The 56,477-nt window shown below is 59.2% G+C and carries 55 protein-coding genes and 1 pseudogene (2 of these 56 cut by a window edge); 27 read left to right on the forward strand and 29 right to left on the reverse strand.

Annotated elements, in window-relative coordinates; all coding sequences use genetic code 11:
• From alaS to mltB, 8 genes are all read right to left on the reverse strand, one after another.
• A protein-coding gene (gene alaS, locus D5066_RS13000) for an alanine--tRNA ligase (protein WP_080330186.1) crosses the window boundary here: on the reverse strand, window positions 1–1,935 show its 5' portion. It extends 693 nt beyond the left edge of the window; only the first 1,935 of its 2,628 coding nucleotides appear in the window; its start codon is at window positions 1,933–1,935; the stop codon falls past the left edge of the window.
• A 131-nt stretch (window positions 1,936–2,066) separates the two neighbouring features.
• Window positions 2,067–2,567: a recombination regulator RecX gene (recX, locus tag D5066_RS13005; protein ID WP_119916187.1), complete on the reverse strand. Its 501-nt coding sequence runs from the start codon at window positions 2,565–2,567 to the stop codon at window positions 2,067–2,069.
• 68 nt (window positions 2,568–2,635) lie between these two features.
• Window positions 2,636–3,694, reverse strand: a complete 1,059-nt coding sequence (recA, locus tag D5066_RS13010) for a recombinase RecA (protein ID WP_028014189.1) — start codon at window positions 3,692–3,694, stop codon at window positions 2,636–2,638.
• 89 nt (window positions 3,695–3,783) lie between these two features.
• Window positions 3,784–4,281, reverse strand: coding sequence for a nicotinamide-nucleotide amidase (pncC, locus tag D5066_RS13015; protein WP_080330184.1), 498 nt, complete (start codon window positions 4,279–4,281; stop codon window positions 3,784–3,786).
• A gap of 129 nt (window positions 4,282–4,410) precedes the next feature.
• Window positions 4,411–5,289, reverse strand: a complete 879-nt coding sequence (locus D5066_RS13020; protein ID WP_080330183.1) for a metal ABC transporter substrate-binding protein — start codon at window positions 5,287–5,289, stop codon at window positions 4,411–4,413.
• A 14-nt stretch (window positions 5,290–5,303) separates the two neighbouring features.
• Window positions 5,304–6,164 (reverse strand): metal ABC transporter permease, encoded by an 861-nt coding sequence (locus tag D5066_RS13025; RefSeq protein ID WP_119916188.1) that lies wholly within the window; start codon window positions 6,162–6,164, stop codon window positions 5,304–5,306.
• Window positions 6,161–6,814, reverse strand: coding sequence for a metal ABC transporter ATP-binding protein (locus D5066_RS13030; RefSeq protein WP_119916189.1), 654 nt, complete (start codon window positions 6,812–6,814; stop codon window positions 6,161–6,163). Before D5066_RS13030 ends, D5066_RS13025 begins: the two co-directional genes overlap by 4 nt.
• A gap of 257 nt (window positions 6,815–7,071) precedes the next feature.
• Window positions 7,072–8,172, reverse strand: coding sequence for a lytic murein transglycosylase B (gene mltB, locus D5066_RS13035; RefSeq protein WP_176212974.1), 1,101 nt, complete (start codon window positions 8,170–8,172; stop codon window positions 7,072–7,074).
• A 253-nt stretch (window positions 8,173–8,425) separates the two neighbouring features.
• Here mltB and srlA point away from each other — a divergent pair, with 253 nt between their 5' ends.
• The 7 genes from srlA to gutQ all read left to right on the forward strand — a co-directional run bounded on the left by srlA (window position 8,426) and on the right by gutQ (window position 13,360).
• Window positions 8,426–8,989 carry a PTS glucitol/sorbitol transporter subunit IIC gene (gene srlA / locus D5066_RS13040; RefSeq protein ID WP_023333189.1) on the forward strand — a complete coding sequence of 188 codons (564 nt, stop codon included), beginning with the start codon at window positions 8,426–8,428 and terminating at the stop codon, window positions 8,987–8,989.
• Window positions 8,986–9,945 carry a PTS glucitol/sorbitol transporter subunit IIB gene (srlE, locus tag D5066_RS13045; protein ID WP_080330179.1) on the forward strand — a complete coding sequence of 320 codons (960 nt, stop codon included), beginning with the start codon at window positions 8,986–8,988 and terminating at the stop codon, window positions 9,943–9,945. The genes srlA and srlE overlap by 4 nt, the downstream gene beginning before the upstream one ends.
• A gap of 12 nt (window positions 9,946–9,957) precedes the next feature.
• Window positions 9,958–10,320, forward strand: a complete 363-nt coding sequence (gene srlB / locus D5066_RS13050; protein ID WP_008499554.1) for a PTS glucitol/sorbitol transporter subunit IIA — start codon at window positions 9,958–9,960, stop codon at window positions 10,318–10,320.
• Window positions 10,321–10,334: 14 nt separating this feature from the next.
• Window positions 10,335–11,114, forward strand: a complete 780-nt coding sequence (gene srlD, locus D5066_RS13055) for a sorbitol-6-phosphate dehydrogenase (RefSeq protein ID WP_023294411.1) — start codon at window positions 10,335–10,337, stop codon at window positions 11,112–11,114.
• A gap of 91 nt (window positions 11,115–11,205) precedes the next feature.
• Window positions 11,206–11,565 carry a transcriptional regulator GutM gene (gutM, locus tag D5066_RS13060; RefSeq protein ID WP_119916190.1) on the forward strand — a complete coding sequence of 120 codons (360 nt, stop codon included), beginning with the start codon at window positions 11,206–11,208 and terminating at the stop codon, window positions 11,563–11,565.
• A gap of 63 nt (window positions 11,566–11,628) precedes the next feature.
• Complete coding sequence (srlR, locus tag D5066_RS13065; protein WP_080330177.1) at window positions 11,629–12,402, forward strand: glucitol operon DNA-binding transcriptional repressor SrlR; 774 nt, start codon at window positions 11,629–11,631, stop codon at window positions 12,400–12,402.
• Window positions 12,395–13,360 carry an arabinose-5-phosphate isomerase GutQ gene (gene gutQ, locus D5066_RS13070; protein ID WP_080330176.1) on the forward strand — a complete coding sequence of 322 codons (966 nt, stop codon included), beginning with the start codon at window positions 12,395–12,397 and terminating at the stop codon, window positions 13,358–13,360. Before srlR ends, gutQ begins: the two co-directional genes overlap by 8 nt.
• Here the strand turns inward: gutQ and norR are convergent.
• The gene (gene norR, locus D5066_RS13075; RefSeq protein ID WP_119916191.1) at window positions 13,357–14,871 is read right to left on the reverse strand and encodes a nitric oxide reductase transcriptional regulator NorR; all 1,515 of its coding nucleotides are present in this window, start codon (window positions 14,869–14,871) and stop codon (window positions 13,357–13,359) included. The two genes, gutQ and norR, sit on opposite strands and share 4 nt — an antisense overlap.
• A 187-nt stretch (window positions 14,872–15,058) precedes the next feature.
• Between norR and norV the strand changes: the two genes are divergently transcribed.
• The 4 genes from norV to D5066_RS13090 all read left to right on the forward strand — a co-directional run bounded on the left by norV (window position 15,059) and on the right by D5066_RS13090 (window position 19,827).
• Window positions 15,059–16,498 (forward strand): anaerobic nitric oxide reductase flavorubredoxin, encoded by a 1,440-nt coding sequence (gene norV / locus D5066_RS13080; RefSeq protein ID WP_119916192.1) that lies wholly within the window; start codon window positions 15,059–15,061, stop codon window positions 16,496–16,498.
• Entirely contained in the window at window positions 16,495–17,628 is a 1,134-nt protein-coding gene (norW, locus tag D5066_RS13085; RefSeq protein ID WP_119916193.1) for an NADH:flavorubredoxin reductase NorW, read from the forward strand. The genes norV and norW overlap by 4 nt, the downstream gene beginning before the upstream one ends.
• Before the next feature lie 277 nt (window positions 17,629–17,905).
• Window positions 17,906–18,064: a hypothetical protein gene (locus tag D5066_RS22920; protein ID WP_165853346.1), complete on the forward strand. Its 159-nt coding sequence runs from the start codon at window positions 17,906–17,908 to the stop codon at window positions 18,062–18,064.
• Between the two features lie 98 nt (window positions 18,065–18,162).
• Window positions 18,163–19,827, forward strand: coding sequence for an SgrR family transcriptional regulator (locus D5066_RS13090; RefSeq protein ID WP_119916194.1), 1,665 nt, complete (start codon window positions 18,163–18,165; stop codon window positions 19,825–19,827).
• Here the strand turns inward: D5066_RS13090 and D5066_RS13095 are convergent.
• From D5066_RS13095 to D5066_RS13110, 4 genes are all read right to left on the reverse strand, one after another.
• Window positions 19,800–20,822 (reverse strand): HoxN/HupN/NixA family nickel/cobalt transporter, encoded by a 1,023-nt coding sequence (locus D5066_RS13095; RefSeq protein ID WP_119916195.1) that lies wholly within the window; start codon window positions 20,820–20,822, stop codon window positions 19,800–19,802. The two genes, D5066_RS13090 and D5066_RS13095, sit on opposite strands and share 28 nt — an antisense overlap.
• A 1-nt stretch (window position 20,823) precedes the next feature.
• Window positions 20,824–23,040 (reverse strand): carbamoyltransferase HypF, encoded by a 2,217-nt coding sequence (gene hypF / locus D5066_RS13100; RefSeq protein WP_119916196.1) that lies wholly within the window; start codon window positions 23,038–23,040, stop codon window positions 20,824–20,826.
• A 6-nt stretch (window positions 23,041–23,046) separates the two neighbouring features.
• On the reverse strand, window positions 23,047–23,592 hold the full coding sequence (gene hydN / locus D5066_RS13105; RefSeq protein WP_119916197.1) for an electron transport protein HydN: 546 nt from the start codon (window positions 23,590–23,592) through the stop codon (window positions 23,047–23,049).
• 132 nt (window positions 23,593–23,724) lie between these two features.
• Window positions 23,725–24,738 (reverse strand): LacI family DNA-binding transcriptional regulator, encoded by a 1,014-nt coding sequence (locus tag D5066_RS13110; RefSeq protein ID WP_119916198.1) that lies wholly within the window; start codon window positions 24,736–24,738, stop codon window positions 23,725–23,727.
• A 213-nt stretch (window positions 24,739–24,951) separates the two neighbouring features.
• On the opposite strand from D5066_RS13110, the gene ascF reads away from it, so the two are divergent.
• On the forward strand, window positions 24,952–26,403 hold the full coding sequence (ascF, locus tag D5066_RS13115) for a PTS cellobiose/arbutin/salicin transporter subunit IIBC (RefSeq protein ID WP_119916199.1): 1,452 nt from the start codon (window positions 24,952–24,954) through the stop codon (window positions 26,401–26,403).
• An 18-nt stretch (window positions 26,404–26,421) separates the two neighbouring features.
• On the forward strand, window positions 26,422–27,846 hold the full coding sequence (locus tag D5066_RS13120; RefSeq protein WP_119916200.1) for a 6-phospho-beta-glucosidase: 1,425 nt from the start codon (window positions 26,422–26,424) through the stop codon (window positions 27,844–27,846).
• A gap of 81 nt (window positions 27,847–27,927) precedes the next feature.
• On the opposite strand, the gene hycI is transcribed toward D5066_RS13120, so the two are convergent.
• From hycI to hycA, 9 genes are all read right to left on the reverse strand, one after another.
• Window positions 27,928–28,383: a hydrogenase maturation peptidase HycI gene (gene hycI, locus D5066_RS13125; RefSeq protein ID WP_119916201.1), complete on the reverse strand. Its 456-nt coding sequence runs from the start codon at window positions 28,381–28,383 to the stop codon at window positions 27,928–27,930.
• Window positions 28,376–28,786, reverse strand: coding sequence for a formate hydrogenlyase maturation HycH family protein (locus D5066_RS13130; protein WP_119916202.1), 411 nt, complete (start codon window positions 28,784–28,786; stop codon window positions 28,376–28,378). The genes hycI and D5066_RS13130 overlap by 8 nt, the downstream gene beginning before the upstream one ends.
• On the reverse strand, window positions 28,783–29,550 hold the full coding sequence (locus tag D5066_RS13135; RefSeq protein WP_119916203.1) for an NADH-quinone oxidoreductase subunit B family protein: 768 nt from the start codon (window positions 29,548–29,550) through the stop codon (window positions 28,783–28,785). The genes D5066_RS13130 and D5066_RS13135 overlap by 4 nt, the downstream gene beginning before the upstream one ends.
• A complete protein-coding gene (locus D5066_RS13140) occupies window positions 29,550–30,092 on the reverse strand; it encodes a formate hydrogenlyase complex iron-sulfur subunit (protein WP_119916204.1) in 543 nt (180 codons plus the stop codon). Before D5066_RS13140 ends, D5066_RS13135 begins: the two co-directional genes overlap by 1 nt.
• Window positions 30,093–30,101: 9 nt before the next feature.
• The gene (gene hycE / locus D5066_RS13145) at window positions 30,102–31,811 is read right to left on the reverse strand and encodes a formate hydrogenlyase subunit HycE (protein ID WP_119916205.1); all 1,710 of its coding nucleotides are present in this window, start codon (window positions 31,809–31,811) and stop codon (window positions 30,102–30,104) included.
• Between the two features lie 15 nt (window positions 31,812–31,826).
• Window positions 31,827–32,750, reverse strand: a complete 924-nt coding sequence (locus tag D5066_RS13150; RefSeq protein WP_119916206.1) for a respiratory chain complex I subunit 1 family protein — start codon at window positions 32,748–32,750, stop codon at window positions 31,827–31,829.
• Window position 32,751: 1 nt separating this feature from the next.
• Complete coding sequence (gene hycC, locus D5066_RS13155; protein ID WP_119916207.1) at window positions 32,752–34,566, reverse strand: formate hydrogenlyase subunit 3; 1,815 nt, start codon at window positions 34,564–34,566, stop codon at window positions 32,752–32,754.
• Window positions 34,563–35,171 (reverse strand): 4Fe-4S dicluster domain-containing protein, encoded by a 609-nt coding sequence (locus D5066_RS13160; protein WP_080330162.1) that lies wholly within the window; start codon window positions 35,169–35,171, stop codon window positions 34,563–34,565. Before D5066_RS13160 ends, hycC begins: the two co-directional genes overlap by 4 nt.
• 73 nt (window positions 35,172–35,244) lie before the next feature.
• Window positions 35,245–35,709, reverse strand: a complete 465-nt coding sequence (hycA, locus tag D5066_RS13170) for a formate hydrogenlyase regulator HycA (RefSeq protein ID WP_119916208.1) — start codon at window positions 35,707–35,709, stop codon at window positions 35,245–35,247.
• A 211-nt stretch (window positions 35,710–35,920) separates the two neighbouring features.
• On the opposite strand from hycA, the gene hypA reads away from it, so the two are divergent.
• From hypA to D5066_RS13220, 10 genes and pseudogenes are all read left to right on the forward strand, one after another.
• A complete protein-coding gene (hypA, locus tag D5066_RS13175) occupies window positions 35,921–36,271 on the forward strand; it encodes a hydrogenase maturation nickel metallochaperone HypA (protein WP_080330160.1) in 351 nt (116 codons plus the stop codon).
• A gap of 3 nt (window positions 36,272–36,274) precedes the next feature.
• Entirely contained in the window at window positions 36,275–37,138 is an 864-nt protein-coding gene (gene hypB, locus D5066_RS13180) for a hydrogenase nickel incorporation protein HypB (RefSeq protein WP_119916209.1), read from the forward strand.
• Complete coding sequence (locus D5066_RS13185) at window positions 37,129–37,401, forward strand: HypC/HybG/HupF family hydrogenase formation chaperone (RefSeq protein ID WP_119916210.1); 273 nt, start codon at window positions 37,129–37,131, stop codon at window positions 37,399–37,401. The genes hypB and D5066_RS13185 overlap by 10 nt, the downstream gene beginning before the upstream one ends.
• Window positions 37,402–37,404: 3 nt before the next feature.
• The gene (hypD, locus tag D5066_RS13190) at window positions 37,405–38,526 is read left to right on the forward strand and encodes a hydrogenase formation protein HypD (protein WP_119916211.1); all 1,122 of its coding nucleotides are present in this window, start codon (window positions 37,405–37,407) and stop codon (window positions 38,524–38,526) included.
• Window positions 38,523–39,533 (forward strand): hydrogenase expression/formation protein HypE, encoded by a 1,011-nt coding sequence (gene hypE / locus D5066_RS13195; RefSeq protein WP_119916212.1) that lies wholly within the window; start codon window positions 38,523–38,525, stop codon window positions 39,531–39,533. The genes hypD and hypE overlap by 4 nt, the downstream gene beginning before the upstream one ends.
• Window positions 39,534–39,597: 64 nt before the next feature.
• Window positions 39,598–41,670 carry a formate hydrogenlyase transcriptional activator FlhA gene (gene flhA, locus D5066_RS13200; protein ID WP_119916213.1) on the forward strand — a complete coding sequence of 691 codons (2,073 nt, stop codon included), beginning with the start codon at window positions 39,598–39,600 and terminating at the stop codon, window positions 41,668–41,670.
• A gap of 151 nt (window positions 41,671–41,821) precedes the next feature.
• Window positions 41,822–42,820 (forward strand): siderophore ABC transporter substrate-binding protein EitA, encoded by a 999-nt coding sequence (eitA, locus tag D5066_RS13205; protein ID WP_080330155.1) that lies wholly within the window; start codon window positions 41,822–41,824, stop codon window positions 42,818–42,820.
• On the forward strand, window positions 42,820–43,857 hold the full coding sequence (locus D5066_RS13210; protein ID WP_119916214.1) for a FecCD family ABC transporter permease: 1,038 nt from the start codon (window positions 42,820–42,822) through the stop codon (window positions 43,855–43,857). Before eitA ends, D5066_RS13210 begins: the two co-directional genes overlap by 1 nt.
• Window positions 43,857–44,616: pseudogene (gene eitC / locus D5066_RS13215) on the forward strand (siderophore ABC transporter ATP-binding protein EitC). The gene D5066_RS13210 and the pseudogene eitC overlap by 1 nt, the downstream one beginning before the upstream one ends.
• Window positions 44,617–44,631: 15 nt before the next feature.
• Window positions 44,632–45,852: an MDR family MFS transporter gene (locus D5066_RS13220; protein ID WP_119916215.1), complete on the forward strand. Its 1,221-nt coding sequence runs from the start codon at window positions 44,632–44,634 to the stop codon at window positions 45,850–45,852.
• Window positions 45,853–45,857: 5 nt separating this feature from the next.
• Here D5066_RS13220 and D5066_RS13225 read toward each other — a convergent pair whose 3' ends face one another.
• Window positions 45,858–46,202, reverse strand: coding sequence for a nitrous oxide-stimulated promoter family protein (locus D5066_RS13225; protein WP_119916216.1), 345 nt, complete (start codon window positions 46,200–46,202; stop codon window positions 45,858–45,860).
• A 175-nt stretch (window positions 46,203–46,377) separates the two neighbouring features.
• Between D5066_RS13225 and D5066_RS13230 the strand changes: the two genes are divergently transcribed.
• Both D5066_RS13230 and mutS read left to right on the forward strand, forming a co-directional pair.
• The gene (locus tag D5066_RS13230; protein WP_080330150.1) at window positions 46,378–46,608 is read left to right on the forward strand and encodes a SymE family type I addiction module toxin; all 231 of its coding nucleotides are present in this window, start codon (window positions 46,378–46,380) and stop codon (window positions 46,606–46,608) included.
• A gap of 113 nt (window positions 46,609–46,721) precedes the next feature.
• A complete protein-coding gene (mutS, locus tag D5066_RS13235) occupies window positions 46,722–49,283 on the forward strand; it encodes a DNA mismatch repair protein MutS (RefSeq protein ID WP_119916217.1) in 2,562 nt (853 codons plus the stop codon).
• 91 nt (window positions 49,284–49,374) lie between these two features.
• Here mutS and D5066_RS13240 read toward each other — a convergent pair whose 3' ends face one another.
• The gene (locus D5066_RS13240) at window positions 49,375–50,262 is read right to left on the reverse strand and encodes a LysR family transcriptional regulator (protein WP_119916276.1); all 888 of its coding nucleotides are present in this window, start codon (window positions 50,260–50,262) and stop codon (window positions 49,375–49,377) included.
• 108 nt (window positions 50,263–50,370) lie between these two features.
• Between D5066_RS13240 and D5066_RS13245 the strand changes: the two genes are divergently transcribed.
• Both D5066_RS13245 and D5066_RS13250 read left to right on the forward strand, forming a co-directional pair.
• Entirely contained in the window at window positions 50,371–51,573 is a 1,203-nt protein-coding gene (locus D5066_RS13245) for an MFS transporter (protein WP_119916218.1), read from the forward strand.
• Window positions 51,570–51,947 (forward strand): DUF4440 domain-containing protein, encoded by a 378-nt coding sequence (locus D5066_RS13250; RefSeq protein ID WP_080330146.1) that lies wholly within the window; start codon window positions 51,570–51,572, stop codon window positions 51,945–51,947. The genes D5066_RS13245 and D5066_RS13250 overlap by 4 nt, the downstream gene beginning before the upstream one ends.
• A gap of 52 nt (window positions 51,948–51,999) precedes the next feature.
• Here D5066_RS13250 and rpoS read toward each other — a convergent pair whose 3' ends face one another.
• From rpoS to truD, 5 genes are all read right to left on the reverse strand, one after another.
• Window positions 52,000–52,992: an RNA polymerase sigma factor RpoS gene (gene rpoS / locus D5066_RS13255; protein ID WP_008499600.1), complete on the reverse strand. Its 993-nt coding sequence runs from the start codon at window positions 52,990–52,992 to the stop codon at window positions 52,000–52,002.
• A gap of 59 nt (window positions 52,993–53,051) precedes the next feature.
• Window positions 53,052–54,176, reverse strand: coding sequence for a murein hydrolase activator NlpD (gene nlpD, locus D5066_RS13260; RefSeq protein ID WP_119916219.1), 1,125 nt, complete (start codon window positions 54,174–54,176; stop codon window positions 53,052–53,054).
• 116 nt (window positions 54,177–54,292) lie between these two features.
• Window positions 54,293–54,919 carry a protein-L-isoaspartate(D-aspartate) O-methyltransferase gene (locus tag D5066_RS13265; protein WP_028014237.1) on the reverse strand — a complete coding sequence of 209 codons (627 nt, stop codon included), beginning with the start codon at window positions 54,917–54,919 and terminating at the stop codon, window positions 54,293–54,295.
• Complete coding sequence (surE, locus tag D5066_RS13270; RefSeq protein WP_028014238.1) at window positions 54,913–55,674, reverse strand: 5'/3'-nucleotidase SurE; 762 nt, start codon at window positions 55,672–55,674, stop codon at window positions 54,913–54,915. The genes D5066_RS13265 and surE overlap by 7 nt, the downstream gene beginning before the upstream one ends.
• Window positions 55,655–56,477, reverse strand: partial view of a tRNA pseudouridine(13) synthase TruD gene (gene truD / locus D5066_RS13275; protein WP_119916220.1) — the 3' portion only. Its footprint extends 227 nt past the window's final position; only the last 823 of its 1,050 coding nucleotides appear in the window; the start codon falls outside the window, past its right edge — the gene reads right to left on this strand; it ends in the stop codon at window positions 55,655–55,657. The genes surE and truD overlap by 20 nt, the downstream gene beginning before the upstream one ends.

Raw genomic sequence — 56,477 nt, forward strand, 5'->3', positions numbered from 1 at the left:
AAACAGCGCCATCGCACCTTTTTTCTTCGCGTCCTCGAGATCCATGATATGGGTCTCAATTGGCAGGTTACGACGGATCTGCGCGTTCACCAGGTCTTCCACCGCGCGGATTTCAGACGGCTTCATCGCTTCAAAATGCGAGAAGTCGAAACGCAGAACTTTATCGTTTACCAGAGAACCTTTCTGTGCAACGTGGGTACCCAGCACGTCGCGCAGGGCTGCGTGCATCAGGTGGGTTGCAGAGTGGTTCAGACGAATGCGCGCGCGGCGTGCTTCATCAACGTTAGCCTGTACGCCCTCGCCCACTTTCAGAGAACCGGAAACCAGTTTGCCCTGGTGACCGATCGCCTGACCGTATTTCTGGGTATCGCTTACGCTGAAGCTAAAGCCGTTGCCTTTCAGTTCGCCTTTATCGCCAACCTGACCGCCGGATTCCGCATAGAATGGCGTTTTGTCCAGAATGACGACGGCTTCCTGACCCGCGCTGATGCTGTCTACGGCTTTACCGTCAACAAACAGGGCGGTCACTTTACCGGTCAGTTCCAGCGCTTCATAACCTTTGAATTCAGACGCGCTATCAACGCGGATCATCGCATTGTAGTCTGCACCGAAGCCGCTGGATTCACGCGCACGACGACGCTGCTCTTCCATCGCGGCTTCAAAGCCTGCTTCGTCAACTTTGATGTTGCGCTCGCGGCAGACGTCCGCCGTCAGGTCAACCGGGAAGCCGTAGGTGTCGTACAGGCGGAAAGCGGTTTCGCCATCCAGCGTGTCGCCCTTAAGCTTCGCCAGCTCTTCGTCCAGCAGCGCCAGACCGCGCTCCAGCGTACGCGCAAACTGCTCTTCTTCGGTTTTCAGAACCTGTTCAACCTGCGCCTGCTGGCGTTTCAGTTCGTCGCCGGCTGAACCCATCACGCCAATCAGTGGCCCAACGAGTTTATAGAAGAAGGTATCCTTCGCGCCCAGCATGTTGCCATGACGGATAGCACGACGAATGATACGGCGCAGCACGTAGCCACGGTTTTCATTCGACGGGATAACGCCGTCGGCAATCAGGAACGCACAGGAACGAATATGGTCTGCGATAACGCGCAGCGATTTGTTGTTCAGATCGGTCGCGCCGGTCACTTCTGCAACGGCTTTGATCAGGGTGCTGAACAGGTCAATTTCGTAGTTGGAGTTAACGTGCTGCAGTACTGCGGCGATACGCTCCAGACCCATACCGGTATCAACGGACGGTTTCGGCAGTGGCTCCATGGTGCCATCAGCCTGACGGTTGAACTGCATGAAGACGATGTTCCAGATCTCAATATAGCGATCGCCGTCTTCTTCAGGGCTACCTGGAGGGCCGCCCCAGATATGGTCGCCGTGATCGTAGAAGATCTCGGTGCACGGACCGCAAGGACCGGTGTCACCCATCTGCCAGAAGTTGTCAGACGCGTATGGCGCGCCTTTGTTATCACCGATGCGAATAATACGCTCGCGCGGGATACCCACTTCTTTTTCCCAGATTTCAAACGCTTCATCATCGGTTTCGTAGACGGTCACCCACAGACGCTCTTTCGGCAGGTTGAACCAGTTTTCACCGGTCAGCAGTTCCCACGCGTATTGAATGGCATCGTGTTTGAAATAGTCGCCGAAGCTGAAGTTACCCAGCATTTCGAAGAAGGTGTGGTGGCGCGCGGTGTAACCGACGTTTTCCAGGTCGTTGTGTTTACCGCCCGCACGCACGCAACGCTGTGAGGTTGTAGCGCGGGAATAATTACGCTTGTCGAGACCAAGGAACACATCCTTGAACTGGTTCATCCCGGCGTTGGTAAACAGTAAAGTCGGGTCGTTGTTCGGTACCAGGGAGCTGCTGGCAACAACCTGGTGTCCCTTACTATGGAAAAAGTCGAGAAACGCCTGACGGATCTCAGCGGTGCTCTTGCTCATAATTATCCTGAAATCAAGCTAACGAAATGTCGTAGCCAGCCTGTACCGCTAAACCGTTGGACAGACCAGCTACTGGAAAAAGTGGGAATAAGATAAGTTTTCTTGGGTGGGAAGTAAAATCCCGCATGCGTTCAATCGGCAAAATTACGCCAGATATCCTGAATATCTTCCATCAGAAAGCCGCGGTAGAGCAAAAAGCGCTGGATTTTAACTTTTTCTGAAAATTCACGCGGCAGCGGTTCGCCGTATTTACGGATAGCCTGCTCTTTTGCCCGCTCGCACCAGTCAGTGTCGCTTTCGCGCATCGCTTTTTCGATGGATTCCCTGGCTACCCCTTTCTGGTTCAGCTCCTGGCGGATGCGCGCAGGGCCGTAGCCTTTGCAGCCGCGGCTGGCGAGAAAACGCGAGGCGAAGCGGTCATCGTCCAGGTAATGATGCTCATAGCACCAGGCCACCACACGGTCGTAGTCTTCCGCAGTGGCATCAATCTCTTCCGGTCCGTTTTTGCCCATGACGGGCGCTGACAGCTTCCGCCGCAGCTCCTGTTCGCTATGGTCGCGCACGGCGAGAATGCGTACCGCACGGTCCAGCAAGCGCGCGTAGGCGGGTCGGCGTGATGTCGGTTCACTCATAAAAAACCTGCAGAATCAGAAATGCAAAAAGGGCCGCGTCAGCAGCCCTTCATTTTTATACGAGAGACTTAAAAGTCTTCGTTGGTTTCTTCAGCATCCGCGGCATCCACCACGAAATCAGGTTTGGAGTCCTGGTTGTTCAGCAGAAGCTCACGCACCTTCTTCTCAATCTCTTTCGCCGCAGCCGGGTTCTCTTTCAGCCAGGAGATAGCATTCGCTTTACCCTGACCAATCTTGTCACCGTTGTAGCTGTACCAGGCGCCCGCTTTTTCAATCAGCTTCTCTTTCACGCCCAGGTCAACCAGCTCGCCGAGGAAGTTGATACCTTCACCGTAGAGGATCTGGAATTCAGCCTGTTTGAACGGTGCTGCGATTTTGTTCTTCACAACCTTCACGCGGGTTTCGCTACCGACCACGTTCTCGCCTTCTTTTACCGCGCCGATACGGCGGATATCCAGACGGACAGAGGCGTAGAATTTCAGCGCGTTACCACCGGTAGTGGTTTCCGGGTTACCGAACATCACACCAATTTTCATACGGATCTGGTTGATGAAGATCAGCAGCGTGTTGGACTGCTTCAGGTTACCGGCCAGCTTACGCATCGCCTGGCTCATCATACGTGCCGCGAGGCCCATGTGAGAGTCACCGATTTCACCTTCGATTTCCGCTTTTGGCGTCAGCGCCGCAACGGAGTCGACGATGATCACGTCAACCGCACCGGAGCGTGCCAGCGCGTCACAAATTTCCAGCGCCTGCTCGCCGGTGTCCGGCTGGGAACACAGCAGGTTGTCGATATCAACACCCAACTTACGGGCATACACCGGATCCAGCGCGTGCTCGGCATCGATAAACGCACAGGTTTTACCTTCGCGCTGCGCCGCTGCAACAACCTGCAGGGTCAGGGTGGTTTTACCTGAGGATTCCGGCCCGTAGATTTCTACGATACGGCCCATTGGCAAACCGCCAGCGCCCAGTGCGATATCCAGAGAAAGCGAACCGGTGGAGATAGTTTCCACATCCATGGAACGGTCTTCACCCAGGCGCATGATGGAGCCTTTACCGAATTGCTTTTCGATCTGGCCCAGTGCTGCCGCCAACGCTTTCTGTTTGTTTTCGTCGATAGCCATTATTACTCCTGTCATGCCGGGAGAAGCAACTGCGCTTCACCATGGACTTCTGTTCTGTTGAGGCAATTATACTGTATAGTCATACAGTATCAAGTATTTTGTAGAAATTGTTGCCAGAGCGTTTTTAACGCATAAACGGTAGCCTGACGGCGCACGCTTTCGCGGTCGCCGCTGAAGCACTCACGGCGGGTGATCCCCTCACCTTTAGAGGTGGCAAAACCAAACCAGACGGTGCCGACAGGCTTCACATCGCTGCCACCGTCCGGCCCCGCGATGCCGCTGATGGAAATAGCGTAATCTGCCCGCGCCGCTTTCAGCGCGCCAATCGCCATTTCGATCACCACCGGTTCGCTGACCGCGCCATGCTGCTCAAGCGTGGATTCACGCACGCCGATCATCTGTGCTTTAGCTTCGTTACTGTAGGTCACAAAACCGCGTTCAAACCAGGCGGAACTGCCGGCAATATCGGTAATGACTTTCGCCACCCAGCCGCCGGTGCAGGATTCCGCGGTGGTGATTGTCGCGCCACGCTGCTTCAGTGCAAGACCAACGATCTCGCTAAGCTGCATCATTTCATGGTCAGTCATTCTCGCTCCAGGCTTCATAAAAACGTGCAGCACAAGATAGCACTTTCTCGTCAGATATGGGGATGCGCTTCAGGTTTTACGAGGGGGCTTCAGAAAAAAGCCGATGCGGGCGCACCGGCTGTGGACAGGTTATTTCATGCTGTTCGCAAGCGTATCGACATTATGACGAAACGCCTTAACATAGGTGTCTGCCACCCCACCTTTTGCCGACAGGGCTTCCGGGTAAAGTTCGCCCCCAGGCTGTGCGCCCGTCGCCGACGCAATCTGCTTCACCAGGCGCGGGTCGAGCTGGTTTTCCATAAACCACGTTTTCACGCCGTCGGCTTTGATCTGATTGATAATCTCCGCCACCTGCGCCGCGCTGGCTTCGCTCTCTGACGACAGCCCCTGCGGGGCCATAAACGTTACCCCGTAGGCGCGGCTGAAATAGCCGAAGGCGTCATGGCTGGTCAGCACCTTGCGCTTTTCCTGCGGGATCGCGCTAAAGCGCGTTTTGGCCCAGCTATCCAGTTGAGTCAGTTGCGCAATGTACGGTTTTCCTGAAGCCTCCAGCGCCGCTTTGTCTTCCGGATCGGCTTTCACCAGACCGTCCAGAATATTTTGCGCATACAGCGCGCCGTTCGCCGCGCTGTTCCACGCGTGCGGATCGGTCACGGTTTTACCGTCCTCTTCCAGCGTGTGGGTTTTCACCCCGGTCGAAGCCACCACCAGTTGACCTTTAAATCCGGAGGCCTTCACCAGCCGGTCAAGCCAGCCCTCCAGCCCCAGACCGTTTACCACCACCACATCAGCCTTATTCAGCGCCGCGCTGTCCTTCGGTGACGGTTCGAAGGTATGCGGATCGCCGTCCGGCCCCACCAGCGTCGTCACCTTCACGCGGTCACCGCCAACCTGCTGCGTAATATCTCCCAGTATGGAAAAGCTGGTGACCACATTCAGCGTTTTCGCCATCACGCCGTGTGACATCATCCCCAGCGCGAGCGCCATGACTAATCCTGTACGTTTCATCGTTTCCCCTTGCGTTAAAAAAGCGCCCGCAGGCTGCCTGCCAGCCTGCTGCGCGTACCGAATAAAATGGAAATAAAGAACAGCGCGCTGGCGGTCAGCACGATGGACGGCCCCGCCGGTAAACTCGCCGCCCAGGAGAGGCTTAGCCCGAGCCACGCGCAGATAACACCGCTGATACCTGCCATCAACAGCAGGCCGGGCAAGGTGCGCGCCCAGCAGCGCGCCGCCACCGCCGGGAGCATCATCAGCCCGACGGCCATCAGCGTGCCGAGCACCTGAAACCCGGCCACCAGGTTAAGCACCAGCAGCGCCAGAAACAGGCTGTGCAATACGCCGGGTAGCCAGCGGGCATTCACCTGCAGCCAGGCGGTATCAAACGCCTCCGTTACCAGCCCGCGATAGAAGAGCGCCAGAGTCGCCAGCGTGAAGATACACACGCCCGTGACGAACAGCGCGGCGTCGTTGTCCACCGCAAGGATGGAGCCAAACAGCAGGTGCAGCAGATCGACATTCGAGCCGCGCAGCGATACCAGCGTGACGCCCAGCGCCAGCGAGCCAAGATAGAACCCGGCAAAGCTGGCATCTTCTTTGAGCGGCGTGCGGCGGCTGACCAGCCCGGCCACCAGCGCCACGGCGATACCGGCAATAAAGCCGCCGAGGCTCATCGCCAGTAGCGACATCCCGCTGAGCAAATACCCCACGGCGACGCCCGGCAGGATGGCATGCGAGAGCGCGTCCCCCATCAGGCTCATCCGGCGCAGCTGAAGGAATACGCCCAGCGCGGTGGTGCTAACGGAGAGCGCCAGGCAAACCACCAGCGCGCGGCGCATAAAACCGAATTCGATAAACGGCTGGAAGAATGTGTGCCAGATCATGCCACCCTCACCCGCTCGGTTTTCCACTGGGGAACGTCAGCATCCAGCCGCAGCGTCTGCGGGAAATGGCGCGCCACGCGCTCGCTGTCGTGCAGTACCGCGAGCAGGGTTTGCCCCTGCATATACATCTCCAGCATCAAATCCATCAGCACGTTGCAGGTGGCCTCATCAACGCCGGTAAAGGGTTCATCCAGCATCACCAGCGGGGCCTGCTGCACTAACACGCGGGCAAACAGCATGCGCTGAAACTGGCCGCCGGAAAGTTCATCGATGGTGGAGAGCGCCATCGACTCCAGCCCCACGCGCTCAAGTGCGCCACTTATGCGCAGACGCGCTTCGCGGCGGAAACCGGCGAAAAGCGAAATTCCGGGCCAGCAGCCCATGCTCACCACGTCCTGCACGGTCAGCGGAAATTGCGCTTCCAGCGCGTGACGCTGCGCCAGCCAGCCGATTACCGGGCGCTTTCCCTGCCAGCGGAAGCTGCCGCTCACGGGCGGGATAAACCCGGCGAGGGTTTTCAGCAACGTAGATTTACCGCAGCCGTTAGCGCCCACAATGGCGGTCATGCTGCCGCGTTCAATGACGCCAGAAAGCGGGCGCGTAACGGGCTGGCGGTCATAGCCCGCAACCAGTGCGTTCATAACGATCATGGCAACGCCACCGCCCAGCGCACGGCCAGCCCGAGAAACAGAATGAGTACCATCGCCAGCAGCAGCCGAACCGGGGATGAGAGAGAAAACAGGGACATGGACATCTCAACTCGAAATTAATGTTATAACATAACAATAATGAAAGACGATGAAGATGTAAACGGCGGGAATGAAATGGGTGTGTGGCGAAATGTTTCTGCGGGAAACAGGTGCGGGTGGGTGCCCTCTCCCACGGGGAGAGGGGGAAATAAGGTGACTTACTGACTAAACGGTGACGCCGCAGGAACGCGCGCCTGAGACACCGCCAGCCCCAGCTGCCACACCGCCATCGCGTAGTGCGTACTGTGGTTATAGCGGGTAATCGCATAGAAGTTCGGCATGCCGTACCAGTACTGGTAGCCGGTTCCCACGTCCAGGCGCAGCAGGCTCACCTGGTCAACATTGCCCAGCGGCTGGGTTGGCGTTAAGCCCGCCGCCGTCAGCTGTGCGACGCTGTATTTGGTTTTGAAGCCGTTTTCCAGACCAAACGCCTCGCCGTTCGCCTGAACGGCAACCTGACCACCCGGTGTCCAGCCGTGCGCTTTGAAGTAGTTCGCCACGCTGCCGATGGCATCCACCGGATCCCACAGGTTAATGTGGCCGTCCCCGTTAAAGTCGACGGCATACTGCTTATAGGAGGACGGCATAAACTGGCCGTAGCCCATCGCGCCGGCAAATGACCCTTTCAGATCGAGCGGATCGTCCTGCTCGTTGCGCGCCATCAGCAGGAAAGTTTCCAGTTCGGAAGAGAAATACTCCGCGCGGCGCGGATAGTTAAAGGAGAGCGTCGCCAGCGCGTCGAGGATGCGGGTTTTGCCCATCACGCGGCCCCAGCGGGTTTCCACGCCAATAATCCCGACGATGATTTCCGGCGGTACGCCGTAGACCTGCCACGCGCGGTTGAGCGCATCTTCATACTGATTCCAGAACACCACGCCGTTTTGCACGTTGTCCGGAGTAATAAACTGTTTGCGGTAGCGCAGCCACGCGCCGTTCGGCCCGCTCGGCACCTGGGCGGACGGCGCCTGCCTGTCCATCAGGCGCAGCACGTAGTCCAGACGCTTCGCCTGAGACAGAATTTCGTGCAGCTGCTGGCGGTCAAAACCGTGTTTACTCACCATTTTATCGATGAACTGCTCGGCCGCCGGGTTATTCGCGAAGTCGCCTCCCATCTGCATCATATTGTGCTGCGGCTCCAGCAGGAATCCTCCGGAAGGCGCGCCCGCCGTTTGCTGAACGGCTTCGGTCTTAGGTTTGCTGCTACAGGCAGACAGCAGAATAAGCGCAGGCAACAGCGCTGCATAACGACGCTTGAACATGAGACATCCATTTAACGGGTTCGATAAGAACCCAGTATGGTAAAGCATCCGCAACACCTCAAGGAAGCGGTACGCACCTCCCCCCACGCAAATCCGCGCTTTTTTCCCCCGAAAACCATTCACGCCATCAATTAACTTTCAAAATAATCCATTTTTCTTTCATTGTGAGATCTAACTAACACTTTAAAAGCTTTCAAAGTGATTATTATTAGCCCAGTCAGACAAAAACAAAAAAGCCCTACAGGAGAGAAGAATGATAGAAACCATCACCCACGGCGCCGAGTGGTTCATCGGGCTGTTTCAGAAAGGCGGAGAAGTGTTCACCGGCATGGTGACCGGGATCCTGCCCCTGCTGATCAGCCTGCTGGTGATCATGAACGCGCTGATCAACTTTATCGGCCAGCAGCGCATTGAACGCTTCGCCCAGCGCTGCGCCGGTAACCCGCTGTCCCGCTACCTGGTACTGCCGTTCATCGGCACCTTCGTGTTCTGTAACCCGATGACCTTAAGCCTCGGTCGCTTCATGCCGGAAAAGTACAAGCCGAGCTACTACGCCGCCGCCTCCTACAGCTGCCATTCGATGAACGGCCTGTTCCCGCACATCAACCCCGGCGAGCTGTTTGTCTACCTCGGGATCGCCAGCGGCCTTACCACGCTTGGCCTGCCGCTCGGCCCGCTGGCGGTGAGCTACCTGCTGGTTGGTCTGGTGACCAACTTCTTCCGCGGCTGGGTGACGGACCTCACCACCGCCATTTTTGAGAAAAAAATGGGCATCCAGCTTGAACAGAAAGTCCATCTTTCAGGAGCGACAGCATGAACCGGATCCGCATTGAGAAAGGCACGGGCGGCTGGGGCGGCCCGCTGGAGTTCGACGCCACCGAAGGCAAAAAGATCGTCTACATCACCGCGGGCACGCGCCCGGCGATTGTCGACAAGCTGCGCGAGCTGACCGGCTGGGACGCGGTCGACGGCTTTAAAGAAGGCGAGCCGCCGGAAACGGACATCGGCGTGGCGGTGATCGACTGCGGCGGCACGCTGCGCTGCGGCATCTATCCGAAGCGCCGCATTCCGACGGTGAATATTCACTCCACCGGAAAATCCGGCCCGCTGGCGCAGTACATCCTTGAGGATATTTATGTCTCGGGCGTGAAGGAGGACAACATCACGCTGGTGAATGGCACACCCGCGCCGCAAAAAGCCCCACCGCGCGAGTACGACACCAGCAAGAAAATCACCGAGCAGAGCGACGGCCTGCTGGCGAAGGTCGGGATGGGGATGGGATCCGCCGTGGCGGTGCTGTTCCAGTCCGGGCGCGACACCATCGACACGGTGCTGAAAACCATTCTGCCGTTTATGGCATTCGTCTCGGCGCTGATCGGCATCATCATGGCGTCCGGCCTGGGCGACTGGATTGCCCACGGCCTCGCCCCGCTCGCCAGCCACCCGCTCGGGCTGGTGACGCTGGCGCTGATCTGCTCCTTCCCGCTGCTGTCGCCGTTCCTCGGCCCGGGCGCGGTGATTGCCCAGGTCATCGGCGTGCTGATAGGCGTGCAGATTGGTCTGGGGAATATTCCTCCGCACCTCGCCCTGCCTGCCCTGTTTGCCATTAACGCCCAGGCGGCGTGCGATTTCATCCCCGTGGGGCTGTCGCTGGCCGAAGCGCGCCAGGACACCGTGCGCGTGGGCGTACCGTCCGTGCTGGTGAGCCGCTTCCTGACGGGCGCGCCGACGGTGCTGATTGCCTGGTTTGTCTCCGGCTTTATTTATCAATAAGAGGTTCCTGTGATGACCGTTATTTACCAGACCACCATTACCCGCATCGGCCAAAGCGCGGCGGATGCGCTGAGTGACCAGATGCTGATCACCTTCCGGGAAGGCGCTCCGGCGGATATCGAAGAGTTTTGTTTTATCCACTGCCACGGCGAGCTGAACGGCGAGCTGAAGGCCGGAAGCCAGCTGGAGCTGGGCGAGGCGCGCTATGCCGTGACCGCCGTCGGCGACGTGGCCGAGCAAAACCTGCGGGAGCTGGGGCACATCACCCTGCGCTTCGACGGCCAGCCGCAGGCCGAGTATCCCGGCACGGTGCACGTGGCGGGCCCGGTTCCGCAGGCTGTCACCCCAGGCTGCACGTTAAAATTTGTTGCGTAATTAAGGAGAAACACATGAGTCAGGTTGCCGTTGTCATTGGTGGGGGACAAACCTTAGGCGAGTTCCTCTGCCGTGGGCTTGCCGCAGAGGGTTACCGCGTGGCGGTAGTAGACATTCAGAGTGAGAAAGCCGCCCGCGTGGCGGACACCATTAACACCGAGTTTGGTGAAGGGATGGCGTACGGGTTTGGTGCCGACGCCACCAGCGAGCAGAGCGTGATGGCGCTGGCCCGCGGCGTGGACGAGATTTTTGGGCGTACCGACCTGCTGGTCTACAGCGCGGGGATTGCGAAAGCGGCCTTTATCAGCGATTTCGAGCTGGGGGATTTTGACCGTTCGCTGCAGGTGAATCTGGTGGGCTATTTCCTCTGCGCCCGCGAGTTTTCCCGCCTGATGATCCGCGACGGCATTCAGGGGCGCATCATTCAGATCAATTCGAAATCCGGGAAAGTGGGCAGTAAACATAACTCCGGCTATAGCGCGGCGAAGTTTGGCGGCGTGGGCCTGACGCAGTCCCTGGCGCTGGATCTGGCCGAGTACGGGATTACCGTGCATTCGCTGATGCTGGGGAACCTGCTGAAGTCGCCGATGTTCCAGTCCCTGCTGCCGCAGTACGCCACCAAGCTCGGCATCAAGGCTGAAGAAGTGGAGCAGTACTACATCGATAAAGTGCCGCTCAAGCGCGGATGTGATTATCAGGACGTGCTGAACATGCTGCTGTTTTACGCCAGTCCGAAAGCGTCTTACTGCACCGGGCAGTCGATTAACGTCACCGGTGGGCAGGTGATGTTCTGAGTTCATTCCCCGGTGGCGCTGCGCTTACCGGGGCTACAATCCCCGTAGGCCGGGTAAGGCGCAGCCGCCACCCGGCAGTTAAGGAGCCGATATGGTCACCGTACTCATCACCGTCGCCGCCCTCGCCTGGCTGTGCCAGATGGCGTTTGGCGGCTGGCAGATCCACCAGTTTAACCGCGCGTTTGATGCCCTGTGCCAGAAGGGCCGCGTTGGGGTCGGACGTTCCGGCGGACGCTTCAAGCCGCGCGTGGTCGTCGCCGTTGCGCTGGATGAGCACGACCGGGTCTGCGATTCCCTGATCATGCGCGGCATGACGGTGTTTGCCCGACCGGCCAAAATCCAGGCGATCAACGGCATCCCGCTGCAGGAATTGCAGCCCGATGTGATCTTTCCCCATGATTCACTCTGTCAGAATGCACTATCATTAGCGCTTAATCTGAAACATGGATAATTTCGTTGTGAAAGTTATAGACTTGCGAAATTATCATTTCGCAACCTAAGGAACGAAGCGCCTATGAAACCACGTCAGCGGCAGGCGGCTATTCTCGAGCATCTGCAAAAACAGGGAAAATGCTCGGTAGAGGATCTGGCCCACTACTTTGACACCACCGGCACGACAATACGCAAGGATCTGGTATTGCTCGAAAACTCTGGCGCCGTCATTCGTACCTACGGCGGCGTGGTGCTCAACAAAGATGAAGCGGACCCGCCTATCGATCACAAAACGCTGATTAATACGCACCAGAAAGCGCTGATTGCCGAAGCCGCCGTCAAATTTATCCAGGACGGCGATTCCATCATCCTCGACGCAGGCAGCACCGTGCTGCAGATGATCCCGCTGCTCAGCCGCTTTAATAACATCACGGTGATGACCAACAGCCTGCACATTGTCAACGCCCTGTCGGAGTTCGACAGCGAGCAGACCATCCTGATGCCCGGCGGCACCTTCCGCAAAAAATCGGCGTCGTTTCACGGCCAGCTGGCGGAGAACGCCTTCGACCACTTCAGCTTCGATAAACTGTTTATGGGCACCGACGGCATCGACCTGAATGCAGGCGTCACGACGTTTAACGAGGTATTCAGCGTCAGTAAAGCAATGTGCAACGCCGCGCGGGAAGTGATTTTAATGGCCGACTCGTCGAAATTTGGCCGTAAAAGCCCCAACATTGTCTGTAGCCTTGAAAGCGTTGATAAGCTGATTACCGACGCGGGTATCGATCCGGCGTTCAAAAAAGCGCTGGAAGAGAAAGGCATCGACGTGATCGTAACCGGAGAGAGAAATGAGTGATTTTCTGTTAGAAACGGGCCGCCAGACGCTGATGCTGGAGCTGCAGGAAGCCAGCCGCCTGCCGGAACGTCTGGGCGAGGATTTTGTCCGCGCCGCCAACACTATTATCCACTGCGAAGGCAAAGTGATCGTGGCGGGCATCGGTAAATCCGGCCATATCGGCAAAAAGATTGCCGCGACGCTGGCCAGCACCGGCACCCCGGCGTTCTTCGTGCATCCTGCTGAGGCACTCCACGGCGATCTCGGGATGATTGAAAGCCGCGACGTGATGCTGTTTATCTCCTACTCCGGTTCAGCCAAAGAGCTGGATCTCATCATCCCTCGCCTGCAGGAAAAATCGGTCGCCCTGCTGGCGATGACCGGCAAATCCCGCTCGCCGCTGGCGCTGGCCGCCAAAGCCACGCTGGACATTTCCGTTGAGCGCGAAGCCTGTCCGATGCACCTCGCCCCCACCTCCAGCACCGTTAACACCCTGATGATGGGCGACGCGCTGGCAATGGCGGTGATGCAGGCGCGCGGCTTTAACGAAGAAGATTTCGCCCGCTCGCATCCGGCGGGGGCGCTCGGGGCACGCCTGCTCAACAAGGTTCACCACCTGATGCGCACCGACGATGCCATTCCGCAAGTTAAACTCGACACCAGCGTGATGGACGCGATGCTGGAACTGAGCCGCACCGGTCTGGGTCTGGTGGCGGTGTGCGATGACGGCGGAAACGTTAAAGGCGTGTTCACCGATGGCGACCTGCGCCGCTGGCTGGTGGGCGGTGGCAGGCTGGAAACAAACGTGTCTGACGCCATGACCAAAGGCGGGCTGACGCTCAACGCCGACAGCCGCGCCATTGAAGCCAAAGAGGTGCTGATGAAGCGCAAAATCACCGCCGCACCGGTGGTGGACGAGCACGGCAGGCTGTGCGGCGCCATCAACCTGCAGGACTTCTACCAGGCCGGGATTATCTAACCCTTCAGCCCAAGACGCTTCGCCAGCCGGTGCAGGTTGGCGACGTCCATCTCCAGCGCCCGCGCGCATGCCGCCCAGCTGCGGTTGTTCTGCTCCAGCGCGCGGGTAATCATCTGACGCTGAAATGCTTCCGTCGCCTCGCGCAGGTTCTCGTTGACGGTCTCTGGCGCAGCAGCCTTCACGGTCGGGGCATTTTCCTCATGCAGCGCAAAATGCCGCGCATGAATCACCACTTCATCCCCCGAACGCGTCGCCCGCGCCAGCACCACCGCCCGGTGGATCGCATGTTCCAGCTCGCGCACGTTGCCCGGCCAGCCGTAGCTGAGCAGGTGTGCCCTCGCTCCAGGGCTCAGGACCACGCGGGAAAGCCCCATTCTGAGGCGGCACTGCTCGCAGAAAAAGCCCGCCAGCAGCAGCACGTCGTCCCCGCGCTCGCGCAGCGGCGGCACGGTTAGCGGGAACACGCTCAGGCGGTGGAACAGGTCGGCGCGGAACTGCCCGGCCAGCACCGCTTCGCGCAGATCCCGGTTGGTCGCCGCCAGCACGCGCACGTCCACGCGCAGGCTGCGGTCATCCCCCACGCGCTGGATGTCGCCGTACTGCAGCACGCGCAGCAGCTTGGCCTGTAACGACAGCGACAGCTCGCCAATCTCATCAAGAAACAGCGTGCCGTTATCGGCCATTTCAAACTTGCCGCTGCGGTTGCTGATGGCCCCGGTAAACGCCCCTTTGACGTGACCGAACAGCTCGCTCTCCGCCACGCTTTCCGGCAGCGCCGCGCAGTTGAGGTACACCAGCGGGTTCACCGCGCGAGGCGAAGCTTCATGAATCGATTTCGCCACCAGCTCTTTACCAGTGCCGGTTTCCCCGAAGATCAGCACGTTCAGATCGGACGCGGCGACAATCTCAATCTCTTTTTTAAGCTGCGCCATACCGGGCGAAAGGCCGATCATCTCCGTGTGCGCCACCTGCTCAAACGCCGCCGGGCTGCCGGGAAGGATATTCTGGCTTTCCAGCTGTTCAATCAGCAGCGCATTATTTAGCGCCCCGGCGGCCAGGGCGGCAATCAGGCGCAGCTCTTCGTCACTGAAGGTGTCGAACTGGTCCGGCGACATGCCGTCGAGGGTCAGCGCGCCAATCAGGTTCTGTCCGGCAAATAAAGGCAGCCCGATGCAGGCGTGCACCTTCAGGCTCTCCTGGCCCGGAATAAGTCCGTCGTACGGGTCGGGCAAGTCGCTGTCCGCCGGGAAGCGCACCACGTCACCCGCGCGGGCGATGGTTTCCAGACGCGGATGGCCTTCAAGGGTAAAGCGCCGTCCGAGCACGTCCTTCGCCAGCCCGTCGATAGCCAGCGGAATAAACTGCCGTCCTTCGTAGCGCAGCAGCGCGGACGCATCGCATTCAAGCACGTGGCGCAGCGTGGAGATCAGCCGCTGAAAGCGGTCCTGATGGCCGATCCCGGTTTGCAGCTCAATGGCGATCTTCGCCAGCACGTCTACGGAAAAGCTCATGTCAGCCTCACAGTCAATTTGACAATACATAATGTCATATTGACTCTTTTTGAGATAGTCATAATGACTACTCATTACGAGTCATTAAATAACAACTTATTGAATATTAATAACTTAAAAAGTTGGCACGAAACTTGATATAAGCAAACCATCTTATTTGAAAACGCTGTATTACGCTGAGGTTGCTATGTCTATTCTGGTTAAAAATAACATTCATTGGGTGGGTCAACGTGACTGGGAAGTGCGTGATTTCCACGGGACGGAATATAAAACGCTGCGCGGCAGCAGCTACAACAGCTATCTCATCCGCGAAGGTAAAAACGTGCTGATCGATACCGTCGATCACAAGTTCAGCCGCGAGTTCGTGCAGAACCTGCGCAGCGAAATCGATCTGAACGACATCGACTACATCATCATCAACCACGCGGAAGAGGATCACGCCGGGGCGCTGACCGAGCTGATGTCCCACATTCCGGATACCCCGATCTACTGCACCACCAACGCCATCGACTCGATCAACGGCCACCACCACCATCCGGAGTGGAACTTCCACACCGTGAAAACCGGCGACACGCTGGATATCGGCAACGGCAAGCAGCTGATCTTTGTGGAAACCCCCATGCTGCACTGGCCGGACAGCATGATGACCTACATGACCGGCGACGCGGTGCTGTTCAGCAACGACGCCTTCGGTCAGCACTACTGCGACGAGCGCCTGTTTAACGATGAAGTGGATCAGACCGAGCTGTTCGAACAGTGTCAGCGCTACTACGCCAACATCCTGACCCCGTTCAGCCGCCTGGTGACGCCAAAAATCACCGAAATTCTTGGCTTCAACCTGCCGGTGGACATGATTGCCACCTCGCACGGCGTGGTGTGGCGTGAAAACCCCACCCAGATCGTCGAGCTGTACCTGAAGTGGGCGGCGGACTATCAGGAAGATCGCATCACTATTTTCTACGACACCATGTCCAACAACACCCGCATGATGGCGGACGCCATTGCCCAGGGCATCAACGAAGTGGATCCGAACGTGGCGGTGAAAATCTTCAACGTGGCGCGCAGCGATAAAAATGAGGTATTGACCAACGTGTTCCGCTCTAAGGGCGTGCTGGTGGGTACCTCCACCATGAATAACGTGATGATGCCGAAGATTGCCGGCCTGGTGGAAGAGATGACCGGCCTGCGTTTTCGCAACAAACGCGCCAGCGCCTTTGGCTCCCACGGCTGGAGCGGCGGCGCGGTAGACCGTCTCTCCACCCGTTTACAGGATGCAGGTTTTGAGATGTCCCTGAGCCTGAAGGCAAAATGGCGTCCGGATATCGACGCGCTGGAGATCTGCCGCCAGCATGGCCGCGACATCGCCCGTCAGTGGGCGCTCGCCCCGCTTCCTGACGTCACCGCAAAACCTGCGGAACAGCCGCAAACCTGTTCTGCGGCAGCCGCCGATCTCGGTCCGCGCATGCAGTGCAGCGTCTGCCAGTGGATCTACGATCCTGAGCTGGGCGAACCGCTGCAGGACGTTGCCCCGGGCACGCCGTGGAGCGAGGTGCCGGACAACTTCCTCTGCCCGGAATGTTCCCTCGGCAAAGACGTCTTTGACGAACTGGCGACGGAGGCAAAATGAGCAACGGTATCGTCATCATCGGCTCGGGCTTTGCCGCCCGCCAGCTGGTGAAAAACATTCGCAAGCAGGACGCTAACGTGCCGCTGACGCTGATCGCCGCCGACAGCATGGACGAGTACAACAAGCCTGATTTAAGCCACGTCATTAGCCAGAATCAGCGCGCCGAAGACCTCACCCGCCAGACGGCGGGGGAGTTCGCGGAGCAGTTTAACCTGCTTCTGTTTCCGTACACCTGGGTCACCGACATCGATGCTGACGCCCACGTGGTGAGAGCGAAAGAGAAAACCTGGCAGTACGACAAGCTGGTGCTGGCCACGGGTGCCTCTGCATTTGTGCCGCCGGTTGAGGGCCGCGAGCTGATGATCACCCTTAACAGCCAGCAGGAGTACCAGGCCAGCGAAACGCTGTTGCGTGATGCACAGCGCGTAATGATCGTCGGCGGCGGGCTGATCGGCACCGAGCTGGCGATGGATTTCTGCCGCGCGGGGAAATCCGTGACCCTGGTTGACCACGCGGCGAGTATTCTGTCGGCGCTGATGCCCGCAGAAGTAAGCAGCCGCTTACAGCATCGCCTGACCGATATGGGCGTGCATCTGCTGTTGAAATCACAGCTGCAAAGCCTGAGCAAAACCGAAGGCGGCATTCGAGCATCGCTTGACCGTAGCCGCAGCATTGAGGTGGATGTGGTTATCGCGGCAACGGGCCTGCGCCCGGAAACCGCGCTGGCGCATCGCGCAGGCGCCGAAACAGGTCGTGGCGTGAAGGTAAATAGCTACCTGCAAACTACGCAGCCGGATATTTATGCCCTGGGCGACTGCGCGGAAATTAACGGTCAGGTGCTTCCGTTCCTGCAGCCGATACAATTAAGCGCGATGTATCTGGCAAAAAATCTGCTCGGCGGCAGCGCGCCGCTAAAATTACCCGCCATGCTGGTAAAGGTCAAAACGCCGGAATTACCGCTGCACCTTGCGGGTGAAACGCAACGTCAGGATCTGAACTGGCAAATTACCCTCGAACCGAAGGGAATGGTCGCGCGCGGCGCGGACAACGAGGGACAGATACGCGCCTTTGTCGTCAGTGAGGACCGGATGAAGGAGGCTTTCGCGCTGCTGAAATTGTTACCTGCTTAACCCTCGTTTTGTCGGGTGGCGCTTCGCTTACCCGACCTACAGCACGGCCACGCTTACTTAGCCTTTGGATTTTATTATCCACTGCCCCGATGTCCCGGGGCTTTTTTTTACGCATTCTATTCATCAAATAAATACAAAACAGGTACATCATCGCTATCAATCCTTTATTTATTATTTTCATAAACACTTAAATGCGGAACAGCTGAAAAACATCACCCTGTTTTATTATTCTCGTCAGGACTAGTCTGATAAGTAATTAATCAGCCGGAGACAAATCATGGCGACTTTTAATACAGAACTCAAATATCTTTCTCATTATTTCAGACAAACGAAGCATGCTGAACACATTTTATTTCGCTGGCTTTATCTGAGCCCGGAGGCGCGCATTGAGCGTCTGCGCGAGCTGATGATGCCGGTCAGTGAACATGAGCGGTAATTGACGGGAAAAACCGGAACACTTTACGTAAACCAGCACTTTTTCTTCCGCAAAAAAAACCTACACTCTCAGCATCCTTTTTTTACCGGTGTGCCGCTATGCGCCAGCTTCAGAAAATCCGTCAGTATCAACGGCTTTATCAGCACTACGGCGCGGAGCCAACGCCTACGACCATCGCGGAAGTGGCGGAGGTTGCGCTGTGCAGCGAACGCCATGCGCGCACGCTGCTGCGCCAGCTCTCGCAAAGCGGCTGGCTAAGCTGGGACGCGCAGCCAGGGCGCGGGCATCGCGCCACTCTGCACTGTCTGACTACCACCAGCGAACTGAGCGCGCCGCTGATGCACGCCTGTCTGGAAAAAGGGGATTACCAGAGCGCGCTGCAGCTGGCCGACGGCGATCCGGCCAGCCTGCACCACATCATCACCCCGTTCTTAGGCGGCAAATGGCTGAAGCATCAGCCGACGCTGCGCATTCCATGGTATCGCCCGCTCACGTCGCTGCATCCAGCCCTTTCGCGTCGCCGCGCCGAACAGCATATTATCTGCGCGGTTCACGCCGGTCTGACGCGCTATGCGCCCGGCCACCCACAGCCGGTCGCGGATTTAGCCCATCACTGGGATATCCGTGACGACAATCGCCGCTGGCGTTTTTACCTGCGCAGCGGCGCGCACTGGCATAACGGGCAGGCCATCAGCGACGAAGCTATTCTCAGCGCGATGCAGCAGATGCTGGCCGACCCGGCACGCGCCGCGGGGCTTGCGCACGTTCGGACGGTGTCGCTTGTCGCCCCCTGGTGTCTGGAGATTGTGCTGAACGCGCCCGATGCCATGCTGGCGCATCGCCTCGCGCATCACGCCTGTCGGCTGCCGCATCCGCAGCAGCCGACTATCGGCGCGGGCCCCTTTGCCATCGCCCACCACCACTCACACTATCTGCGCCTTGAGCGTCAGCCCTGGTACTTTGCGGCGCACCCGCTGCTGCACGCGATAGAGTTCTGGCGAACCCGCAGCGAGGCGGAAACACCCGCGTGGATCACCGTCGGGAAAGGCGAAAATGCCCGGGAGTCCGTCACCTCCACCAGCGGCGGGTTTGCCTGGCTGATGCTGAACGCCACGCTGCCGCAACCGCTGGCGGCCTGGCTGCGTCAGGAGATTCAGCACATTAACCAGCAGCACCTCCGCCGGGAGGATGTCGACACCCGCACGGAAATCCTGCCCGGCATCACCACGCCCGTCTTTCCGGATGCGCCCGACGTGACGCTCCCCGCGACCCTTTCGCTGATCTGTTACGACACGCCGGGGCTGTGCGATCTGGCCAGTATGCTGCAGGCGCGCCTGAAAAAGCGCGGCTGTGACGTTATCCTCCAGCGCAAAGACCGCGAGGCGTGGCATGCGCCCGACGCGCTGGCGCAGGGGGATATCTTACTGGGGGATTATCTGGCGGGTGAAGCAGCGGAATTTGCGCTGGCAGAGTGGTTTACCGAAGAACCCGCGTGGGCCGCCGCGCTGGGGCAGACCGCCTGGCAAAACGCGAAGCAGACGCTGATGACATACTGCGAAAGCGAGGAGATGCTGAGAACATACCTGCCCGCCTTCTTTCAGCACCTGCTGGAAAGCGGCGCCTGCTCGCCGCTGTTCCACTACCGCTATCGTCTTAATACCCTGGAAAACGTGCAGGACATTGTGCTGACCGCCAGCGGCTGGCTTGATTTTACCCGCGCCTGGCTGCCTCCAGCTCAGGAGCGCACCACCAGCGCGTCGTAGCCGCGCCAGCGATAGTTGGCCATGGAGATGAGCCAGCAGGCAACGAACAGCCCGACCACCACAAACCCGGCGTTGCCCAGATTGTCGTTGACCGCGCCAACCAGATCCCAGACGCCGCCGCTGAGGGCGAACTTGTCCATCAGCAGGCCCAGCGCTTCCAGCCCGCCAATAAACAGCGCCACCACCACGGAGGTACCGGTGATGGTCATGTTGTAGTAGAGCTTGCGCTGCGGCTTGTTAAACGCCCAGCCGTAGGCACCGACCATCAACAGGTTGTCGAGGGTATCGACCAGCGCCATGCCGCTGGCGAAGAGCGCCGGGAAAATCATGATTGACCACACCGACATCCCGCTGGACGCGCTGGCAGCAGAGATCCCCAGCACGCCGATTTCCGTGGCAGTATCAAACCCAAGGCCAAACAGAAAGCCTACCAGGTACATCTGCCAGCTTTTATTCACCAGGCGGAAGGTTTTGCCGAACAGCCAGTTCATCACGCCGCCCTGGGCAGGGAGCGTGATGTCGCCCTGCACGGGCCTGCCGTTTTTCAGCGCCTGGAAACTGCGCCAGACGCCGCGCAGGATCACCATGTTCACCAGCGCCATCGCCAGCAGGAAGGTGGCGGAAACGGCGGTGCCAATCAGGCTGCCGGTTTCGTGGAACCATTCCATGTTTTTCTGAAACGCCGTCGCGGTGGCGGCGATGGCGATGGAGGCCAGCACCACAATGGTGGAATGCCCCAGCGAGAACCACGCCCCCACGCCGGACGGGCGCTTACCCTGCTGCATCATCTTACGCGTCACGGTATCAATGGCCGCAATATGGTCGGCATCCACCGCATGACGCAGTCCGTAGCACCACGCCAGCAGGCTGGCCGCCATCAGCGCCGTACTGCCGCTGAAGGTGTGCCATGCCCATCCCCAGGCCAGCAGGTTTGCCATTACCAGAGCCAGCAGCAGAAGCGCGGCGCGAGGTTCGTTGCGTAAGCGTCGTAACATTTTAAATCCTTTTTGAACATGACCGGGCAGCGGCGACCACCGCCTGCCCGAAGGAGATCGCTCCGTCACCTGCGGGCAGGCGCGAAGGAAAAAGAAGCGTAAAGTCAGAAAGATAGTGGCGCAGGCGCGCGCGCAGCAGGCGATTGTGCAGCACCCCGCCGCTGAGGCAGATTGTCGAAATCGATAAGCGTCGGGCATGGCGCGCGGCGAGCTGGGCCAGCCCTTTTGCCAGCGCATCGTGAAACGCCCATGCGCGCTCGCAGGGCTCCACCTGCCAGGCCAGCCACTGCTGCCAGAAAAGCGCGAGGTTATCCGCGTCCAGCGTCACCGGATGAGCGACGCCCGCGCACCGCGAGGCCAGCGCTTCCAGCCTGCAGGCGGCTTCACCCTCCCAGGACTGCGCGTCGATACCGAGCGCGCAGGCGACGGCATCAAACAGACGACCACAGGACGAAGCCTGCGGCGCGTTGATACCGCGCGACACAGCCGTCGCCAGCAGCGGCCAGTTTTGACGCTGAACCGCGCGCGTTTCAGGATACTGCTGCCAGTCAGGGACAAACGACAGGCAGTGGGCGAGCAAATTACGCCACGGCTGCCGCGCCGCCAGATCGCCCCCCGGCAGCGCAACGGCAGGCAGGCCGCCGAGCCGTTCACACTCAAGATAGTTCACCCGCAGGCACTCTCCGCCCCACAGCGCGCCGTTTTCGCCCATGCCGATGCCGTCCAGCACCAGTGCAATAACGTCTCCATCCTCACGCGGCCAGCCGTTCTCCGCCAGGCACGCTGCCGCGTGGGCATGATGGTGTAGCACGGTTTCGACAGGCAGCGCCTGCGCCTGAGCCCACCGGCGGGCGCGATACCCCGGATGAGCATCGCACACCACGCGCTCAGGCTGGAAGGCGTAAATGTCCTGCATCGTCGTGAGCGCACTGCGCCACTGTGCCTCTACGCCCTCTTCGCTCAGATCGCCAAAGTGCTGGCTCAGCACCGCCTGGTTCCCGCGCACCAGGCAGAAGGTGTTTTTCATCTCTGAACCAGTGCACAGCATGGCGGGGATATTCTCAAAACCCGCAGGCAACGTGACGGCATCGGGCACAAAACCGCGCGCGCGGCGCAGGATAGCGCCATCCCGATCCAGCACGGAATCATCCATGCGTTGCAGGATGTCCCGGTTGTGCAGCAGGAAGCCGTCCGCGATGCCGCTGAGATCCTGCAGCGCCTGCACGTTGGTGATGGCGGGCGGTCTGCCACTAAGGTTGCCGGAGGTCATCACCAGCGGGCACTGGTAGTCCAACATCAAAATATGCTGGAGCGGGTTCGCGGGCAGCATGATGCCAATACAATCAAGCCCCGGCGCAATTTCCTCGGGAAACGCGGGAAGCGAAGCTTTTGGCGTTAACACAATCGGCGCCGCGGGTGAGCATAACAGCGTCTGTATCGTCTCAGGCAGACTGTCCGCGTCCGGCAGCATCACCGCCAGCGGCTTCGTCGGGCGCTGCTTGCGAGCCCGCAGCGTCGCCACTGTCTGCGGGTTAAGCGCGTCGCAAACGAGGTGATAACCGCCCAGCCCTTTGACCGCGACAATGCCGCCGTCTTTCAGCATCGCCACCGCTGCGCGTAAAGCCGATTCGCGTGTGGCAACAACATCTCCGGCTCGCCATTCCAGCTGCGGTCCGCAGTCCGGGCAGGCGACCGGCTGGGCGTGAAAACGGCGGTCGGCCGGGTTACGGTATTCTGTCTCACACGGCACGCAGAGGGGAAACGCGGCCATCGAGGTCGCCGGGCGGTCATAGGGCATGGCGCGGATAATGGTAAACCGCGGCCCACAGTGGGTGCAGTTGATAAACGGGTAGCGGTAACGGCGCTCGCGCGGATCGCGCATTTCAGCCAGACACGCCGGACAGGTGGCGGCATCCGGCACGATTTGCGTATTCATCGCCCCGCGCTCGCTCTGACGGATGGTAAATTCCGTCGGCATGCCAGACCAGCAGTAGGGCTGCGTATCAACATGGTCAATACGCGCCAGCGGTGGGCAGTCCTGACGCAGTCTCGCGGTAAAGTCCCCCCCATTACCCGCGAGACGCACCAGGACACCCTCTCCGTCGTTGCAGACATCGCCCACAAGCTTCAGCCGTTGCGCCAGCTGCCAGACGAAGGGACGAAACCCCACGCCCTGCACTTTGCCTCGCACCCGAAGCTGGACGCCGTTAACGCTCATCGCAACTTAAAACAGCAGCGATGACGAAGTGTCGAATGCCGCGCGACGGCGCTTTTCGGCGCTCATCTGCTCAAGCTTGTCGCGATCCACGCAGACCAGCGCGTGCGTCGGGCAGGCCTCCATACAGGCCGGGCCTGCTTCGCGGTGGTAGCAAAGATCGCATTTATTGGCTTCGGCTTTCTCCGCCCGCACGCTTAGCCCCATGCCGCTGTTGCGCACGACCGGGCGGACAACCACCTCCATCGCGCCATACGGGCACGCCACCACGCAGGTTTTGCAGCCGATGCAGCGCTCCTGCATCACATGCACAAAGCCCTTCTCGCGCTTAATCGCCCCGTTCGGGCAGACGTTCACGCACGGCGCGTCTTCGCACTGACGACAGATGGCGGCGGTGGAAATATTCACGCCTTTAATGACGTGGATGCGCGGCAGGAAGGTGTCGGGGGTGAGAGAGGCGCAATCCTGCTCCGCCTGATGGGAAACCACGCACGCCACTTCACAGGTACGGCAACCAATGCACTTGCTGGCATCGGCCATAATAAAACGGTTCATCTGCTTCTCCGGCATAACTGTTATGCGCGAAGCTATTCATAAACCGTGCCAATTTTTAACATATTGATTTAAAATAAAAATAAAACCAGACGGATCTGTCATCGTCACTAATGACGATGACAGATGTCGACGTCAGCGATGCGGGCCGTCAATGACGGAGTCGCGTAGGATAAGCTCGCCGGAAAAGGTTTGCTGATATTTAAACTCGCCGCCGTCGAGCATGAAGATCAGGCGGCTGATGGTCTCCTGGATCATCTCCGTTACCGGAACTCGCACGCTGGACAGCGACGGCACGATGTAGGGCGCGATCGCCACATCGTCAAAGCCTATGACGGACACTTTACCCGGCGTGGCAACACCGCTCTCATGCAGCTGCTTGATGGCGCCAATCGCCATATCGTCGTTACTCGCCACCAGCGCGGTAAACGGTTCGCCGCGGGAAAGCAACTGCGCGACCGCCGCCGCGCCGCTGGCCGGGTTCCACTTCCCTTCGGCGATAAGCGCGTCACGCACCGCAATGCCGTGCTGCGCCAGCGCATCCCTGTAACCGGAAAGACGCTCAACACCGGTAGGGGAATCCAGCGAACCGGTGATAAACGCAATCTCCCGGTGCCCTTTCGCAATCAGCTGCGACACCGCATCCTGACACGAGGCTTTATGATCGGACCAGACGCTGTGGCTGCTGTTTTTCCGCAGGCGGCGGTTAAGCACCATAATCGGCTGCTCGCATTTCTCGACAAGCGCGTCCAGCTCTTCCACGTTCAGAAAGCGCGGGTAGATAATCACCGCATCGCAGCGCATGTCGAGCAGATACTGGATCGCCTCACGCTCCTCATCGGCGCTGTGCTTGCCGTCGGCGAGGATCAGCTGCCGCCCTTTTTCTTCCGTCATCCGTGCGGCGTTAAACAGCAGTTCGCTAAAGTAGACGCCGTGATACAGGGTGTTGGTCACCACCAGTCCAAGCGTCTGGGTGCGTTTGGTCGCCAGGTTTCGCGCCAGCAAATTCGGGCGATAGCCGCTCTCTTCAATGGCCTGAAAAACCCGGTCTTTGGTCTCCTGGCTGACGTAGCCATTGCCCGACAACACCCGGGATACCGTGGCTTTTGAAACGCCTGCCCGCTTCGCCACTTCCAGCATCGTGGTCATATTATTTTTCCATCCGAAACTCATGCGGGCAGTGTACTGCACCGCAGAAAAATTGTCGCAGCGACGACATCACGCTTTCGACGCCTCATTGCGACCTTCATCACGAAATGAAAAAATGTCCAAAAAGCGATCTTGTTTCATTCAGAGAAAGTCATGATGATTATGTGGAACCGGTTTCCTACATTTCTCACAACGATAACAGGATCACATCCGATGGCCAAAAATTACGCAGCGCTGGCGAACGACGTTGTCAGCGCGCTGGGCGGCAAAGAGAACATCGTCGCCGTCACCCACTGCATGACGCGACTGCGTTTCGTTCTGAAAGACGAAAATCTTACCGACGTTGCGCGCCTGAAAAGTATCAGCGGCGTGCTTGGCGTGGTACGTAACGACAACCAGTGCCAGGTGATTATTGGCAACACCGTTTCACAGGCGTACCGCGAAGTGGTGAGCCTGCTGCCCGTTGATCTGCAGCCCCCCATGCCGGAAGGCCCGCAGAAGCTGACGTTACGCCGCATTGGCGCCGGGATCCTCGACGCGCTGATCGGCACCATGTCGCCGCTGATCCCGGCGATCATCGGCGGTTCGATGGTCAAGCTGCTGGCGATGATCCTTGAGATGACCGGCGTGCTGCCAAAAGGCGCGCCGACGCTCACCATTCTGACCGTCATTGGCGACGGGGCGTTCTTCTTCCTGCCGCTGATGGTGGCGGCCTCGGCGGCGGTGAAGTTTAAAACCAACATGTCGCTGGCGATTGCCATCGCGGGCGTGCTGGTGCACCCGAGTTTTATCGAGCTGATGGCGAAAGCCGCGCAGGGCGAGCACGTTGAGTTCGCCTTTATTCCGGTGACGGCGGTGAAATACACCTATACCGTCATCCCGGCGCTGGTGATGACCTGGTGCCTGTCGTACATCGAACGCTGGGTGGATCGCATTACCCCGGCGGTAACGAAAAACTTCCTCAAGCCGATGCTGATCGTGCTGATTGCCGCCCCGCTCGCCATCGTGCTGATTGGCCCGTTGGGGATCTGGATCGGTAGCGCCATCTCCGCGCTGGTCTACACCATTCACGGCTACCTGGGCTGGCTCTCCGTCGCCATCATGGGCGCGCTGTGGCCGCTGCTGGTGATGACCGGGATGCACCGCGTGTTTACGCCGACCATCATCCAGACCATTGCCGAAACGGGCAAAGAAGGGATGGTGATGCCGTCAGAGATCGGCGCCAACCTGTCGCTCGGCGGCTCGTCGCTGGCGGTGGCGTGGAAAACCAAAAACCCGGAGCTGCGCCAGACGGCGCTGGCGGCGGCGGCCTCGGCCATCATGGCGGGGATCTCTGAACCAGCGCTGTACGGCGTGGCGGTGCGCCTGAAACGTCCGCTGATTGCGAGCCTGATCAGCGGCTTTATCTGCGGCGCGGTGGCCGGCATGGCCGGTCTTGCCAGCCATTCGATGGCGGCGCCGGGGCTGTTTACCAGCGTGCAGTTCTTCGATCCGGCCAACCCGATGACCATCGTCTGGGTGTTTGGCGTGATGGGGCTGGCAGTCGTGCTGTCGTTTGTTCTGACCCTGCTTTTAGGGTTTGAGGATATTCCGGTCGAAGACGAAGCTGAAAAAGCGCGCGCCCTGCAGACCGCACCGGTACAGAACAACGCAGCAAAAGCATAAATTGAAAGCGAGGTAAGAATGTCTGTTTTTCCACAAGGATTTTTATGGGGCGGCGCGCTTGCCGCCAACCAGAGTGAAGGTGCTTACCGTGAAGGCGGCAAGGGACTGACCACGGTCGATATGATCCCCCACGGCGCACCTCGCCTGGCGGTGAAGGTCGGTAAGGAAAAGCGTTTTTCGCTGCGTGACGATGAGTTCTACCCGAGCCACGAGGCGATTGATTTTTACCATCGCTATAAAGAAGACATCGCCCTGATGGCGGAGATGGGCTTTACGGTGTTCCGCACCTCGATTGCCTGGAGCCGCCTCTACCCGAACGGCGACGAGCCGCTGCCGAATCAGGAAGGCATTGCCTTCTACCGGGCGGTGTTCGAGGAGTGCAAAAAGTACAACATCGAGCCGCTGGTCACGCTCTGCCACTTCGACGTGCCGATGCACCTGGTCACAGAATACGGCTCCTGGCGCAACCGTAAGATGGTCGATTTCTTCGCCCGCTACGCCCGCACCTGCTTCGAGGCGTTTAACGGGCTGGTGAAATACTGGCTGACCTTCAACGAAATCAACATCATGCTGCACAGCCCGTTCTCCGGCGCGGGGCTGGTTTTTGAGGAAGGTGAAAACGAGGATCAGGTGAAATACCAGGCCGCGCACCACGAGCTGGTGGCGAGTGCGCTGGCGACCAAAATCGCTCACGAGGTGAACCCGGAAAACCAGGTCGGCTGCATGCTGGCGGGCGGTAACTTCTACCCGTACTCCTGCAAGCCGGAAGACGTGTGGATGGCGCTGGAGAAAGATCGCGAGAACCTGTTCTTTATTGACGTGCAGGCGCGCGGCAGCTATCCGGCCTACTCCGCCCGCGTGTTCCGCGAGAAAGGCGTGGTGATTGTGAAAGATCCCGGCGACGATTTACTTTTGAAAAACACCGTCGATTTTGTCTCGTTCAGCTATTACGCCTCGCGCTGCGCGTCGGCGGACATGAATGCGGGCAACACCAGCGCGGCGAACATCGTGAAGTCCCTGCGTAACCCGCACATTCAGGTGAGCGAGTGGGGCTGGGGCATTGACCCGCTCGGCCTGCGCATCACCATGAACATGATGTACGACCGCTACCAGAAACCGCTGTTCCTGGTGGAAAACGGCCTCGGGGCGAAGGACGTTATTGATGAAAACGGCGAGATCAACGACGACTACCGCATCAGCTACCTGCGCGAGCATATCCGCGCAATGGGCGATGCGATTGAGGACGGCGTACCGCTGATGGGCTACACCACCTGGGGCTGCATTGACCTGGTGTCGGCCTCAACGGGCGAGATGAGCAAGCGCTACGGGTTTGTCTACGTTGACCGGGACGACGCTGGTAACGGCACCCTGGACCGAAAGCGCAAGAAGTCGTTCTGGTGGTATAAGAAGGTGATTGCGAGTAACGGGGGGGATCTCGAGTAGCCTGTTTTGCCGGGTGGCGGCTTCGCCTTACCCGGCCTACGGTTTTGTATGCCCGGTAAGCGCAGCGCCACCGGGCGCTGCTCAGAGCTGAGAAAACCCCCCGTCCCCAACCCACCCAGCAAGCCGTGAATACACCACGTCCACCGCCTCTTTTACCGGCGGCGTCATCGGATAATAAAACCCGACAATATCCGGTTGAATGCCCAAAAACAGCACCTCGCCCACGTCGTCTTTAATCTGATCCACCAGGTAGTTCAGAGGCATATTGTGCGTCGTCATCATAAACATCTCGGCGATGTCGTCCGGGTCAATCAGGCGGATCTCGCCGGGGTTGAGCCCCATATCGGTGGCATCGACGATTAACAGCCTCTCCGGACGCAACTCGCGAATGGCCACCACGTCGTTTTCCGGTGCGCTGCCGCCGTCAATCACCACCCAACTGCCCGGCGGGTTCGCAGCGCACATCTCTGCCAGCAGCGGGCCCGCGCCGTCATCGCCCATCATGCTGTTGCCGACACACAGTAAAACGTCAGTCACGTAATCTCCTCACCATCAGGTAGATGGCACTCTCCTGATGAATATCGTGCAGCATGCCGAGCAGCGTTGTGCTCCACGCCTGCTGCTCGGGGGTTTGCCTGCCGAGCGCCGCGTCAAAGGCGTTGGCGAGCATCGCAATGTGGTTGGCGTCGATGACGATCTCACCATACTTCGGCACGCCCTCCATCTTGCGCCGCGCCGTACTGCCCTCCTCCAGCGTGGCGATCCACGCCAGGTATTCCGGCCACGGGCAGGTTAACGCCGCCTCCAGGCAGTCGATCACCCCAAGGTGGTGCCCAATCGCCAGGCTGTAGTAAACCACCTGCTGCGCCGCATCCGGCGTGGCGTCGTTCTCATCAATAAACTTACGGCTCAGCTGGCTGAACAACACCGTTTCACTCATCGGATCCGCGCCTCATCGACGATGCTGTTCAGGTTCGCCACGATCTCATTGAGGCGCGGATCGTTCTCGGCCTCCAGCCAGCGCGCCACCTGATGGTCACCCTGGCTGAGCAGACGCAGATAATCGTCAGCGATCTGCCGACCGTAGCGATAACCCGCCAGACTGCGCGCCGTGCGGTCGACCTTCACCCGCAGCGGCTGCACCATGTCCGGGTGCAGAATGGCCGCAGGCTGGTTGTCCAGCTCGCCCGGCTCGCGGGCGTGGATTTTCTGCTCCAGCAGGCCGAGCGCCATGGCAAAGCCGTACAGCGTCGCGGCAGGCGTCGGCGGGCAGCCGGGAATGTAGACGTCCACCGGCACGATTTTGTCGGTGCCGCCCCAGACGCAGTAAAGGTCGTGGAAGATGCCGCCGCTATTGCCGCAGGCGCCGTAGGAGATACAGATTTTCGGATCCGGCGCAGACTGCCAGGCACGCAGCGCGGGCGAGCGCATGGCACGGGTGACGGCCCCGGTAAACAGCAGGATGTCCGCATGGCGCGGAGACGGCACCACTTTGATGCCGAAGCGCTCAGCGTCAAACAGCGGCGACAGGGTGGCGAAGATCTCGATCTCACAGCCGTTGCAGCCGCCGCAGTCCACGCGGTAGACGTAGGCTGAGCGTTTGATTTTTTTCATCAGCGACGCCTTCATGCTGGCGATGGATTCGTCCACCGTCATCGGCACCGGAATGCCGTTAGCGTCGCGCGGGCCCAGTAGGTTTTCCATCAGCTGGCCTCTCTCATATGGCGGGTGATATCAATACGGTCGGACGGCAGCAGGCACTTCTGACGCTTGCACTCCGGGCAGGTTTCAAAGCTTTCACGGTGATGCTCCGCGCGGGCGTCACCGTTGTGCTGCAGCAGCGCGATGGCGTAGTCGATCTCTTTCTGCACGGCGAACGGGCGGTGGCAGACGCGGCAGTTGCACAGGTCAAAGCGCGACTGCTGCAGGAAATCCTCTTTCTTCCACACCGCCAGCTCGTACTCCGGCGAAAGACGAATAGCGACCGTCGGGCAGACCTCCTCGCAGCGGCCGCAGAAGATGCAGCGCCCGAGGTTAAACTGCCAGGCCAGCTCGCCGGTTTTGAGATCCGTTTCTACCGTCAGGGCATTCGACGGACAGGCGTTGACACAGGCCGCGCAGCCGATGCACTGCTGCGGATTGTGCTCCGGCTTACCGCGAAAGTTTTTATCCACCGGGATCGGCTCCAGCGGATAGCTGCTGGTCTGCGTGCCCGTTTTGATCACTTTTTTGATAAAGGTAAACATGGCGAATCCTTATTTCAGCGGCGAGTTCTTACGCTCGATGCTGTAGCGCTCAAGCTCTTTGTACGGCACCACCTGGCTTTTCTTCTTGCGCACGTCCACCACGGTCATGCGGTCGGTGCAGGAGTAGCACGGGTCGAGGCTGCCGATGATCAGCGGCGCGTCAGAGACGGTGTTGCCGCGCAGCATGTAGCGCAGGGTTGGCCAGTTGGCGTAGGTGGCCGCGCGGCAGCGCCAGCGGTAGAGCTTCTGGTTGTCGCCGGTCATGCTCCAGTGGATGTCGTCCCCGCGCGGCGCTTCGGCAAAGCCGAGGGCAAAGCGGTTCGGGATGTAGGTGAAGCCCTCCACCATCAGCGGACCGCCCGGCAGGTTATCAAGGCCAAAGTCGATCATGTTCAGCGCGGTGAACACCTCGTTGATGCGCACCTTCAGGCGGGAGATGACGTCGCAGCCCTGCTCGCTGTGCACGGTCATCGGCAGCAGGCCGTAGCCGACGAACGGGTGATCGGCGCGGGTGTCGCGGGCGTGGCCGCTGGCGCGCACCATCGGGCCGACGTTGCTGAAGTCACGGGCAATTTCGGGATCAAGACGACCGATGCCGACGGTGCGCTGTTCGATGTTTGGCGTGCTGAGCAGCATGTCCACCAGCTCCTGCACGTCCCGGCGCATCTGCTGCGCCAGCTGGCGGGTCTGGATCATGTCGTCCTTCAGCAGGTCGCGGCGGATCCCACCGATCAGGTTCAGGCCGTAGGTTTTACGCGCTCCGGTGAGGATCTCCGCCATTTTCATCGACGCTTCGCGCACGCGGAAGAACTGCATAAACCCGGAGTCAAAGCCGACGAAGTGGCAGGCCAGGCCGAGGTTCAGCAGGTGCGAGTGCAGACGCTCCACCTCCAGCAGAATGGCGCGGATCATCTGCGCGCGCTCCGGCACCACGATCCCCATGCCATTCTCCACCGAGGTGGTATAAGCGGTGCTGTGGGCGAAGCCGCAGATGCCGCACACGCGGTCAGAGAGGAACGTCACCTCGTTGTAGCCCATGCGGGTTTCCGCCAGCTTTTCCATGCCGCGATGGACGTAGAACAGGCGGTAGTCGGCGTCGATGATGTTCTCGCCGTCGACGAACAGGCGGAAGTGCCCCGGTTCGTCAGAGGTGACGTGCAGCGGGCCGATCGGCACCACGTTGTTCTTCTTGCTGCCCAGCTCGTTGATGAATTCGTAGGTTTCGCTGTCGGTGGTCGGGGCCGGGCGCTGGCGGTAGTCCATGCTGTCTTTACGCAGCGGATAGAGTTCGTCCGGCCAGTCGTCCGGCAGCACCAGGCGTCGCTCGTCCGGCAGACCGACCGGCACCAGGCCGTACATGTCGCGCACTTCGCGCTCGCCCCAGACGGCGGCAGGCACGCGCGGCGTGACGGACGGGTATTCCGGCTTATTCGGGTCGACCTCGACGCGCACGGTGAGCCAGCATTTTTCACCCTGCTCCATCGACATCACGTAGTACACCGCGTAGTTGCCGCACAGCTGGCGCTCGTCGTTGCCGAACAGCACCGACAGCCAGCCGCCCTGCTGGTAATAGAGGAACTCCACCACTTCCGGCAGGTCATTCACCTTAATGGTGACGGTTACCTGGTCTTTGGTTTGCCAGGACTCCTCCAGCACCACGCCGGGGAAAGCCTGATGCAACGCGGCGAGATACTGCTGACCTTTCTTTTCTTCAGACATAAATACTCTCTTTAATCACGCCACCAGCAAGGAGACGAACGCTAAAAATGCAAAACCAAAACCGGCCCAGGTGATGCGCGACGTTTCGACAAAACGCAGGCGCGCCATGCTGTTTTCAAACAGGGCTATCACCAGCACGCCGACCAGCAGCTTGAGGGCGGCAATCACGACGGCCAGCACCAGACCGCCCGCGGAGAAGTGCGTCATCTGCCCCCACGGGAAGAAAACGCCGACGAACATCTGCAGCACCACCAGCTGTTTGAGGCTGATGCCCCACTTCAGCACCGCGAAGCCGTAGCCGCTGTATTCGGTAAGCGGACCTTCCTGCAGCTCCTGCTCGGCTTCCGCGAGGTCGAACGGCAGTTTGCCCATCTCAATAAAGGTGGCGAACGCGCAGGCGCAGAGCGCCAGAATCAGCGGGACAGAACGTGAAACCGGCCAGTGATAAACGGTACTGGTGATAAAGCTGATGTGGGTCGAGCCTTCCACCTGCGCGGCCACCCACAGCCCCAGCAGCAGGATCGGCTCAACCAGAACGCCGAGCATCGCCTCGCGGCTGGCACCGATGCCGGTAAACGGGCTGCCGGTGTCCAGGCCCGCAATCGCGAAGAAGAAACGCGCGATTGCGAAGAGGTAGATAAGCGTAATCAAATCGCCCAGCGCCGGCAGCGGCGAGCCCACCGTGACCATCGGCAGCGCGGTGGCGATGGTCAGCATGACGCCAACCATCACAAATGGCGTAAGGCGGAAGACCCAGCCTGAGGCGTCCGGTGCCACGCTCTGACGAGAAAGCAGCTTGAAGAGATCGCGGTACTCCTGAAGCACCCCAGGCCCGCGACGGTTGTGCATCCGGGCGCGCGCCACGCGCGTAATGCCCGACAGCAGCGGCGCGAAGGCGAACAGCACCAGCGCCTGAAGAATTGCCAGATACAGACTCATGTCAGGCTCCTCGTGAAATCACAATAACCACCAGCACCGCCAGCTCGATCAGCGCCAGACGGCGGAACAGCACGGGCGCGGCGGCGCTCTGCCAGCCTGGGACCCAATCCACCGGGTTCAGCCAGTGGCGCAGCTTCAGCACGGCAGCGAAGTTCTCCTTCACCGGCATGGCGAAACCGTGGGCGGTAATGACCATCGACTGCTCGTGTTCGTAGCCACAAGCCCACGCCGCGCCGCGCGAGCGGGAGGCGAGACGGTCGCGTTTAAAGAACAGCATCAGCACAAACGGCAGCAGCGGTGCGGCGATCAGCAGCAGCGCCATCATCGGCTGGGAAACGACGGTATGCGCCGTCGCCAGCGGCAGCGGAATGGCGTGGCCCAGCAGCGGCAGTAGCCACGGCGCGGCCACCCCGCCCGCGATGCAGCACAGCGACAGCGCCACAACGCTGGCACCCATCAGTACCGGGGCGCAGCAGGCGTTCTCCGCTTCACGGGTGCGCGGCGCGCCGAGGAAAGTGACGCCGTAGACTTTCGCCATGCACATCACCGCCAGCGCCCCGGTAATCGCCAGCCCGACCGCCAGCAGCGGGCCGAGCAAACGCGCGATAAAGACATCGTTCTGACCGAGCGCGAAGAAGGACTGATAGATCACCCACTCCCCGGCAAAGCCGTTTAATGGCGGCAGCGCGGCCATCGCCATCAGCCCCACCAGCATGGCGAGTGAAATCACCGGCATTTTTTTGCCAATCCCACCGAGTTTTTCGATATCCCGGTGGCCGGTGCGGAACCAGACGCTGCCCGCGCCGAGGAACAGAGTGCTTTTAAACAGGCTGTGGTTGACGAGATGATACAGACCGCCGATAAACCCGGCGGCAATCAGCGCCGGCTGGTTAAGCGCCAACCCGGTGACGCCCGCGCCAAGACCGAGCAGGATGATGCCGATGTTTTCCAGGGTGTGATAGGCCAGCAGGCGCTGGATGTTGTGCTCCATTAGCGCGTACAGGCCGCCAACAAACGCGGTGACCATGCCCACAATCAGCAGCACCACGCCCCACCACAGCGGCGGCTGGCCGCCGGTCAGCGTGATGGTCAGAATACCGAACAGCCCAACCTTCATGACGACGGTGGAGAACAGCGCGGCAGCCGGTGCAGAGGCATTTGCGTGCGCCTGCGGCACCCAGCCGTGCAGCGGGATAATCCCGGCCAGCAGGCCAAAACCGACTACGCCCAGCAGCCAGACATCGTTGCCCAGCGTCTGGCCGTTAAGCGCGGAAAAGTCCAGCGTGCCGAAACGTTGCCACACCAGCCAGCAGGCCAGCGCCAGCAGCAGCGTGCCAAGACGTCCAAGCGCAAACCACAGCTTGCCGGAGGCGCTGCAGCCCGTCAGGAACACGCCGCACAGCGCCATGATCTCCGCCATCACCACCAGCGCCCCGAGGTTGTTGGCGATAACGGCACAAACCGCCGTCGCCATCAGCAGATTCACCAGCAGGCCGTTGGCTTTGGTTTGCGGATGGCGGTGCCAGTCGATATTGAACAGGCTGATAAACAGCCCGCACAGACCAAAGGTCACCAACCAGATGGCGTTTAGCGGCGTAATCGCCACGGTGTGGCGAATCAGCGGCATGAGTGTTTCCACGGATTGTCCGCCGAGCAGGACGACACAGCCCGCCGCCAGCGTCATCAGGCTGCCGACCGCGCCGCCGATACCGGCTATCCAGCCGCTCAGGGTTTTATGGAAAGAGAACACCAGCACCAGCACGGCGGCAGTGGCAAAGTACGCCACGGCGCTGTTAATCATAAATATCGCGTTCATTTTTCCCCCTCGTTAAGCGCCCGCAGAAGCGAAAGATCGCCGACGTCGGTATTAATGGTCAGCTCGCGCTTGCGCCTGCTGGTGCGGGCGATATCGCGGATGTTAACCAGGATCAGCGCTTTGGTCGGACAGGTCCGCACGCAGGCCGGGCCCTGTTCGTCAAAGCTGCACAGGTCGCACTTCACCGCAACAGCGCGGATGCCGGGCACCCAGTCCAGCAGCGTACTCACCTTCGCCGGAGCGGGTGGCGCAGGCGGCGCTTTCGGGGTATTGGCGTTCGCCGGGATATGCAGCGGGCGGCTGCCGGAAAATTCAATCGCGCCGAACGGGCAGGCGATGCCGCACAGCTTGCAGCTAACGCACAGGCTTTCGTTCAGCTGGACCGCGCCATCGACGCGAGTGATGGCGTTAACCGGGCACACGCCCGCGCACGGGGCATCTTCACAGTGGTGGCAGAGCTGCGGGGCAGACTCTTTTTCATTACGCATGACGCGCAGGCGCGGCATGGACTGCAGCCCGTGCAGGCGGTGCGTTTCCGAACACGCCGCCTCACAGGTTCGACAGCCAATACAGACCGTCGAGTCAGCAATTACAAAACGGTTCACCGGGCAATCCTCTGGTGATAGTCATTTTTGACGACGAAAAACTGTCTCATCGACACTTTTCGACACGCGGTTATCAGGCAAGATTGGCGGAAGTCTTTCCCGCGACCAGCTGTTTCAGGTCGACCGGCAAGTCGTGCTCAACTGCGGTGTAAAGACCGTTGTAAACCGACGCGATTTTCTCCAGATAGTGCTCCAGCACCTGCTGGCGATCGCGGTTGCTGACGTGACCGTCCACCATGCCATCGGCCATCAGCTGAGCTTTCGCAATACACTGTTTTTCACCCTCTTTTGTCTCAACGTAATACTCAATGGTGTGGCTGTTGAAGCTCTCCGCCAGGGTGACAAAAATCGTGAAGTGCCCAAACAACACAAAGCGCATGTCCCCCTGCGCCGCGCAGCTCATGGCGTGGTGCAGACGGGCTTTTGACAGGGTGATCCCCTGAACCAGAGAGTTGCAGTAGAGGTGCCACTGGTCCTGAAGCTGCTGGTGGCGCTGCGCGATGTAATCCGCTTTTTCGCTAATTTCCCAAATAGTCATAGAAGATATCCGGTTAATGGAGATAGCGGCTGTTAAGCAGATTTCGTGCCAGTTTTTAATTGATTGATTTAAATGATTTTTATCAAGATAGTCACTGTCAACGCCACAGTGTCGACGTGTCATTTCGACAGCGTTGACACCGTCACGCCGTAACGCAAATCAAGCTGGCACCGTTATTGCATTTACTGGCGCAAATCATTGAGGAGGCGTTATGCACGAAATCACCCTCTGCCAGCGGGCTCTGGAACTTATCGAACAGCAGGCAGTGCAAAACCACGCGAAGCGCGTTACCGGCGTCTGGCTGAAGGTCGGGGCGTTTTCCTGCGTCGAGACCAGCGCCCTCACCTTCTGCTTTGAGCTGGTGTGCCGCGGTACGCTGGCGGAAGGCTGCGCATTGCATATCGACGAGCAGCAGGCGGAGTGCTGGTGCGAGCAGTGCCAGCAGTACGTCACCCTGCTGTCATCAAAAGTTCAGCGCTGCCCACAGTGCCAGAGCACGGGTCTTCGCATCGTGGCGGATGACGGTATGCAGATCCAACGCCTCGAAATCGAGAAGGAGTAATGTATGTGTAGCACCTGCGGTTGCGCCGAAGGCAACCTGTATATAGAAGGGGACGAACACCGTCCCCACTCCGCGTTTCGCTCCGCGCCGTTTTCCCCTGCCCCGCGTCCTGCGGCGGCCCTGACCGGCATCACCTTTACGCCGCAACGCTCCGAAGCAGGCGACCTGCACTACGGCCACGGCGAGGCGGGCACCCACGCGCCGGGCATGAGCCAGCGCCAGATGCTGGAGGTGGAGATCGACGTGCTGGATAAAAATAACCAGCTCGCCGCCCGCAACCGCGCCCGCTTTGCCGCGCGCGAACAGCTGGTGCTGAATCTGGTCTCCAGCCCCGGCTCCGGCAAAACCACGTTGCTAACGGAAACCCTCAAGCACCTGAACGAACGCGTCTCCTGCGCCGTTATCGAAGGCGATCAGCAAACCGTTAACGACGCGGCGCGCATCCGCGAAACCGGTACGCCCGCTATCCAGGTCAACACCGGTAAGGGCTGCCACCTGGACGCGCAGATGATTGCCGACGCCGCCCCGCGCCTGCCGCTGGCGGATAACGGCATCCTGTTTATTGAAAACGTCGGTAACCTGGTGTGTCCGGCCAGCTTTGACCTCGGCGAACGGCACAAGGTGGCGGTGCTTTCGGTCACCGAAGGGGAGGACAAGCCGCTGAAGTACCCGCACATGTTCGCTGCCGCCTCCCTCATGCTGCTGAACAAAGTCGACCTGCTGCCGTACCTGAACTTTGACGTGGATAAGTGCCTTGCGTATGCCCGAGAGGTGAACCCGGACATTGAGATCCTGCTGGTTTCCGCCACGCGCGGCGACGGCATGGACGCCTGGCTGGACTGGCTGGAGAGCGAACGATGTGCATAGGCGTACCCGGACAAATCCACTCCATCGACGGCAATCAGGCCAAAGTGGAGGTTTGCGGCATCCTGCGCGATGTCGACCTGACGCTGGTGGGCAGCAGCGATGAAACGGGTGCCTCGCGAGTCGGCCAGTGGGTGCTGGTTCACGTGGGGTTTGCGATGAGCGTGATTAACGAAGCGGAAGCCCGCGACACGCTCGACGCCCTGCAAAACATGTTTGACGTGGAGCCGGACGTGGGCGCGCTCCTGTACGGCGAGGAGCGATAGCACATGCGTTACGTTGATGAATACCGCGCGCCGGAACAGGTGATGCAGCTTATCGGGCATCTGAAAACGCGCGCCGCGCTTCTGGACTACTCGAGAGAAAAACCGCTGCGGATCATGGAGGTGTGCGGCGGACACACGCACGCCATCTTCAAGTTTGGCCTCGACCAGCTGCTGCCGGAGAACATCGAGTTTATCCACGGCCCCGGCTGCCCGGTGTGCGTCCTGCCGATGGGCCGCATCGACAGCTGCCTTGAAATTGCCGGCCAGCCCGACGTCATTTTCTGCACCTTTGGCGACGCGATGCGCGTGCCGGGGAAGAGCGGCTCGCTGCTGCAGGCGAAGGCGCGCGGCGCGGACGTGCGGATCGTCTACTCGCCGATGGATGCCCTGACGCTGGCGATGAATAATCCTGAGCGCAAGATCGTCTTTTTCGGGCTGGGTTTTGAAACCACCATGCCCGCCACCGCCATCACCCTGCAGCAGGCGAAAGCGCGCGGCGTCGATAACTTTTTCTTTTTCTGTCAGCACATCACGCTTATCCCCACGCTGCGCAGCCTGCTGGAAGCGCCGGATAACGGCATCGACGCGTTTCTGGCACCGGGCCACGTCAGTATGGTGATTGGCACAGACGCCTACGGTTTTATCCCTGAACAGTACAATCGTCCGTTAGTAGTGGCTGGTTTCGAACCGCTTGATCTACTGCAAGGCGTGGCCATGCTGGTTGAGCAGAAAATAGCGGCCCTGAGCGCGGTGGAAAACCAGTACCGCCGCGTGGTGCCGGATGCGGGAAATGAACGAGCGCAGCAGGCAATCGCCGACGTGTTTAGCGTTGAGGGTGATAGCGAATGGCGCGGCCTGGGGCTGATTGCTGAATCCGGCGTGCGGCTGAGGCCTGCGTATCGCGCCTTTGACGCCGAAGCGCATTTTCGCCCGCAGCCCCAGCAGGTGTGTGACGACCCCCGCGCCCGCTGTGGCGACGTGCTCACCGGCAAATGCAAACCTCATCACTGCCCGTTATTTGGCAACACCTGTAACCCGCAAACCGCGTTTGGCGCGCTGATGGTCTCCTCTGAAGGGGCATGCGCCGCGTGGTATCAGTATCGCAACCAGGAGTGTGAAGCATGAACACGGTGGAAATGGCGCACGGAAGCGGTGGACAGGCGATGCAGCAGCTGATTAACCGGCTGTTCATGGAGGCCTTTAATAACCCCTGGCTCGCCGAGCAGGAGGATCAGGCGCGTATTGACCTCGCGACCCTGACCGCCCACGGCGACAGGCTGGCCTTCTCCACCGACAGCTATGTAATTGACCCGCTGTTCTTCCCCGGCGGTGATATCGGCAAGCTCGCCGTCTGCGGCACGGCCAACGACGTGGCGGTCAGCGGTGCCGTTCCGCGCTACCTCTCCTGCGGGTTTATCCTCGAAGAGGGATTACCGATGGAGACGCTCACGACGGTGGTCAACAGCATGGCGCACACCGCGCGCGAGGCGGGTATCGCTATCGTTACCGGGGACACCAAAGTGGTCCAGCGCGGTGCGGCAGATAAGCTCTTCATCAACACCGCCGGTATGGGGGCGATCCCTGCCGACATTCGCTGGGGTGCGCAGCAGCTTACTGTGGGCGACGTGCTGATTGTCAGCGGCACGCTGGGCTGCCACGGGGCAACCATCCTGAACCTGCGCGAAGGCCTGGGGCTGGACGGCGAGCTTCGCAGCGACTGTGCGGTACTCACTCCGCTTATCCAGACGCTGCGCGACATGCCGGGCATCAAAGCCCTGCGCGACGCCACGCGGGGCGGCGTGAATGCCGTCGTGCACGAGTTCGCGGCAAGCTGCGGCTGCGGGATTGAGCTGACCGAGCGCGGCCTGCCCGTTAAGCCTGCCGTGCGCGGGCTGTGCGAACTCTTAGGGCTTGACCCGCTTAACTTTGCCAACGAGGGTAAGCTGGTGATCGGCGTGGAACGCGCGGTGGCGGAAGCCGTTCTTGAACAGCTAAGAGCGCATCCCTTAGGGAAAGACGCGGCCATCATCGGCGACGTGGTTGAGCGCAAAGGGGTGCGCCTGGCCGGGCTTTACGGCGTGAAGCGCACGCTGGATCTGCCGCACGCTGAACCGTTACCCCGAATTTGCTAGAACCGCGCCATAAGCGGTCAGCGCTGAACGTCTCTTTTTTGCCAGTTTCTATTGGAAAGCAATAATGCCGTATACACCGATGAGCGATCTTGGACAGCAGGGCCTGTTTGACATCACGCGAACACTTTTACAGCAGCCCGATCTCGGCGCGCTGAGCGATGCCCTGACCCGGCTGGTCAGGCAATCTGCCCTGGCGGACAGCGCCGCGATAGTGCTCTGGCATAGCGGAACGCACCGGGCGAGCTACTACTCAACGCGTGATAATGGCAAAGCGTTTGAGTATGAAGACGAAACCTACCTCGCGCACGGTCCGGTGCGCCGCATACTCTCCCGGCCTGAAGTGCTTCACTGCAATTTTGAAGAGTTCCGGATGGCGTGGCCGCGGCTTGCCCAGAGCAATCTCTATCAGCCTTTTGGGCATTACTGCATGCTGCCGCTGGCGGCAGAGGGCCAGATTTTTGGCGGCTGCGAGTTCATCCGCAACACCGACCAGCCCTGGAGCGAGGCGGAGTACGAACGCCTGCACACCTTTACCCAGATTGTGGCCGTCGTCGCGGAGCAGATCCAAAGCCGCGTTACCAATAACGTCGATTACGACCTGCTGAGCCGCGAGCGCGACAACTTCCGCATTCTGGTCGCCATCACCAACGCTGTGCTATCAAGGCTCGACATGGATGAGCTGGTCAGCGAAGTCTCGAAAGAGATCCACCACTATTTCAAAATCGACGCCATCAGCATTGCGCTGCGCGGGCATCGCAAGGGCAAGCTGAACATCTACTCCACCCACTACCTTGATGAGGCCAACCCGGCGCACGAGCAGAGCGAGGTGGATGAAGCGGGCACCCTCTCTGAACGGGTATTCAAAAGCAAAGAGATCCTGCTGCTGAACCTCAGCGAACAGGATCCGGTCGCGCCGTACGAACGGATGCTGTTCAACACCTGGGGCAACAAAATTCAGACCCTGTGCCTGCTGCCGCTGATGTCCGGCAACACCATGCTGGGCGTGCTGAAGCTGGCGCAGTGTGAAGAAGGCGTGTTCACCACCGCCAACCTGAAGCTGCTGCGCCAGATCGCCGAGCGCATCTCGATTGCGCTGGATAACGCCCTCGCCTACCAGGAGATCCACCGCCTGAAGGAGCGGCTGGTGGACGAAAACCTCGCCCTGACCGAGCAGCTCAACAACGTAGACAGCGAGTTTGGCGAAATCATCGGACGTAGCGACGCCATGTACAGCGTGCTCAAGCAAGTCGAGATGGTAGCGCAAAGCGACAGCACGGTGCTGATCCTCGGCGAAACAGGCACCGGCAAGGAGCTGATCGCCCGGGCGATCCACAACCTGAGCAATCGCAACAGCCGCCGGATGGTGAAGATGAACTGCGCGGCGATGCCTGCGGGGCTGCTGGAAAGCGACCTGTTCGGCCACGAGCGCGGCGCGTTTACCGGGGCCAGCAGCCAGCGTCTGGGGCGTTTCGAACTGGCAGATAAAAGCTCGCTTTTCCTCGACGAGGTAGGCGATATGCCGCTGGAGCTACAGCCTAAGCTACTGCGCGTATTGCAGGAGCAGGAGTTTGAGCGCCTCGGCAGCAACAAGCTTATCCAGACCGACGTGCGTCTGATTGCCGCCACCAACCGCGACCTGAAAAAAATGGTCGCCGACCGCGAGTTTCGCAGCGATCTCTACTATCGCCTGAACGTCTTCCCGATCTGCCTGCCGCCGCTGCGCGAGCGCCCGGAAGATATCCCCCTGCTGGTGAAAGCCTTTACCGCCAAGATCGCGCGCCGGATGGGGCGGAACATCGACAGCATTCCCGCCGAGACGCTGCGCACCCTCTCGTCAATGGAGTGGCCGGGCAACGTGCGCGAGCTGGAAAACGTCATTGAGCGCGCGGTGTTGCTGACGCGCGGGAACGTGCTGCAGCTTTCCCTGCCTGAAATCTCCCTGCCGGAACATCCCACCGTTACGGCAGAAGTGGCGCAGGAAGGCGAAGATGAATATCAGCTCATTATGCGCGTACTGAAAGAGACTAACGGCGTGGTCGCCGGACCGAAGGGCGCAGCTCAGCGGCTGGGGCTGAAACGCACGACCCTGCTCTCCCGCATGAAGCGCCTGGGAATCGATAAAGAGAGCCTGCTTTAACCCGCCATTCCGGCGCCGCTTATGGCGCCGCCTTTCGTCACCCTGCGTAATTGTCCCTCATTGACACAAAATCGTTTCCTCTGTATAAAATTCCGCCTTAATAATGCGTTTCATTTGCATCAAAAATAATTTTAATGAAGGGTAGCGTTTAATGAAAAAGGTTCTCTGCGCGTTAGGCCTGGCGGTTGCTTCGATGAGTTCAGCTCTGGCTACCACGTACCCACTCACCATAGAAAACTGTGGGTATAAAGAGACCTTCACCAAAGCGCCGGAACGCGTCGTGGCCCTGGGTCAGAATACCGTAGAGATCCTGCTTCTGCTGGGTCTGGAAGATAAGGTCAAAGCCAGCGCCTTCTGGCCGACCAAAGTGCTGCCGCAGCTGGCTGAGCAAAACGCCAAAATCAAAACGCTGACCGTCGAAATTCCGACTCTTGAATCCATCCTTGCGCAAAACCCCGATTTTGTTCCTGCCCAGCTGCCGCTGCTGCTCGGGCCGGAAAGTAAGGTCGCAAAACGTGAAGATCTTGCCACAGTGGGGGTGAACAGCTATTTATCACCGGGCATGTGCGCTACCAAAAAGGCCGCAGGCGATATGTACGGCAGCCGCCAGACGCTGTGGGATATGACGTACCTTTATAAAGAGATTGAAGATTTCGCGAAGATTTTCAACGTTGAAGCGCGCGGCCAGGCCGTTATCGCGGATTTCAAAAAACGCGAGGCCGACCTGCGTCAGGAATTTGGTAAAAACAAAAAAGATCTCTCGTTTGTTTTCTGGTTCTCAAGCGCCTCGCCTTCGGCGGATGCCTATGTCGGCGGGAAAAACAGCGCCTCCGGTTTTATTGCTAACGTGCTGGGCGGCCATAACGCCATTACCGCTGAGTCTGAATGGCCGACCGTCGGCTGGGAAAGCATTATCGCCGCGAACCCGGATGTGATTGTCGTCTCCAGTCTGGACCGCAACCGCTGGGCGCTGGATAACGCAGAAGAGAAAATCAAATTCCTGAAAAGCGATCCTGCCGTGAGCCAGCTTGATGCCGTCAAAAAAGGCCATATCGTGGTGATGGACGGCCAGGCCATGAACCCGACGATTCGCACGATTTACGGCGCTGAGCAGGTGGGCGAACAGCTCAGAAAACTGGGGCTGAACTGATGACAGCAGCCGTACTTCAGGCCCGACAGGGCCTGTTTCTGACCACGTCTGCTCTGCTTGCCGTCGTCCTGCTGTTTTTAGTGATTGCTCTCGGCGTCAGCGTCGGTGAGCTGTCGATTCCGCTGTCCAGTGTCTTTTACGCTATTGGCAATAAGCTGGGGCTGACCGACGTTCCGCTCAACCGCATCTATGAGAGCGTGATCTGGGACTTTCGCCTGAGCCGCGCGCTGGTGGCGGCCTGCTGTGGGGCCGGTTTAGCCATCTGCGGCGCCGTGCTGCAAAGCCTGCTGAAGAATGCGCTGGCGGAACCCTACGTGCTCGGCGTATCGGCGGGTGCCTCAACCGGGGCGGTGTCGGTCGTCGTACTGGGGATTGGCACTGGCGCGGTGTCGCTTTCTGCGGGCGCATTTGCCGGGGCGTTTGCCGCCTTTGCGTTTGTCGCCTTCCTGACGAACGGCGCGCGCGGCGGCAATGAACGCACCATTCTGGCGGGCGTTGCCGCCTCACAGCTTTTCAACGCCATTACCGCCTATACCATCAGCACCTCCGCCAGCGCGCAGCAGGCGCGCGACGTGATGTTCTGGCTGCTGGGCAGCTTCAGCGGCGTACGCTGGCCGGAATTCCAGCTGGCGCTGGTGGTCGTGCTGGCGGGCCTTGCCGTCTGTCTTTACTATTCCCGGGCGCTGGACGCCTTTACCTTTGGTGATGACGCCGCCGCCTCGTTAGGCATTGCCGTGCCCTGGGTGCGCCTTGCCTTGTTCACCACCACTGCACTGATTACCGCGACCATCGTCAGCATGGCGGGCTCAATCGGTTTTGTAGGGCTGGTGGTGCCGCACGTCATGCGCTTCCTGTTCGGGCCGCTGCACCGCACGCTGCTGATTGCCAGCGCGCTGGCGAGCGCGATCCTGATGGTGCTGGCTGATATCGCCTCGCGCATGCTGATTGCCCCGCAGAGCCTGCCCGTCGGCGTCGTCACCGCGCTGGTGGGCGTGCCGTTCTTTGCCGTGATTATCTACCGCTCAAGGAATAAGTGATGAGCATCTGTGCTGAGAATATTACCTGGACGGTAGGCAAAAAGGTCATCGTCAATAACGTCTCGCTGAAGGTTTCACGCGGCGAAACGGTAGGACTGCTCGGCCCTAACGGCTGCGGCAAATCGTCGCTTTTGCGCATACTGGCTGGTCTGCGTCGCCCGGACAGCGGCAGCGTGACCCTGGACGGGCAGGACATTTCCCGCATCGCCAAAGCAGCTGGCGCGCCGGGTGGCGTTCGTTGAGCAGCACGGGATGACCGACGCCAACATGCGCGTGCGCGACGTGGTGAAGCTCGGGCGCATTCCGCACCACTCCCCTTTTTCGAACTGGAGCGCGCAGGATGATGACACCGTCACCGCGGCTCTGCAGCGTGTCGATATGCTGGACCGCAGCGAGCAGGGCTGGCTGAGCCTGTCCGGCGGCGAGCGTCAGCGGGTGCATATCGCCCGCGCGCTGGCGCAAACGCCAACCGAAATCCTGCTGGATGAACCGACCAACCACCTGGACATCCATCATCAGATGCAGCTGATGCAGCTCATCAGCGAGCTGCCGGTGACCAGCATCGTCGCTATCCACGATCTTAACCACGCCTCGATGTTCTGCGACTCGCTGATCGTGATGCAGAAAGGGCAAATTGTGGCGACGGGAACGCCGCAGGACATCTTATCCGAAGAGCTGCTCTGGGACGTATTCCGGGTCAAAACCAAAATTGAGATCTCGCCGTTCCATGGTAAAAAACATATCCATTTCATGGTGTAGGGGCGAATAAACCGTATGCCTTTGCGCCCCGCCACCGCGCTCTGGCCGCCCGTTTTACTGGGTAGCCAGTTTGTTTTTAACATTGGGTTTTACGCCGTCGTTCCCTTCCTGGCGATATTTCTGCGCGACGACATGCTGCTCTCCGGCGGGCTCATCGGGCTGATCCTGGGCCTTCGCACGTTCTCCCAGCAGGGGATGTTTATCGTTGGCGGTGCGCTTTCGGACCGGTTTGGCGCGAAAGTCATTATCCTCAGCGGCTGTATAGTTCGTGTTTCAGGCTATCTGCTGCTGGCCTTCGGAGGAACGCTGTGGCCGATTATTCTGGGCGCGTGTCTGACGGGCGTCGGCGGCGCGTTATTTTCTCCCTCTATTGAGGCATTGCTGGCAAAAGCGGGTACGCACAGCGAGGCAAAAGGGAAACGAAGCCGGGCGGAGTGGTTTGCGCTCTTTGCCGTCTGCGGGGAGCTCGGCGCGGTACTGGGCCCGGTTGTGGGCGCCCTGCTAACGGGGCTTGGCTTCCGCCAGGTGGCGCTGGCGGGGGCAAGCGTCTTTGTCATTGCGTTGGTGGTGCTCTATTTCTGTCTTCCTGCTGCTGCCCACCGTTCACAGACGCTAAAAATAGCGCCCTGGTGGACGACGTTTCGTCAGCCGCGCTTTGTCGCCTTTATCATTGCCTACAGTTCATGGCTGTTAAGCTATAACCAGCTCTATCTGGCGCTGCCGGTGGAGATACAGCGCTCCGGCGGTAACGAGAGAGATCTCGGCCCGCTTTTTATGCTCGCCTCCGTTCTGATCATCTCGTTACAGCTGCCGCTGGCGCGCTTTGCCCGACGCGTGGGCGCGGTGAGGATCCTGCCGGTGGGCTTTTTGCTCCTCTCTGCCGCCTTCGCGAGCGTGGCGATGTTTGCGGCAACGCAACCGCCTGAGGGCTGGCTGCGGCTTCTGCCCTCGGTCTGTTTTGTGACGCTGCTGACGCTGGGACAGATGCTGCTGGTGCCCTCGGCAAAAGATCTCATTCCACGGTTCGCCGAGGAATCAACGCTGGGGGCGCACTACGGCGCGCTCTCTACCGCCGGAGGCATCGCGGTCCTGGCCGGAAATTTGTTGTTTGGTAGCCTGCTGGATCGCGCACTGGTGCCTTCAACGCAGGCGATTTACCCCTGGCTGCTGCTGGCCCTCTTCCCGCTCTGCAGCGCACTGGCCCTGAATGTGATTTGCCGCCCGCTACGAAGCTGAACGGTTCACTTTTTCGGGCGGTATTTTTCCGGTAATTCCGGCACCGGACGACGGTCATCAATCAGATGGCGGATGGTCAAAATGGGGTGGCGCCATAACATACGCGGGCCTGCCCAGCGCATCACCTGCTTCATCTCTTCACGTCTGGCGGGTTGATAGCAGTGCACCGGGCACTGCTTACAGGCGGGCTTTTCCTCACCAAAAACGCACTTATCCAGGCGTTTATGAGCATAAGCCTTCAGCGCCTGATAATGCCCCTCATCCTGAGCAGCCTGCGGACATTGTTTCTCGTACAACGCGATCATCTTCGCGATGGTCTCTTTTTCTCGTGATATGCGTTTACCGGTCATGGCGACTTACCGAATAATAAGATGCATAAACAATACACCTTTCAACATTGAATTTCAGTTGTTGCATTTCGTTTCCTGAAGCCTGATTCCAGTATTAACCCTGCGCCTCATAAAAATCACTGGTATTTTATACAGGCATCAGAAATGACCGTTGTCCGTATAGTCTGGAGACCCTATGAAAGAAAGCGCGATCGGCAAACCCTACCGCCATTTAAAAGTGGGATATTTCAGAAAGCGTCACGAGGATCGAAAAACGAAGATACCAAAGCGGTACAGCGTGCATGCGGCGCTGAGCTTAAAAGGAGACTGGCTTGAAAAAGCGGGCTTTACCACCAACTCCCAGGTCAGAGTGGGCGTGGAGCATGGAAAAATCGTCATTGAGTTAATGTCGGAAGGCGCCTCGTAAAGCCGCGACATTTTTCTGCGCCGTACCTTTTTTTCATGCGACAATAGAAGGAACAAACGGCCACTGAGCCGCTCAAAACGTAATATTTTCAAAGAAATGGACATCATAACTCCATGAGCACAATCGACAATTTCGACGCACATACGCCGATGATGCAGCAGTACCTGAAGCTGAAGGCACAGCATCCGGAAATCCTGCTGTTTTACCGTATGGGCGATTTTTACGAGCTGTTTTATGACGATGCTAAACGTGCGTCGCAGTTGCTCGACATCTCGCTGACCAAACGAGGCGCATCGGCGGGCGAGCCAATTCCAATGGCCGGCATCCCGCACCACGCAGTAGAAAACTACCTGGCCAAGCTGGTGAATCAGGGTGAGTCCGTCGCCATCTGCGAGCAGATCGGCGATCCAGCAACCTCGAAAGGCCCGGTTGAGCGCAAAGTGGTGCGCATCGTCACGCCGGGCACCATCAGTGATGAAGCCCTGCTTCAGGAGCGTCAGGATAACCTGCTCGCGGCGCTGTGGCAGGACGGCAAGGGTTTTGGCTACGCCACGCTGGACATCAGCTCCGGGCGTTTTCGACTGAGTGAACCGGCTGACCGCGAAACAATGGCGGCCGAACTGCAGCGTACCAATCCGGCAGAGCTGCTCTATGCCGAAGATTTCGCCGAAATGGCGCTTATCGAAGGCCGTCGCGGGTTGCGCCGTCGTCCGCTGTGGGAATTCGAAATTGATACCGCGCGCCAGCAGCTGAACCTGCAGTTTGGCACCCGCGACCTGATTGGCTTTGGCGTGGAAAACGCCCCGCGCGGGCTATGTGCCGCAGGTTGCCTCCTGCAATATGTGAAAGACACCCAGCGCACCGCCCTGCCACATATTCGTTCTATCACCATGGAGCGCCAGCAGGACAGCATCATCATGGATGCCGCCACGCGCCGTAACCTGGAAATTACTCAGAACCTGGCGGGCGGCGTGGAAAACACGCTCGCGTCGGTCCTCGACAGTACGGTGACGCCAATGGGTAGCCGTATGCTCAAACGCTGGCTGCATATGCCGGTTCGCGATACGAATACGCTGGTTTGCCGTCAGCAGACGATTGCCGCGTTGCAGGATCGCTATAGCGAACTGCAGCCGGTTCTGCGCCAGGTGGGCGATCTGGAGCGTATCCTTGCTCGTCTGGCACTGCGAACAGCGCGACCACGCGACCTCGCGCGCATGCGTCATGCTTTCCAGCAGCTGCCTGAACTGCGTGCGCAGCTGAGCGACGTTGACAGCGCGCCGGTTCAGAAACTCCGCGAAACCATGGGCGAATTTACCGTGCTTCGCGAGCTGCTGGAGCGAGCCATCATTGATGCCCCTCCGGTTCTGGTGCGCGACGGCGGCGTAATTGCCCCAGGCTACAACGAAGAGCTGGACGAATGGCGCGCGCTGGCCGACGGTGCGACGGACTACCTCGATAAGCTGGAAATCCGCGAGCGCGAGCGTCTTGGGCTCGACACGCTGAAAGTGGGGTATAACGCGGTACACGGTTACTACATTCAGATCAGCCGCGGGCAGAACCACCTGGCGCCGATTCACTACGTCCGTCGCCAGACGTTGAAAAACGCCGAACGCTATATTATTCCCGAACTGAAAGAGTACGAGGACAAAGTCCTCACCTCGAAAGGCAAAGCGCTGGCCCTGGAAAAACAGCTGTATGACGAGCTGTTCGACATGCTGATGCCGCACCTGGCCGACCTGCAGCTCAGCGCCAGCGCGCTGGCGGAGCTGGACGTGCTGGTGAACCTGGCAGAACGCGCGGAAACCCTGAACTATACCTGCCCGACCTTTACCGACAAGCCCGGCATTCGTATTACGGAAGGCCGTCACCCGGTCGTTGAGCAGGTGCTGAACGAACCGTTCATCGCCAACCCGCTGAGCCTGTCACCGCAGAGAAGAATGCTGATCATTACCGGCCCGAACATGGGCGGTAAGAGTACCTATATGCGCCAGACGGCGTTGATTGCTTTGCTCGCGTATATCGGCAGCTACGTCCCGGCGCAAAAAGTGGAGATTGGCCCCATCGACCGTATCTTCACCCGCGTTGGGGCAGCGGACGATCTGGCGAGCGGCCGCTCAACCTTTATGGTCGAGATGACCGAAACGGCTAACATTCTGCATAACGCAACGGAGCACAGCCTGGTGCTGATGGACGAAGTGGGACGCGGAACGTCAACCTACGATGGCCTGTCTCTGGCCTGGGCCTGTGCCGAAAGCCTGGCAAATAAAATCAAGGCATTGACGCTGTTTGCCACCCACTACTTCGAACTGACGCAACTGCCGGAGAAGATGGAGGGGGTTGCGAACGTCCACCTGGATGCGCTGGAACACGGCGACACGATTGCCTTTATGCATACGGTGCAGGATGGCGCGGCGAGCAAGAGCTATGGCCTGGCCGTCGCGGCGCTGGCAGGCGTGCCAAAAGAGGTGATTAAACGCGCGCGTCAGAAGCTGCGGGAGCTGGAAAGCCTGTCGCCGAACGCGGCAGCCACGCAGATTGACGGTACGCAGATGTCGTTGCTGGCTCCGCCGGAAGAGACGTCACCAGCGGTGGAAGCGCTGGAGAATCTCGATCCGGATTCCCTGACGCCGCGTCAGGCGCTGGAGTGGATTTATCGGCTGAAGAGTCTGGTTTAGTTTTCTGCGGTCTGTTTTGTCGGGTGGTGACTTCGCCTTAGCCGACCTACAAAACCCGTAGGCCCGGTAAGCGCAGCGCCACCGGACTTTTTTAAACTACGCGGGTGCGCATAAAATCAATAAAGGTGCGCACTTTCGCAGGCACGTGCAGGGCATCTGGGTAAACCGCATAGATGCCCTGCCGCGCAAAAGTATACTCCGGCAACACCGGGACCAGTTTTCCCGCATCAAGCGCATCGCGTACCAGCCATTCCGGCAGCAACGCCACGCCACGTCCTGCAAGTGCAAAGGCCATCAGAGCCTGAGCGCTGTCGGCAAACAGGCGCGGCGCTTTTCTTATCTCCAGCGTTTCAGGCACACCGTTGGCATCTTTTACCTGCCAGTGCAGCGGCGAAGCTAAGCGCTCGTGAATAATCCAGTCGGCGTCCGCCAGTTGCGTAAGCGATTCAACCGGATGGTTAGCCAGCCACTCGGGCGTCGCGACGGGCAGGATGGAGAAGGTTGAAATCAACGCGGCGTGGTAGCGCGAATCAGCAAGCGTCCCCAGGCGAATGGCGACATCAAAGCGCTCCGAGATCAGATCGGCGTGCAGCGACGATGAAACATGACGCACACGGAGATCCGGATGCAGCTGGCTAAACCAGGCAAGCAACGGCACCACAACCTGTGAACCGTACTCGGGCGTGGTGGTAATCCGCAATTCTCCCGTGAGCCCCGCATGATTCGCACGGACATCGTCCTTCAGCTGTTCCGCCGCCTTCAGAAGCGCGACGCTTCGCTGGTGAAAAAGCGCGCCCGCTTCGGTTAACGTCAGACGGCGGGTGGATCGCAGCAACAATGTCACCCCCAGCTCCGCTTCGAGCTGGCGAATGTTGAAGCTGACCACGGCTTTTGTCAGACCCATCGCATCAGCTGCGGCAGTAAAGCTACCGGAGTCGGCCACCGCGATAAACATCGCCGTGCGCTGTAGGTTAATTATCATCTCTCATTTTACTGTCAAAATATTTTTGACAGTATATCGCGCTTTGTCGCGTTTATCCGTTCTCGCTCGATCGATACGATACGTCACCTCACCGGAGGAACCACCATGACGTATCGCAGTAAAGTCACCACTGTCTATCTGCTGGGCTTTTTTCTTGATCTGATTAACATGTTTATCGCCAGCGTCGCCTTTCCGGCAATGGCTCACACCTTTAACGCCACGCCTTCAGCGCTTGCCTGGGTCAGCAACGGGTACATTGCCGGCCTGACGCTGGTGATCCCTTTCAGCAGCGTGCTGACGCGGCGCATCGGGCCAAAGCGCGTCATCCTGCTCTCGCTTTTTCTGTTCAGCGTGGCCTCTGCTGCGGCAGGGTTGTCTGCAACGCTTGAAAGTCTGATCGCCTGGCGAGTGCTGCAGGGCGTGGGAGGGGGCTTACTGATCCCCGTCGGACAGGCGATCACCTGGCAACAGTTTCAGCCTCATGAACGAGCCAGACTCTCGTCAGCGGTGATGCTGGTGGCGTTGCTTGCTCCCGCCTGCTCCCCTGCGCTCGGAGGCGTGCTGGTAGAGGCGCTGAGCTGGCGATGGATATTTTTCGCCACGCTCCCGGTGGCCATCGTGACCTTTGTGCTGGCCTGCCAGTGGCTTAAACACGAAGTATCGCCGATAAAAACAAGCAGGCTGCTCAACCTGTCTTTGCTGGCGGATCCGCTTTTGCGGTTTTCCATGCTCGTCTATTTATGCGTTCCAGGCGTATTTATTGGGGTGAACGTCACGGGTATGTTTTATCTTCAGCACGTGGCAAACATGACCCCAGCCGCTACGGGACTGCTCATGCTGCCGTGGTCCGTGGCATCGTTTATCGCCATCACGGCAACGGGACGCTATTTTAACCGTATCGGCCCCGGACCGCTGATCGTCATCGGCTGCCTGTTGCAGGCGACGGGTATTCTGCTTTTGATTAACGTCAGTTCGGCTACGCTGCTACCTGCCGCTGCGTTTATCCTGATGGGCGCGGGGGGAAGCCTGTGCAGCAGCACAGCGCAGAGCAGCGCGTTTCTGACCACGCGCCGGGAAAATATGCCGGATGCCAGCGCGCTGTGGAATCTTAATCGTCAGTTGAGCTTTTTTGCCGGTGCCCTGCTGCTGGCGCAGGCGCTGAATCTGGCGCAGGCCTGGCTGCCACCGCTCGCCGCCTGGCACGGAATATTTCTTTTTGCCGCAGGCATGACCTTGCTGCCTGTCCTGTACGTTCTTCGTCTTAACAATACGCAGGTGCTCACCCAGCTGCGACAGGAGAATCCATGACGCCTTTTGAACACGACATTATCGACCTCCACATTGCGCTTGAAAACTGGTTAGGCAAAGGCGAAGGCGAGCTCCACGCCCTGCTCGCCTGCTTCAGCCCAGATTTTCTGATGATCCCGCCAGGCGGTACTCCACTCGACTATCAGGCTCTTACCCGTTTTCTGGAAAACCAGCGCGGAAGCCGTCCCGGGCTGAAGATCATCATTGACGAATTATCCACGATCCAGCGCTGGGATCACGGCGCGGTGCTTCACTACCGGGAGACGCAAACCCGGCCGGGCCTGCCCGTCAACGTGCGCTGGTCAACCGCGGTGCTCAATCAGGAAGGCGCTCGGATAGTGTGGCGCCTGCTGCACGAAACGGCACAGCCGTAGCACAAAAGAAAAAGGCCCGTCTCACGACGGGCCTTTTTTGACGAAAGGATGCTTATTCGCGGAACAGCGCTTCGATATTCAGACCTTGCCCCTGCAGGATTTCACGCAGGCGACGCAGACCTTCTACCTGAATCTGACGAACACGTTCACGGGTCAGGCCAATTTCGCGGCCGACGTCTTCCAGTGTCGCAGCTTCATACCCCAGTAAACCGAAACGACGTGCCAGCACTTCACGCTGTTTGGCGTTCAGTTCGAACAGCCATTTGACGATGCTTTGCTTCATGTCATCGTCCTGCGTGGTGTCTTCCGGGCCGTTGTCTTTTTCATCGGCCAGGATGTCCAGCAGCGCTTTTTCGGAGTCGCCACCCAGCGGGGTGTCAACCGAGGTAATGCGCTCGTTGAGACGCAGCATACGGCTTACGTCATCAACCGGTTTATCGAGTTGTTCGGCAATTTCTTCTGCGCTTGGCTCGTGGTCCAGCTTATGGGACAACTCGCGTGCGGTACGCAGATAAACGTTCAACTCTTTGACGATGTGGATCGGCAGGCGGATCGTACGGGTCTGGTTCATAATAGCCCGTTCGATGGTCTGACGAATCCACCAGGTCGCGTAGGTTGAGAAACGGAACCCGCGTTCCGGGTCAAACTTCTCAACTGCGCGGATGAGACCTAAGTTGCCCTCTTCAATCAGATCCAGCAGAGCCAGACCACGATTGCCGTAACGGCGGGCAATTTTCACGACCAGTCGCAGGTTACTTTCAATCATGCGACGACGCGAGGCAACATCACCACGCAAAGCACGACGTGCGAAATAGACTTCTTCTTCGGCCGTTAGCAGTGGGGAGTAACCAATCTCCCCAAGGTAAAGCTGAGTCGCGTCCAGTACACGCTGTGTGGCGCCCTGCGATAACAGCTCTTCTTCAGCCAAATCGTTATCACTGGGTTCCTCTTCTACTAAGGCTTTTTCGTCAAAAGCCTCTACTCCGTTCTCATCAAATTCCGCGTCTTCATTTAAATCATGAACTTTCAGCGTATTCTGACTCATAAGGTGGCTCCTACCCGTGATCCCTGAACGAGACACCCTGGCTGGCATGCCCCGTCAATTTATCGCTGCGGCAAGTACTGCAGCGGGTTTACGGATTTCCCCTTGTAACGAATTTCAAAATGCAAGCGTGTAGAACTGGTTCCGGTGCTACCCATGGTAGCGATTTTTTGCCCCGCCTTAACTTCTTGTTGTTCCCGGACCAGCATTGTGTCGTTATGGGCGTAGGCACTCAGGTAATCATCATTATGTTTGATGATAATCAGATTACCGTAACCGCGCAGTGCGTTACCGGCATACACAACGCGTCCGTCTGCGGTCGCGATGATAGCCTGTCCTTTACTGCCTGCGATATCGATCCCTTTGTTGCCACCTTCAGAGGTTGCGAAGTTCTCGATAATCTTGCCGTCAGTTGGCCAGCGCCAGGTGGTGATTGACGAGCTGGCATTCTGACTGCTTGCAGTCGGTTCAGTAGAGCTAACCACAGGTGCCATAACCGGTGCTGTGACAACAGTCGCAGTCCCTTTATTATTCGGCAACATTTTGTTAGCAGTCTGATCACCTGAATCCTCAGAATACGTAATTACAGGTTGTGAAGCAACCACCGTGGTGGATTTTTGCGCAGGCTTAACGCTGTTATTTTGCGCAGTCACATCGGCCGCTGAAACCGTGTTGCCAGGCGTCAGTGGCGTACCCGTTGCGTTGCCTACCTGGAGCGTTTGCCCGACTTCCAGACCATACGGGGCCTGGACGTTGTTACGCTGCGCGAGGTCACGGAAATCGTTCCCGGTGATCCACGCAATATAGAACAGCGTATCACCGCGTTTCACGGTGTAGGTGCTGCCGCCGGTATAGCTGCCTTTCGGAATGTTCCCATACTGACGGTTATAGACTATGCGGCCATTTTGGGTCTGAACAGGTTGTTCGACTGGCTGAATCTGCGTTGGCTGCGTCGTTGGACGCTGAACCGGCTGGATTGGCGGATTTTGTTGCGCTGTGGCAGTCCCCATTTTAGGCGGAGGCGTGATCAACATTCCGCTGGACGTGTTACCCGAGCCGCTGTTTCCGCCAACGGAACTGACGGGCGCAGGCGCATTGTTAGAACTTGTACAGCCTGCCAGCCAGAGCGAAACCAGTGATAATGCCGCAACACGGCTGATGGTGAATTTAGGGCTTCCCGCGCTCATTTATCCCCCAGGAATGTGTTAACTACCAGTGACTTAAAATTAACCGTGATGACACGAGTCTTTCGCGCCACACCATACGCTGAATTTGCCTTAATAACCCTGGATAATTCCGAGTCTCAGGCCAACTCCCCCTTCACCAGAGGCACAAAGCGTACGGCTTCCACGGTGTCGATAATATACTCGCCGCCGCGCCGACGAACGCGCTTTAAAAGCTGCTGCTCGTCCCCGACGGGCAGAACAAGAATGCCCCCCTCATCCAGCTGCGACAACAGTGCAGCGGGAATTTCAGGCGGAGCCGCCGTCACGATGATAGCGTCAAACGGGGCGCGAGCCTGCCAACCCTGCCATCCATCACCGTGGCGTGTCGATACATTATGTAGATCGAGTTGTTTCAGGCGACGACGCGCCTGCCACTGCAGACCTTTGATCCGCTCTACGGAACAGACATGGTGAACCAGATGCGCCAGGATGGCGGTCTGATACCCCGACCCGGTGCCAATCTCCAGAACGCGCGAGTCGGGCGTGAGCTCCAGCAGCTCCGTCATGCGCGCCACCATGTAAGGCTGTGAAATCGTCTGGCCTTGCCCGATAGGCAGCGCCACGTTTTCCCACGCTTTGTGTTCAAACGCCTCGTCTACAAATTTCTCACGCGGAACCTGAGCAAGCGCCTCAAGCACGTGCTCGTCGCGGATCCCCTGTGCGCGAAGTTGTTCCAGAAGAGTTTGTACACGTTTGCTTACCATTGCGCGTTCACTCCTGCGCGATCCAGCCAGCCCGACACCACATCATGCGCGCTATACGCGGTTAAATCTACGTGCAGCGGAGTCACCGAGACATAGCCTTCATCCACGGCGGCAAAGTCGGTATCCGGACCCGCATCGCACTTATCGCCGGGAGGGCCGATCCAGTAAAGCGTGTTGCCACGAGGATCCTGCTGCGGGATCACCTGATCCGCCGGGTGCCGGCTTCCGCAACGCGTAACGCGAATGCCCTTAATCTCATTAAGAGGAAGGTCCGGCACGTTGATGTTGAGAATGCGCCCGGTACGCAGCGGCTCGCGGCCAAGCGCCCGCAGGATCGAGCAGGTCACCGCGGCGGCGGTGTCGTAGTGCGTGTGGCCGTTTAACGAGACCGCCAGCGCCGGAAACCCGAGATGGCGCCCTTCCATTGCGGCCGCCACGGTGCCGGAGTAAATCACATCATCGCCGAGGTTCGGCCCGGCGTTAATGCCGGAGACGACGATATCCGGACGCGGGCGCATCAGCGCGTTCACGCCCAGAAACACGCAGTCCGTCGGCGTGCCCATCTGGACGGCAATATCGCCATTTTCAAAGGTAAAGGTGCGAAGCGACGACTCCAGCGTCAGTGAGTTAGACGCTCCACTGCGGTTACGATCGGGAGCCACAACCTGCACATCCGCAAATTCACGGAGGTGCTTCGCCAGGGTCTGAATGCCCGGCGCGTGGATCCCATCATCGTTACTCAGCAATATTCGCATAATCACCCGAGGTGTTGATTAGTTCCCTGACAACACTGGTGGCAAAGCTACCTGCCGGCAGCCAGAAGCGTAACTCGACGGTTACGTCATCCCACCAGTTCCAGCTTAACTGCTGCGGATAGAGCAGCATCGCGCGGCGTGCTGCTTCGACTTTTTCCCGCACCAGCAAGGATTGTAATTCCGGCGCATCCGCCACGGCGGACTGCTCAGCGCTCAACGCGTCGCCCTGGCTGCCCCAGTCGCCTGAGCCCGGCAAAGCTGCGGTAATCATCAGCGCTTTGGCGTCCACGCGCGACTGAACATCGGCCATTTCTTCGGCCGTTGCCACAAACCAGCTTCCGCGTCCCGCTAATTGTAGCGCATCGCCAACAACAACTTGATTCGCGTCCGGTTTTTTCAGCCTTTCGCTCACAATCTGATTAAACAACGCGCTGCGGGCCGCCGACAACCAAAAACTGCGTTTATTCCTGTCGCGCACCGGCGCATCGCTTTGCGCCCAGCGCAGCGCACCCTGCAGGTTGCTGCCGCCAATGCCAAAGCGCTGCGCGCCAAAGTAGTTCGGAACGCCGCGTTCTTTGATGTCATTCAGGCGTTTTTCAACGTGTTCACGGTTGGTCACTTCACGAAGCACCAGCGTAAACGCGTTGCCTTTCAATGCCCCGAGGCGCAGCTTGCGCTTGTGGCGGGCGTACTCCAGTACCTTACAGCCCTCAAGCTCAAATTTGCTTAAATCAGGCATCGCATTGCCGGGCACGCGCGCGCAGAGCCACTGCTCGGTGACGGCGTTTTTATCTTTCTGCCCG

The organism is Enterobacter chuandaensis (genome assembly GCF_003594915.1).
Taxonomy (GTDB): Bacteria; Pseudomonadota; Gammaproteobacteria; order Enterobacterales; family Enterobacteriaceae; genus Enterobacter; species Enterobacter chuandaensis.

Coding starts and splice junctions, on each gene's coding strand:
- hypD (WP_119916211.1), top strand. CDS start 37,405: ATGCGTTACGTTGATGAATACCGCGCGCCGGAACAGGTGATGCAGCTT.
- recX (WP_119916187.1), bottom strand. CDS start 2,567: ATGAGTGAACCGACATCACGCCGACCCGCCTACGCGCGCTTGCTGGAC.
- D5066_RS22920 (WP_165853346.1), top strand. CDS start 17,906: ATGGCGACTTTTAATACAGAACTCAAATATCTTTCTCATTATTTCAGA.
- hycE (WP_119916205.1), bottom strand. CDS start 31,811: ATGTCTGAAGAAAAGAAAGGTCAGCAGTATCTCGCCGCGTTGCATCAG.
- D5066_RS13265 (WP_028014237.1), bottom strand. CDS start 54,919: ATGGTAAGCAAACGTGTACAAACTCTTCTGGAACAACTTCGCGCACAG.
- D5066_RS13250 (WP_080330146.1), top strand. CDS start 51,570: ATGACGCCTTTTGAACACGACATTATCGACCTCCACATTGCGCTTGAA.
- hypF (WP_119916196.1), bottom strand. CDS start 23,040: ATGAGCGTTAACGGCGTCCAGCTTCGGGTGCGAGGCAAAGTGCAGGGC.
- D5066_RS13090 (WP_119916194.1), top strand. CDS start 18,163: ATGCGCCAGCTTCAGAAAATCCGTCAGTATCAACGGCTTTATCAGCAC.
- hycC (WP_119916207.1), bottom strand. CDS start 34,566: ATGAACGCGATATTTATGATTAACAGCGCCGTGGCGTACTTTGCCACT.
- srlA (WP_023333189.1), top strand. CDS start 8,426: ATGATAGAAACCATCACCCACGGCGCCGAGTGGTTCATCGGGCTGTTT.
- mutS (WP_119916217.1), top strand. CDS start 46,722: ATGAGCACAATCGACAATTTCGACGCACATACGCCGATGATGCAGCAG.
- pncC (WP_080330184.1), bottom strand. CDS start 4,281: ATGACTGACCATGAAATGATGCAGCTTAGCGAGATCGTTGGTCTTGCA.
- D5066_RS13150 (WP_119916206.1), bottom strand. CDS start 32,750: ATGAGTCTGTATCTGGCAATTCTTCAGGCGCTGGTGCTGTTCGCCTTC.
- surE (WP_028014238.1), bottom strand. CDS start 55,674: ATGCGAATATTGCTGAGTAACGATGATGGGATCCACGCGCCGGGCATT.
- mltB (WP_176212974.1), bottom strand. CDS start 8,172: ATGTTCAAGCGTCGTTATGCAGCGCTGTTGCCTGCGCTTATTCTGCTG.
- srlR (WP_080330177.1), top strand. CDS start 11,629: ATGAAACCACGTCAGCGGCAGGCGGCTATTCTCGAGCATCTGCAAAAA.
- D5066_RS13130 (WP_119916202.1), bottom strand. CDS start 28,786: ATGAGTGAAACGGTGTTGTTCAGCCAGCTGAGCCGTAAGTTTATTGAT.
- rpoS (WP_008499600.1), bottom strand. CDS start 52,992: ATGAGTCAGAATACGCTGAAAGTTCATGATTTAAATGAAGACGCGGAA.
- hydN (WP_119916197.1), bottom strand. CDS start 23,592: ATGAACCGTTTTATTATGGCCGATGCCAGCAAGTGCATTGGTTGCCGT.
- flhA (WP_119916213.1), top strand. CDS start 39,598: ATGCCGTATACACCGATGAGCGATCTTGGACAGCAGGGCCTGTTTGAC.
- hycA (WP_119916208.1), bottom strand. CDS start 35,709: ATGACTATTTGGGAAATTAGCGAAAAAGCGGATTACATCGCGCAGCGC.
- eitA (WP_080330155.1), top strand. CDS start 41,822: ATGAAAAAGGTTCTCTGCGCGTTAGGCCTGGCGGTTGCTTCGATGAGT.
- D5066_RS13225 (WP_119916216.1), bottom strand. CDS start 46,202: ATGACCGGTAAACGCATATCACGAGAAAAAGAGACCATCGCGAAGATG.
- srlE (WP_080330179.1), top strand. CDS start 8,986: ATGAACCGGATCCGCATTGAGAAAGGCACGGGCGGCTGGGGCGGCCCG.
- hypB (WP_119916209.1), top strand. CDS start 36,275: ATGTGTAGCACCTGCGGTTGCGCCGAAGGCAACCTGTATATAGAAGGG.
- D5066_RS13120 (WP_119916200.1), top strand. CDS start 26,422: ATGTCTGTTTTTCCACAAGGATTTTTATGGGGCGGCGCGCTTGCCGCC.
- hypA (WP_080330160.1), top strand. CDS start 35,921: ATGCACGAAATCACCCTCTGCCAGCGGGCTCTGGAACTTATCGAACAG.
- D5066_RS13210 (WP_119916214.1), top strand. CDS start 42,820: ATGACAGCAGCCGTACTTCAGGCCCGACAGGGCCTGTTTCTGACCACG.
- D5066_RS13245 (WP_119916218.1), top strand. CDS start 50,371: ATGACGTATCGCAGTAAAGTCACCACTGTCTATCTGCTGGGCTTTTTT.
- hypE (WP_119916212.1), top strand. CDS start 38,523: ATGAACACGGTGGAAATGGCGCACGGAAGCGGTGGACAGGCGATGCAG.
- D5066_RS13025 (WP_119916188.1), bottom strand. CDS start 6,164: ATGATCTGGCACACATTCTTCCAGCCGTTTATCGAATTCGGTTTTATG.
- D5066_RS13220 (WP_119916215.1), top strand. CDS start 44,632: ATGCCTTTGCGCCCCGCCACCGCGCTCTGGCCGCCCGTTTTACTGGGT.
- norW (WP_119916193.1), top strand. CDS start 16,495: ATGAGCAACGGTATCGTCATCATCGGCTCGGGCTTTGCCGCCCGCCAG.
- D5066_RS13230 (WP_080330150.1), top strand. CDS start 46,378: ATGAAAGAAAGCGCGATCGGCAAACCCTACCGCCATTTAAAAGTGGGA.
- D5066_RS13140 (WP_119916204.1), bottom strand. CDS start 30,092: ATGTTTACCTTTATCAAAAAAGTGATCAAAACGGGCACGCAGACCAGC.
- D5066_RS13030 (WP_119916189.1), bottom strand. CDS start 6,814: ATGATCGTTATGAACGCACTGGTTGCGGGCTATGACCGCCAGCCCGTT.
- D5066_RS13095 (WP_119916195.1), bottom strand. CDS start 20,822: ATGTTACGACGCTTACGCAACGAACCTCGCGCCGCGCTTCTGCTGCTG.
- D5066_RS13135 (WP_119916203.1), bottom strand. CDS start 29,550: ATGGAAAACCTACTGGGCCCGCGCGACGCTAACGGCATTCCGGTGCCG.
- gutQ (WP_080330176.1), top strand. CDS start 12,395: ATGAGTGATTTTCTGTTAGAAACGGGCCGCCAGACGCTGATGCTGGAG.
- nlpD (WP_119916219.1), bottom strand. CDS start 54,176: ATGAGCGCGGGAAGCCCTAAATTCACCATCAGCCGTGTTGCGGCATTA.
- norR (WP_119916191.1), bottom strand. CDS start 14,871: ATGAGCTTTTCCGTAGACGTGCTGGCGAAGATCGCCATTGAGCTGCAA.
- D5066_RS13110 (WP_119916198.1), bottom strand. CDS start 24,738: ATGACCACGATGCTGGAAGTGGCGAAGCGGGCAGGCGTTTCAAAAGCC.
- D5066_RS13185 (WP_119916210.1), top strand. CDS start 37,129: ATGTGCATAGGCGTACCCGGACAAATCCACTCCATCGACGGCAATCAG.
- D5066_RS13020 (WP_080330183.1), bottom strand. CDS start 5,289: ATGAAACGTACAGGATTAGTCATGGCGCTCGCGCTGGGGATGATGTCA.
- norV (WP_119916192.1), top strand. CDS start 15,059: ATGTCTATTCTGGTTAAAAATAACATTCATTGGGTGGGTCAACGTGAC.
- srlD (WP_023294411.1), top strand. CDS start 10,335: ATGAGTCAGGTTGCCGTTGTCATTGGTGGGGGACAAACCTTAGGCGAG.
- gutM (WP_119916190.1), top strand. CDS start 11,206: ATGGTCACCGTACTCATCACCGTCGCCGCCCTCGCCTGGCTGTGCCAG.
- recA (WP_028014189.1), bottom strand. CDS start 3,694: ATGGCTATCGACGAAAACAAACAGAAAGCGTTGGCGGCAGCACTGGGC.
- ascF (WP_119916199.1), top strand. CDS start 24,952: ATGGCCAAAAATTACGCAGCGCTGGCGAACGACGTTGTCAGCGCGCTG.
- srlB (WP_008499554.1), top strand. CDS start 9,958: ATGACCGTTATTTACCAGACCACCATTACCCGCATCGGCCAAAGCGCG.